The 41,306-nt window shown below is 52.3% G+C and carries 43 protein-coding genes; 30 read left to right on the forward strand and 13 right to left on the reverse strand.

Features of this window, described 5'->3' with window-relative positions; all coding sequences use genetic code 11:
• Positions 1–37: 37 nt before the first annotated feature.
• A complete protein-coding gene (locus AAF564_07300) occupies positions 38–2,302 on the reverse strand; it encodes a S9 family peptidase (protein MEM8485339.1) in 2,265 nt (754 codons plus the stop codon).
• A gap of 122 nt (positions 2,303–2,424) precedes the next feature.
• On the opposite strand from AAF564_07300, the gene AAF564_07305 reads away from it, so the two are divergent.
• Complete coding sequence (locus AAF564_07305) at positions 2,425–3,615, forward strand: alpha/beta hydrolase-fold protein (protein ID MEM8485340.1); 1,191 nt, start codon at positions 2,425–2,427, stop codon at positions 3,613–3,615.
• Positions 3,616–3,680: 65 nt separating this feature from the next.
• Here the strand turns inward: AAF564_07305 and AAF564_07310 are convergent, their stop codons facing one another.
• The 3 genes from AAF564_07310 to typA are packed head-to-tail and all read right to left on the reverse strand — an operon-like array spanning position 3,681 to position 6,674.
• Positions 3,681–4,409, reverse strand: a complete 729-nt coding sequence (locus AAF564_07310) for a class I SAM-dependent methyltransferase (GenBank protein MEM8485341.1) — start codon at positions 4,407–4,409, stop codon at positions 3,681–3,683.
• The gene (locus tag AAF564_07315) at positions 4,393–4,839 is read right to left on the reverse strand and encodes a DUF6010 family protein (GenBank protein MEM8485342.1); all 447 of its coding nucleotides are present in this window, start codon (positions 4,837–4,839) and stop codon (positions 4,393–4,395) included. Before AAF564_07315 ends, AAF564_07310 begins: the two co-directional genes overlap by 17 nt.
• 17 nt (positions 4,840–4,856) lie before the next feature.
• Entirely contained in the window at positions 4,857–6,674 is a 1,818-nt protein-coding gene (gene typA / locus AAF564_07320; protein MEM8485343.1) for a translational GTPase TypA, read from the reverse strand.
• Positions 6,675–6,966: 292 nt separating this feature from the next.
• On the opposite strand from typA, the gene AAF564_07325 reads away from it, so the two are divergent.
• Complete coding sequence (locus AAF564_07325) at positions 6,967–7,971, forward strand: NADP-dependent oxidoreductase (protein MEM8485344.1); 1,005 nt, start codon at positions 6,967–6,969, stop codon at positions 7,969–7,971.
• Between the two features lie 80 nt (positions 7,972–8,051).
• Positions 8,052–8,342, forward strand: a complete 291-nt coding sequence (locus tag AAF564_07330; GenBank protein MEM8485345.1) for a 4a-hydroxytetrahydrobiopterin dehydratase — start codon at positions 8,052–8,054, stop codon at positions 8,340–8,342.
• 202 nt (positions 8,343–8,544) lie between these two features.
• On the opposite strand, the gene ruvA is transcribed toward AAF564_07330, so the two are convergent.
• Both ruvA and AAF564_07340 read right to left on the reverse strand, forming a co-directional pair.
• A complete protein-coding gene (gene ruvA / locus AAF564_07335; protein MEM8485346.1) occupies positions 8,545–9,147 on the reverse strand; it encodes a Holliday junction branch migration protein RuvA in 603 nt (200 codons plus the stop codon).
• Positions 9,148–9,170: 23 nt separating this feature from the next.
• Positions 9,171–10,865 (reverse strand): NAD+ synthase, encoded by a 1,695-nt coding sequence (locus AAF564_07340; protein ID MEM8485347.1) that lies wholly within the window; start codon positions 10,863–10,865, stop codon positions 9,171–9,173.
• A 109-nt stretch (positions 10,866–10,974) separates the two neighbouring features.
• Here AAF564_07340 and AAF564_07345 point away from each other — a divergent pair, with 109 nt between their 5' ends.
• The 10 genes from AAF564_07345 (at position 10,975) to AAF564_07390 (ending at position 21,911) form a co-directional block, all read left to right on the forward strand.
• The gene (locus AAF564_07345; protein ID MEM8485348.1) at positions 10,975–11,490 is read left to right on the forward strand and encodes a DinB family protein; all 516 of its coding nucleotides are present in this window, start codon (positions 10,975–10,977) and stop codon (positions 11,488–11,490) included.
• A 264-nt stretch (positions 11,491–11,754) separates the two neighbouring features.
• Positions 11,755–12,189, forward strand: a complete 435-nt coding sequence (locus AAF564_07350) for a DUF3465 domain-containing protein (protein MEM8485349.1) — start codon at positions 11,755–11,757, stop codon at positions 12,187–12,189.
• 47 nt (positions 12,190–12,236) lie between these two features.
• Positions 12,237–12,824, forward strand: coding sequence for a GNAT family N-acetyltransferase (locus tag AAF564_07355; GenBank protein MEM8485350.1), 588 nt, complete (start codon positions 12,237–12,239; stop codon positions 12,822–12,824).
• Between the two features lie 96 nt (positions 12,825–12,920).
• A complete protein-coding gene (locus tag AAF564_07360; protein MEM8485351.1) occupies positions 12,921–13,256 on the forward strand; it encodes a hypothetical protein in 336 nt (111 codons plus the stop codon).
• Positions 13,257–13,275: 19 nt separating this feature from the next.
• Entirely contained in the window at positions 13,276–14,805 is a 1,530-nt protein-coding gene (locus AAF564_07365; protein ID MEM8485352.1) for a hypothetical protein, read from the forward strand.
• 80 nt (positions 14,806–14,885) lie between these two features.
• Complete coding sequence (locus tag AAF564_07370) at positions 14,886–15,677, forward strand: transglutaminase-like domain-containing protein (protein MEM8485353.1); 792 nt, start codon at positions 14,886–14,888, stop codon at positions 15,675–15,677.
• 27 nt (positions 15,678–15,704) lie between these two features.
• Entirely contained in the window at positions 15,705–18,221 is a 2,517-nt protein-coding gene (locus tag AAF564_07375) for a tetratricopeptide repeat protein (GenBank protein MEM8485354.1), read from the forward strand.
• A gap of 142 nt (positions 18,222–18,363) precedes the next feature.
• On the forward strand, positions 18,364–18,870 hold the full coding sequence (locus AAF564_07380) for a VOC family protein (protein MEM8485355.1): 507 nt from the start codon (positions 18,364–18,366) through the stop codon (positions 18,868–18,870).
• Between the two features lie 150 nt (positions 18,871–19,020).
• Positions 19,021–19,791, forward strand: coding sequence for a DUF305 domain-containing protein (locus AAF564_07385; GenBank protein MEM8485356.1), 771 nt, complete (start codon positions 19,021–19,023; stop codon positions 19,789–19,791).
• Positions 19,792–19,844: 53 nt separating this feature from the next.
• Positions 19,845–21,911: a hypothetical protein gene (locus AAF564_07390; GenBank protein ID MEM8485357.1), complete on the forward strand. Its 2,067-nt coding sequence runs from the start codon at positions 19,845–19,847 to the stop codon at positions 21,909–21,911.
• Positions 21,912–22,073: 162 nt separating this feature from the next.
• On the opposite strand, the gene AAF564_07395 is transcribed toward AAF564_07390, so the two are convergent.
• The gene (locus AAF564_07395; protein MEM8485358.1) at positions 22,074–22,559 is read right to left on the reverse strand and encodes a hypothetical protein; all 486 of its coding nucleotides are present in this window, start codon (positions 22,557–22,559) and stop codon (positions 22,074–22,076) included.
• A gap of 91 nt (positions 22,560–22,650) precedes the next feature.
• Between AAF564_07395 and AAF564_07400 the strand changes: the two genes are divergently transcribed.
• The 5 genes from AAF564_07400 (at position 22,651) to AAF564_07420 (ending at position 27,404) form a co-directional block, all read left to right on the forward strand.
• Positions 22,651–23,214, forward strand: coding sequence for a hypothetical protein (locus tag AAF564_07400; GenBank protein ID MEM8485359.1), 564 nt, complete (start codon positions 22,651–22,653; stop codon positions 23,212–23,214).
• A 152-nt stretch (positions 23,215–23,366) separates the two neighbouring features.
• Positions 23,367–23,879, forward strand: coding sequence for a GNAT family N-acetyltransferase (locus tag AAF564_07405; protein MEM8485360.1), 513 nt, complete (start codon positions 23,367–23,369; stop codon positions 23,877–23,879).
• Positions 23,880–24,019: 140 nt separating this feature from the next.
• Entirely contained in the window at positions 24,020–25,324 is a 1,305-nt protein-coding gene (locus tag AAF564_07410) for a serine hydrolase domain-containing protein (GenBank protein ID MEM8485361.1), read from the forward strand.
• Positions 25,325–25,463: 139 nt separating this feature from the next.
• A complete protein-coding gene (locus AAF564_07415) occupies positions 25,464–26,396 on the forward strand; it encodes a sugar ABC transporter substrate-binding protein (GenBank protein ID MEM8485362.1) in 933 nt (310 codons plus the stop codon).
• Positions 26,397–26,402: 6 nt separating this feature from the next.
• A complete protein-coding gene (locus AAF564_07420; GenBank protein ID MEM8485363.1) occupies positions 26,403–27,404 on the forward strand; it encodes an ABC transporter permease in 1,002 nt (333 codons plus the stop codon).
• Between the two features lie 30 nt (positions 27,405–27,434).
• Here the strand turns inward: AAF564_07420 and AAF564_07425 are convergent, their stop codons facing one another.
• Positions 27,435–28,730, reverse strand: coding sequence for an amidohydrolase family protein (locus AAF564_07425; protein ID MEM8485364.1), 1,296 nt, complete (start codon positions 28,728–28,730; stop codon positions 27,435–27,437).
• Positions 28,731–28,980: 250 nt separating this feature from the next.
• On the opposite strand from AAF564_07425, the gene AAF564_07430 reads away from it, so the two are divergent.
• The 9 genes from AAF564_07430 to AAF564_07470 all read left to right on the forward strand — a co-directional run bounded on the left by AAF564_07430 (position 28,981) and on the right by AAF564_07470 (position 35,840).
• Positions 28,981–29,982 carry a hypothetical protein gene (locus AAF564_07430; protein MEM8485365.1) on the forward strand — a complete coding sequence of 334 codons (1,002 nt, stop codon included), beginning with the start codon at positions 28,981–28,983 and terminating at the stop codon, positions 29,980–29,982.
• A 48-nt stretch (positions 29,983–30,030) separates the two neighbouring features.
• The gene (locus AAF564_07435) at positions 30,031–30,789 is read left to right on the forward strand and encodes an alpha/beta family hydrolase (protein ID MEM8485366.1); all 759 of its coding nucleotides are present in this window, start codon (positions 30,031–30,033) and stop codon (positions 30,787–30,789) included.
• Between the two features lie 41 nt (positions 30,790–30,830).
• Positions 30,831–31,268, forward strand: a complete 438-nt coding sequence (locus tag AAF564_07440) for an NUDIX domain-containing protein (GenBank protein MEM8485367.1) — start codon at positions 30,831–30,833, stop codon at positions 31,266–31,268.
• A 3-nt stretch (positions 31,269–31,271) separates the two neighbouring features.
• Positions 31,272–32,252 carry an FAD-dependent oxidoreductase gene (locus AAF564_07445; GenBank protein ID MEM8485368.1) on the forward strand — a complete coding sequence of 327 codons (981 nt, stop codon included), beginning with the start codon at positions 31,272–31,274 and terminating at the stop codon, positions 32,250–32,252.
• A gap of 109 nt (positions 32,253–32,361) precedes the next feature.
• Positions 32,362–32,592, forward strand: coding sequence for an RNA-binding S4 domain-containing protein (locus AAF564_07450; GenBank protein MEM8485369.1), 231 nt, complete (start codon positions 32,362–32,364; stop codon positions 32,590–32,592).
• Positions 32,589–33,143, forward strand: a complete 555-nt coding sequence (locus AAF564_07455) for a DUF1415 domain-containing protein (GenBank protein ID MEM8485370.1) — start codon at positions 32,589–32,591, stop codon at positions 33,141–33,143. Before AAF564_07450 ends, AAF564_07455 begins: the two co-directional genes overlap by 4 nt.
• Before the next feature lie 2 nt (positions 33,144–33,145).
• A complete protein-coding gene (locus AAF564_07460; protein MEM8485371.1) occupies positions 33,146–33,523 on the forward strand; it encodes a DUF1801 domain-containing protein in 378 nt (125 codons plus the stop codon).
• A 31-nt stretch (positions 33,524–33,554) separates the two neighbouring features.
• Positions 33,555–34,316, forward strand: coding sequence for an SDR family oxidoreductase (locus AAF564_07465; GenBank protein ID MEM8485372.1), 762 nt, complete (start codon positions 33,555–33,557; stop codon positions 34,314–34,316).
• Positions 34,317–34,664: 348 nt separating this feature from the next.
• Positions 34,665–35,840 (forward strand): alpha/beta hydrolase, encoded by a 1,176-nt coding sequence (locus AAF564_07470; protein ID MEM8485373.1) that lies wholly within the window; start codon positions 34,665–34,667, stop codon positions 35,838–35,840.
• On the opposite strand, the gene AAF564_07475 is transcribed toward AAF564_07470, so the two are convergent.
• Positions 35,803–36,387 (reverse strand): DUF4202 domain-containing protein, encoded by a 585-nt coding sequence (locus AAF564_07475; protein ID MEM8485374.1) that lies wholly within the window; start codon positions 36,385–36,387, stop codon positions 35,803–35,805. The two genes, AAF564_07470 and AAF564_07475, sit on opposite strands and share 38 nt — an antisense overlap.
• Before the next feature lie 96 nt (positions 36,388–36,483).
• On the opposite strand from AAF564_07475, the gene purU reads away from it, so the two are divergent.
• Positions 36,484–37,335, forward strand: a complete 852-nt coding sequence (gene purU / locus AAF564_07480) for a formyltetrahydrofolate deformylase (protein MEM8485375.1) — start codon at positions 36,484–36,486, stop codon at positions 37,333–37,335.
• Positions 37,336–37,495: 160 nt separating this feature from the next.
• Here purU and AAF564_07485 read toward each other — a convergent pair whose 3' ends face one another.
• Complete coding sequence (locus tag AAF564_07485; protein ID MEM8485376.1) at positions 37,496–38,530, reverse strand: hypothetical protein; 1,035 nt, start codon at positions 38,528–38,530, stop codon at positions 37,496–37,498.
• A 206-nt stretch (positions 38,531–38,736) separates the two neighbouring features.
• Between AAF564_07485 and AAF564_07490 the strand changes: the two genes are divergently transcribed.
• Positions 38,737–39,195, forward strand: a complete 459-nt coding sequence (locus AAF564_07490) for a hypothetical protein (protein MEM8485377.1) — start codon at positions 38,737–38,739, stop codon at positions 39,193–39,195.
• Here AAF564_07490 and AAF564_07495 read toward each other — a convergent pair.
• Positions 39,192–39,638: a class I SAM-dependent methyltransferase gene (locus AAF564_07495; GenBank protein MEM8485378.1), complete on the reverse strand. Its 447-nt coding sequence runs from the start codon at positions 39,636–39,638 to the stop codon at positions 39,192–39,194. The two genes, AAF564_07490 and AAF564_07495, sit on opposite strands and share 4 nt — an antisense overlap.
• 24 nt (positions 39,639–39,662) lie before the next feature.
• Between AAF564_07495 and AAF564_07500 the strand changes: the two genes are divergently transcribed.
• Positions 39,663–40,040, forward strand: a complete 378-nt coding sequence (locus AAF564_07500; GenBank protein MEM8485379.1) for a cytidine deaminase — start codon at positions 39,663–39,665, stop codon at positions 40,038–40,040.
• On the opposite strand, the gene AAF564_07505 is transcribed toward AAF564_07500, so the two are convergent.
• Positions 40,037–40,474, reverse strand: coding sequence for a hypothetical protein (locus AAF564_07505; GenBank protein MEM8485380.1), 438 nt, complete (start codon positions 40,472–40,474; stop codon positions 40,037–40,039). The genes AAF564_07500 and AAF564_07505 overlap by 4 nt on opposite strands.
• Positions 40,475–40,509: 35 nt before the next feature.
• Positions 40,510–40,941 carry a GTP pyrophosphokinase gene (locus AAF564_07510; protein MEM8485381.1) on the reverse strand — a complete coding sequence of 144 codons (432 nt, stop codon included), beginning with the start codon at positions 40,939–40,941 and terminating at the stop codon, positions 40,510–40,512.
• Between the last annotated feature and the right edge of the window lie 365 nt (positions 40,942–41,306).

Genomic DNA, 41,306 nt, shown 5'->3' on the forward strand with positions numbered 1-41,306 from the left:
CGGGAGGTAAAGATTTGCTCATGATTCAGGCATGCTTTTACAGATTACGCTGAAGGAACTTGAGTATCGTTGTATAGAGATGCTGGCGGGTCCCCTGGCCTTCCCATATCCCATGGGATCGGTTGGGATAAGACATGAGCTCAAACTGCTTCTGGTGTTCAATCAATTTATTAATCAACGCCTCAGCCCCCTGGTAATGCACGTTGTCATCCCCGGTGCCATGGATAAGCAACAGGTTGCCTTCCAGGTTTTGCGCAAAGGAGATGGGCGAGCCCCTGCGGTATCCCTCAGGATTTTCAGCCGGCAACCCCATGTAGCGCTCCTGGTAAATCGAATTGTAGTAGCGCTGATCGGGCACCGGCGCAACAGACACACCGGTACGATACAACGCCGGATAGCGGAACAGCGCATTCAGGGTCATCGAACCGCCCCCACTCCAGCCCCACATGCCAATACGATCCGCATCCACATAAGGCCACGTCATGATTTCGCGCGCAGCGGCCGCCTGGTCCGCGGATGCCAGTTCGCCAATGGACCCATACACACTTTTGCGCCAGTCTCGCCCACGCAGCGCCGGCGTGCCCCGGTTATCGATGCTGATAACGATATAGCCTTTCTGGTTTAGCATCAGGTGCCAGAGGTAGGTGCCGCCGCCCCAGCGATCAAGCACGGTTTGATTCCAGGGCTCACCGTATGTGTAAAAGAGCACCGGATATTTATTTGCAGGATCAAAGTCGGGTGGACGCATTTCATATCCGTCCAGCAGGACGCCAGCTCCAATATCTACTTTGAAAAAGCGGGTGTTGCCGGCCTCGAGCATATTGAGCCTGACCCGCAAGGGCTGGTTTTCAACGTGGGTTTCCTGAACGGTATGCGCAGGCAATGCAACGATGTCAATGGTGCTCGGGACACCAAAGGCCGAGTAGTTGTGCAACGCAAAACCGCCGTTGTCAGACAGGGTGTAGGTGTGAAAGCCGGGCTGATCTGCCGGCGTAATGCGTTCCAGGGTCCCCTCGCCATCCAGCCGGGTGCGGTACAAATAGTTCTGGGTGGGATTTTCCGGCGAAGCTTCAAAGTACAGCCAGCCGCCGGCTTCATCAACGCCATTGACTCCTTTGATATCGTACGCACCGCGGGTTACCAATTTTGCAGTGCCATCTGTACTGGAGATACGGAATACATGCCGCCATCCATCGCGCTCGCTGATCCACAGAAATTCTTCACCGCCATTGAGCCAGCGCTGACCAGGATCCCGCACATCAATCCAGGCCTCGTCTTCATCTACAAAAACGGTACGCATGGTCCCGGTATCGATGTCCCCCATGATTACTTCAAGCCGGTTTTGCTGCCGGTTCAAATGCTGCATCATGATTTCCTGCCCGTCGGGTGCCCATTCCATGCGGGCGATATAGTGGTTTCGTAAGTCGTCCGACGGTTCATACCAGGTAAAATTCATTGTCTCGAGGTCTACCACACCTACCCGACAAGAAGAGTTTGTTTCGCCGGCTTTGGGGTATTGCACCGGAATGGTATATGAATACAGCGAATCGGTATTGTTGATCATCAGAAAATCACGGACACCTAACGCATCGAGTTGCCAGAAGGCAATGTGGGTACCATCCGGACTCCAGCGAAAGCCATCTCTCAGAAAAAACTCCTCCTCATATGCCCAGTCGAACGTGCCATTGATCAACGTATCTGATCCGTTGGCTGTGATTTGCTTTATGCGACCACTGGACAATTCCTCTACATAGATGTTATGGCCTGAAACGTAGGCCACATGTCCACCATCAGGAGAGAACTTGGCAAACATCAGGCTGGAAGCCGGCAAAGAAACACCGAGTTGTCGGAGCACATCATTTTCCAGATCCAACACCCAATAATCACCACGCGTATTGGCACGCCAAACCCTTTTTGAATTGGTATAGATGAGAATCTGTTGCCTGTCAGACGACCAGGTATACCCGTGGACAGACAAAGCAGCTTCCTGTCCTTCGGGGATAAGTTGCGCGGCACTAACAAGCACCGTTTGCTCCCCAAGCGTAAGGTTGTGCAACACAATGTCATCGCCGCTTGCGTCAGAAACAGACGGCTCCAACGTTGTGTACCCGTTGCCGTCTTTGTGCCATTTAATCTGCCGGGCCGACTCACCAAAGAACTCATTGCTCGCCGTAATGCGTGCCACGGTAAGCTGAGAAAGGTCTTCCACCTCCTGGCCCTGCACTGGCAGAAGGATCGAAAAGAAAGACAGGGTACCAACGAGCAACAATGCGCCGGCCAAACGGGTCTTGTATAAGTACATGGCTATTTTTATTCGTAGAACAACATATATTTCGAATGTTCGAATATAGACATCGAACCATTGAGTTTGCATTCGGCCGTACAGTTCTTCTTTTCCAGCCCCTTCATCTTCCCAACAACACGATGACGAACCGCCTCTTGAGCTTCATTTTGTGCCTGCTCTTTCTCAGCACAGGACCTGCTGCAGCCCAACAAATGGACGCCCAAACAACACCAGCCATCACGCTTGGTATCCAGACCAGTGTTTATTCGAACATGCTTGGCGAAGAGCGGCCTATCCTTATTTATACGCCTGAAGGGTATGCGCACGGCACTGGCAAATATCCGGTCATTTACTTACTGGACGGAGACAGCCACCTGCTCCACACCGCCGGCACAACCCAGTTTCTTTCCCGAAATGGAAAAATGCCAGAAGTCATCATCGTAGGTATTCCCAACACAGAGCGTACGCGTGATCTCAAGCCGGCATTATCCACGCCAAATGACCGCTTCCCGACAGCTGGTGGCGCGGATACGTTCCTCTCCTTTATCGAAGAAGAGCTGGTGCCTTTTGTAGAGTCGAACTACCGCACCGCCGACTACCGCATTCTGATTGGACACTCATTCGGCGGTTTGTTCTCGGTAAATGCACTCCTGCAAAAACCGGATCTGTTCAACGCGCATATTTCGATTAGCCCAAGCCTGTGGTGGGACAACAAAGGGCTGCTTCCCAAAGCGGAGGCCTTCTTCGAAAAGAATCGGGGGCTCCGGAGGTTTTACTACATGACGATGGGAAATGAAGGCGGTGGGATGCTGGCCGGCGCATGGGGCTTTGCCGGCATCATGGAAGAGAAAGGCGGCCCATTTTTCAAGTGGCATTTTGAGTTAATGGAAAACGAAACGCACGGTTCGGTCCCACACCGCAGCACATACGACGGATTGGAAATGTTGTACGATGGGTGGGCGATTTCAAATTTCCGGGAAGCTGTCGCCGAAAAAGGACTTGCAGCCGTGGAAGATCACGCAAAGTCATTGTCTACCCGCTACGGATACGAAGTTGAAGTCCCTGAATCGGTGGTTAATATTGTGGGATATGAACTACTGGCACAGAACCAGATAGAAGATGCGATCAAAGTGTTTGAGCGCAACATCAAAAACTTCCCAACCTCACCCAATGTGTACGACAGCGCCGGCGACGGCTACAAAGCAAATGGTGCCATGAAGCAGGCTGCTGAGAGTTATGCAAAAGCCTGCAGCCTCGGTACCGAGACCGACCATCCGAACAAAGGGGTCTATTGCGCAAATGCTGAAGCGCTTAAAGGAGAATTGGAATAAGGGTCTATTAATCCCTCGCTTTATCTTTGCACAAACCCATCGGATTTAGGCGTCCGGTGGGTTTTTTATTTCTTGCGCCGGCCTATAAAGAATTCATGGCCAGGGCCAAGCTCGCTGTGCACAAAGGGATGGGCAGAGGCCTCAAAGCCGGCGCTCGTGATCAAATCCAACCAAACCTGGCGCGGAAAAACGCCGAGCGTGTGCCGGTCATGTACGACGCTGACCGAGTGATCTGCATCCCGCAAGGTATAGGTATAATCGACGACGTACGTATCATCATCGGGATCCGGGTCCCATTGCCACTCCATGTACCGCATACTGCGCGCCGGCCCGTCGTGTCCACCGCAATCAGTTTCCGGCTTGAACAACTCTTTTGTCTGATCAGGTACAAAGAGGGCTACGCCGCCTGGTTTACAATGTGCAAAGGCTGTTGTTATGGCCTGCTTCAAATCCACACGCGACGTCATGTACTCGATGGCATCATGGATAAACACGGCGTCAAACTGCCGGCCGAGGCGCGCCGTACGCATGTCGCCTTGTACGTGCACACATCCCGGATTCAAAGCCTTGCTGACAGCCAGCATATCCGTCGACGCATCCACAAGGGTAAGATCGAAATGCGCCTTCATGTGTGATGCGTTGTTGCCACCGCCACTGCCCAATTCGAGCAGGGTTACCAGGGTCTTTTCGGCGATGGCTTGAAGTGTACTGGTGAAAATTGCTGCTTCTTCCTCATATTCCGCGGGATCGGAAAGCAGGGGCCACCAGTGGGCCAGTTCATGATACAGTTTCATGGGGTACCCGGATGGGTTCGGGTTTCGACTTGGACAGGTAGATCAGGATGTAGCCGGCCATTAAGACATCGAATCCGATACAGGCCACAGCATACCATGCGGGCGCGATGTGCGCGCCCGGGCCGAGCAAGTGGAGCGAAACATCCCAGGCGACGTGCAAGAGCCATCCGATGGCAAGCCACCAAAAATGAAACCGGTACGCAAAGATCACAAACAGCGTATAAAACACCACCCCTGCAGCTTCAATGCCTACCCAGTACACATCTCCCAAAACAAGCCCAAAACCGATATAGATGACTGCTGCAACGATTAGCCCGGAAGCCAATACCAATCGCTCCTTAAGATCTCCCTGGGCGCGGGCGTATAAAAGAAAAATCCCGCCAGCAACAACACCTAAAAGCAGAAAAATTACTAGATGAAGCTGGGACATATAAATACAGGGTCAGGTTACTGGCTCATGGCCATAATGCGCTTTTTGCGCATGTGCGGGTCGAGGTCGCGTTTGCGGAGCCTGAACTGGTTGGGCGTTACCTCAATAAGCTCATCTTCCCGAATAAATTCAATGGCTTCTTCCAACGACATTTTGCGGGGTGTCAGCAACTTCTCAAATGAATCCGCTGAGGCAGCACGCATGTTTGTCAGTTTTTTCTCCTTGGTGATGTTCACGTCCAGGTCTTTATCGCGGCTATTCTCGCCGATGATCATGCCGTTGTATACATCTTCGGTAGGAGAGACAAACAGTTGACCACGTTCCTGCAGGTTGAGTACGGCGTAGCCTGTAACTTTGCCGGCGCGGTCAGCAATCAAGGCTCCCGAGGTTCGGTGTGTAATAGTGCCGCTCCAGGGTTTGTATTTGTCGAACAAATGCGTCAACAAACCGGTCCCTTTGGTATCGGTCAGAAACTCAGTGCGGTACCCGATGAGTCCGCGGCTAGGGATTTCAAACTCAAGGCGAACGCGGCCGGAGCCATTGTTGACCATTTTAGTCATCACGCCTTTACGCACGCCAAGCTTCTGCACAACCGTACCCATAAACTCTTCAGGTACGTCTACGAGTGCAATCTCGAAAGGCTCACATTTTTTGCCATCAACTTGCTGGGTAATAACCTGCGGCATACCCACAGAAAACTCAAAACCTTCGCGGCGCATTTGCTCGATGAGGATCGCCATTTGAAGCTCCCCACGGCCGTATACCAGGAATGAGTCGGGCGTATCGGTGGTTTCGATACGCATCGCAAGGTTGGTTTCGCCTTCCTTGGTCAGGCGATCGCGCAGGTTACGCGAGGTTACATACTGTCCTTCACGGCCACTAAACGGTGAATCGTTGATCCGAAACTCCATCGACATCGTGGGCTCGTCTACGTGCAGCGGTGGCAGAGGTACAGGATTCTCAGCATCAGCAATGCTTTCGCCAAGGCCAATGCCTGCAACGCCAGCAATTGCGATAACAGATCCAGGCCCTGCTTCGTTGACTTCAACCCTGCTCAACCCTTCATATACAAACAACGATGCAACCTGTGCTTTGGTCTGCGAGTCATCGCGGTGGCAAAGCATCACATGCTGGCGATTTTTGACTACCCCCTGCATCACGCGACCTACAGCAAGTGGCCCCAGGTAGTTGTCGGGCTGCACGTTGGTTACGAGCACCTGCAAATCTCCCGCGGCATCTCCCTCAGGAGCCGGTACGTTTTCGATAATGGTCTGGAAGAGTGGACGCAAATCCGTCAGTTCATCTTCCATGTCGGTTTTGCACTGCCCGTCTTTGGCGACCGCATACAATACCGGGAATTCAATTTGGTCTTCAGAAGCATCGAGGTCGATAAAGAGGTCGTATACCTCATTGAGTACTTCTTCGGGGCGCGCATCCTGGCGATCAATTTTGTTGATAACCACAATGGCCGGCAAATTGAGGGCGAGGGCTTTTTGCAGTACAAAACGCGTTTGCGGAAGTGGACCTTCAGCAGCATCTACAAGCAGCATGACGCCGTCAACCATGCGAAGTGTCCGTTCAACCTCACCACCAAAGTCGGCATGCCCCGGTGTATCGATAATATTAATCTTGGTCTCTTCGTAGGCCACCGCGGTATTTTTGGCCATAATCGTGATGCCCTTTTCCCGCTCGAGATCCATGGAGTCCATGACCCGCTCCTGGATGTCCTGATGGGCACCGAACGTGCCGCTTTGCCAAAGCATGGCATCAACCAGCGTGGTTTTGCCGTGATCTACGTGGGCAACAATTGCGATATTACGAAGCTGGGTAGCCATTACTTATGAACCAGGTGTATCGCCGGCATTGCGCCGGCATCTATGAAAACGGTATATACAAAAAGGCGGCCGGTACAGCAGTCGCCCCTTCTTAACCAAAAATGAGAGATAGTTGTCGGCTTGCGGTATCAAAAAGCAAGCAATGCCTCTTTCGCATGGCTCGACGCTTTGTTCCTGCTGACATCAGGCTTGGTCGTTGTTTCACTTTTGACCTCCATTTTACCCTGATTAACGTGTCGTGAAGCCAGCTTTTTTCCTATTTTCCTAGCGCACAACCAACATACAGCCCAATATGAACAAGCAATGGCTCCTGGCCAGCCGCCCCGTAGGCAACCCGCAACCCGCAAATTTTGAATGGCAAGAACGCGCTATTCCCGACCTTCAGGAAGAGGAGGTATGCGTACGCGTACTCCAGCTCTCGCTCGATCCTGCAAGCCGAGGGTGGATGATGGATATAAAGTCATACCTCCCGCCGGTAGCGCTTGGCGCCGTGATGCGCGGCATTGGGATTGGCGTGGTTGAAACATCCCGTAGCGCATCCCTCCCCGTAGGTACCCTTGTTCAGGGCATGCTTGGCTGGCAGACGCATTGCGTGACGCCGGCCAGCAGGATGACACCCCTGCCCGAAATCCCGGGTATCCCACTGGACGCCTACCTTGGCGTGCTCAGCCATATTGGGCTGACCGCGTACTTTGGATTGCTGGATATCACGGACCCCAAACCAGGAGAAACCCTGGTTGTCTCTGCTGCTGCCGGTGCAGTGGGTTCGCTGGTCGGACAAATAGGCAAAATCAAAGGGTGTCGCGTTGTTGGAATTGCCGGCACCGATGAAAAGTGTGACTGGATCACGAACACATTAGGATTTGACGATGCCATCAATTACAAAACGACGCAGGTGCCGGCCGGCCTGAAAAAGGCCTGTCCGGATGGCATTGATATTTATTTCGAAAACGTGGGGGGCCCGATCCTGGATGCGGTGCTCGCGCAAATGAACTTGCACGGACGAATTTCTGTTTGTGGCATGATCTCGCAATATAACGCGACGGAGCCCGTGCCCGGCCCCTACAACTTCATCTCGGTTATCGCCAAGCGACTCCGCATACAGGGCTTTATTGTACTGGACTATATGGATCGGAGCGAAGAGTGCATGATGCAGATGGCCCAATGGATCGGCGCCGGCAAACTGAAATACCGTGTAGATATTGTAGATGGCCTCAATGCAGCACCTGATGCGTTAAACAAGTTGTTTAATGGTTCAAATCAGGGGAAACTAATTGTTAAGGTTTCTGAAAGGTAAATGGTTTAGAAATGGCTTAATATGTGCAGACCACGTATTAAATCCTTGCTTAACGCCACTCTACCCAAATCCCTTTTGCAATGTTGACAAAGTTATCGGAAGAAGAAATCAGTGAACACCTGGGCACCCTCGACCAGTGGTCTCTTGTAAATGGCAAGTTATGCCGCGCGTACCAGTTCAATGATTTCATCGAGGCATTTGGCTTTATGACCCGGGCTGCTATTGTTGCAGAGTCCATGAACCACCATCCTGAATGGTTCAACGTCTATAATAAAGTCAATGTGGAACTCACCACACATGACATCGACGGCATCAGCAACTACGACTTCCAACTGGCCGCCCGCATGGAGCAGTTGGCTACAGGTTCTTGAGGAATGTTGCGTGCTGCGAATTAAGGGTTAGAAGCATGATCCATGTTTTTTCGTGTTTTCGTGCTTCTGTTTTGCATTACCACGGCACAGGTAACAATGCTTTTGTATGCGTCTTTTGCAAAAAAAGAATATCAATCGGCACTCGAAAATCGGCATTAAACGCAACCTTTAATTCGCATTGTTCGATATTCAACAGCCGCGCCTAGCTTTCCCTTAGGGCAAGGCGAATAAGGTCTTCTGCTGACTGAATTCCCGGGTTAGCGCGCAGGACTTTGCGCAGGTTGCGTTCTGCTGCTGCGCGGCTCAAACCGAGGGCTTCAAGTGCAGCAAGGGCGTCGGCACGTGCGGTATTTTTAGAATCACCGCCACCGCTTGTCATACTACCACCGCCAAGACCATCTACCTTGATGAGCTTATCTTTTAGCTCAACCACCATCCGTTCTGCGACCTTTTTACCAACGCCTGGAATTTTGGTCAGAAAAGCCGTATCACCCTCTACAATTTTATCGCGCAGCTCTCCGGGGCGCATGGCGGAAAGTGCAGCCAACGCGAGCTTGGGACCGATACCGGATACCCCCAGCATAATTTCAAAAATGGTACGTTCGGACCGCGAAGCAAATCCAAAAAGCAACAGGGCATCTTCGCGTACATGTTGGTAGGTAAATACTTTGGCTACTTCACCGACAGCAGGTAATTTTTCATACGTAGACGTTGGGATGAGTACATGGTAGCCAACCCCCTGCACGTCGATCACTGTATCCGTAGGACGCTTCTCAGCCAGTTTACCGGAAAGGTATGCAATCATTGTATTCTTCTTTTTCCTGTGCCTTAACTGCGTGCCGTCTCTGTGGCAACCGCATTAGGCCGGTTCCATCGCATAACAATCGGAAGCCGGCGCCCAACCCCAAATGCTTTCTTCGAAACGCGAAGTCCCGGAGGCGCTTGCCGGCGCTTGTATTCGTTGCGATCGACCTTTTTGAGCAAATCATGCACAAAGTCGGTTTCCCATCCCGTTGCTTCTACAATTTGGTCCAGGTCCATTTGCTCTTCAATATACAAACGCAGGACTTCATCCAGCACCGGGTACGGCGGCAGAGAATCTTCGTCTTTCTGATCTGGTCGGAGTTCAGCTGAAGGAGGCTTGGTAATGGTATTTCGGGGAATCATCTCGCGCCCGGCAGCCTCATTGATGTACTCCGCGAGCGCAAAAACCTGCATTTTGAACACATCTGCAAGCACAGCAAGGCCCCCGTTCATGTCGCCATACAATGTAGCGTAGCCAACAGACATTTCACTCTTGTTGCCTGTTGTGAGCAACAGATGGTTAAACTTGTTTGAAAGCGCCATCAGGGTCACCCCCCGTGTGCGGGCCTGGATATTTTCTTCAGCAACACCTGGTTTGGTATCAGCAAATACCCCGGTTAACATTTCATCGAAGGCAGCAACCGCCGGCACGATGGCAATGTTATGGAAGGCAATCTCGTACGCCTCGGCAAGTGCCACAGAGTCATCAACCGAACCGGAAGAGGAGTACCTGGATGGCATGGTCACCCCCACAACACGGTCCGCACCGAGGGCATTTACAGCCAGGGCACAGGTCACGGCAGAGTCAATTCCGCCAGACAACCCGATGAGTGCTTTCGAAAAGGCGCCGGTTTTCTCAAAGTAATCGCGAATGCCCATAACGAGGGCATCATGGAGTTGGGCGATATCAGGAGATGCAGTGTTTGTGTCGGAAGATTCCGGCGCGTGCGCAGCTTCCATATCCCAAACGAGTAAAGCTTCTTCAAAAGAAGGTGCATTTAAAAGCAGATTGCCGGCGGCATCGTGTACGCGGCTGTCACCATCAAAGACAATTTCAGTGTTGGCCCCGACCTGATTCACATAAACAAAGGGCAGGCTATGCTCCAGGCAATTTTCTGCGATAAGGCGGTTACGCACAGCGTGTTTTCCAGTATAAAACGGAGAAGCACTGATGTTGATAAACAGGTCAGCTCCTTGCGCTGCAAGTGCGTCAATCGGGTTTTCATCATATAAATGATAAGGGACCTGCTCCTCGTTATTCCACATGTCTTCGCAAACATGGATGCCAAACTTGTAACCCCGCCACGAAAAAGGCGCGCACGTATCAGCCGGCTCAAAGTACCGGTTTTCATCGAACACGTCATAGGTTGGCAGGAGTTGCTTTTTAACGACAGCGAGTTGCTTGCCACCCTCATAAAACAGGGCCGCGTTAAAAAGACGTTTTCCCATACTGGCTTCATTGCGAACAGGTGCACCGATTAGTACGCCGAGTTCTGCGGGCACAGCACCGGCGATGTCATCGAGGGTTTGTTCAACAGCATCCAGAAAAAGCCGGCTCTCAAGCAGGTCTTGTGGCGGGTATCCGGTCACCGCCAACTCGGGAAATATCACCAGGGCTGCACCCTGGCCGTGCGCCCGGTGTGCAAAGTCGATAATTTTCTGGCGATTCCCTGCTAGATCGCCTACAATAGGGTTGATCTGGGCTAAAGCTATTTTCATGTGACACAGCAAGTATATTTATCGGGAATCGAATGCCATCCAGCAATGAATCGTTCCTGAATTTCGCTGTTGCTTGCCTGCGCACAAAACAAGCCGCCATTTTCTATCCATGAGCAAAGCAAGGTATCTCAAACGTCTCGCGACAATCGAACAGCAAAAAACAGCACTGTTGCATCGTGTCGAAAAGCTTTCTGGCGATACCCTGAATGTCCGTCCCACACCTGATACATGGTCTATTCTGGAAATTATAGAACACATGATCCTGGCTGAGCATCATGTATTTCGGGGACTCCCTGCCCTAGAGGCCATCACGCATCACAAACGAACACCGGTTAATTACGTGGTTTACCTGATGGTCCTGGGCATCCTGCGTTTTCATATTCCAGTAGCTGTACCAGCAAAAGACATGCGGCCATCCGGGGCTCTCACACTCACTACGCTGCGGGAAAGGTGGGACCAAAATCACCAATGGCTGCGGGCCTACCTGAACAGCCAGTCCATTCAAGGACTGCGCCGTGCCGTGTTTACGCACCCGGCATCCGGGCCAATGTCCACGCGGCAAATGTTTGCCATGATGGAAGCACACATGGATCGGCATGTAGATCAGATTAACAAACGACTTTAGGGTGTGTCGACAATTTGCAGGTAGAAGAGCGGTCATTTTGTTCATATCATGGCGCTTTTTGTGTTTAATGCAGCCATCTGATGCAAAAAGGAACGCAGATATGGGCCCAAAGGGCACATTATGCATTTTACAAGCTGATGGTCCACATACCCTAACAAAACGAATACGGTCTATAGGCGTTTGAACAATCGCCGGCTAACTAAAATGAACCGGGCCGGCCTATACCACAGGTAAAACACGTAGTAGCATCCCGGGTACCCTGACGTGAAAAAACTGTTTTTGATTGTCGTATTGATCCTCGCTGCATACGTGTATGCGCAGCAGGAAAACGCTGGCTCGTCCTCTTCAACAGAAGACGTGGTTGCTGATGCACAACAAATTAAAGCCGCGTTTGATCGCCAGCAAAGCGATGTGCAGGTAGCCGGCACCGGACAGGTTTCCCGCTTGTTATCAGATGACAATGAAGGCAGCCGGCACCAGCGGTTTATTGTCATGCTACCAACCGGACAAACAGTACTCATTGCGCACAACATCGACCTTGCACCAAGGATTGATGCACTGCGGCAAGGCGACCAGGTCAGTTTTTATGGTGAGTACGAATGGAATCCCCAAGGCGGTGTGGTACATTGGACCCATCATGATCCCGCTGGCCGGCATCCGGGAGGATGGGTTGAGCATCAGGGCCAGCGTTATGAATGACAAGCCGCATGAATAGTCCACAACACAAATCGATCACGTGCGCCAGCATGCAGCCAATATCTTGCACGCTACCTGATGGCCTGGAGGTTACCATTCGCAGCGTAACCCCGGATGACCGTGAGCATTTCCCAGCCGGCATGCGGGCCCTCTCTGCGCGATCACGGTACCACCGATTCAACACGTACCGCAACAACCTCACAGAAGCACAAATCAGATACCTTACCGAAATCGACCAGGTTAATCATGTTGCCCTGTGCGTTTCATGTACAACAGACGCTGAAGAAATAGGCATTGGCGTTGGCCGCTTCGTACGACAGCCGGCAAACAAACAACAGGCCGAACTTGCGCTTACCGTAATCGATGCCTACCAAAAACAGGGCGTAGGCACACTGCTCATGGCCGCCCTTTGCAGACTGGCCTCAGCGCAAAACATCTCAACCTTCACTTTGCGCATTCATGCCAACAGGTTTGCGCTCATCAAGCGACTGGCGGCCCTGGATGCGCGCGTAGTTGCACATCAACAAGGTGTACTCGAAATGGAACTTCCTGTTGTAAAACAGGATATCCTTCAACTATACACGAGTCCCCAAGCCCATCAAGTCTACCAGCAAGTCTATCAGGCATTCTCTGTCTGAATCATCAGGAAGATGAGCCGGCGCGTACGTGAGACGCAACGCGTGCCACGAATACATTTATACCTCTTCTCCTGAAGATCATCTCAGTCCGTATTCATGAAACACAAGAAGCCGGAAAGCGACTGGAAGTTAAAGTTGCGATACGGCAAACTGCGAACACCTTATAAACATTTTACCATTCTTGCAGAAGGCAGAATGGCGCAGGCCGACAATGCCTTTGCATGTCCTGTAGGCCCCGCATGGATGACAATGAAATCCTGGGCTACCAATGTTGATGAGGGCGGAAACATGATTCAGGCGATGGGTAAAGAACTGGGCTTTGAAATCACAGGCAAAATTGAAATATACCAGACCGAGCCCAATCAACCACCACGCGACAAACCCTATGGGTATGATATCGCCTTCAATCCTTTTGACGACGCCGTGGCGTAACCAACCCGCAGGATCCCCCATGCCTTCCTTTTCTATGCATTTTAGAATACTTACCCTGCTCCTCCTGCTATGCTGCCAGCCTATGCTGTCGCAGCCCCTATACGGCCAGGAAAGTATACAAGTGCCACTTAGTGAGCGTCTAGGGGACACCATCGAGACAGAAGAGAAAAACTACTTTGGGCTGTTTCCCCTCTATCCCAATTTCCAGTCAGCACGCCTTTATCAGGTTAACGAAACCCTGTACCGGCTCCGATTACAGCTGCTTGATGGTGACCAGATTTCAGAAGCAGTTATTGAATTGGACAATAACCGTCTGGCCGCAATTCAGCACTATATCGATAACTTTGAAACGTTATTCGACAATGAACAGAGCGTTGCGTGGGGATATGTTATCAAGGTTGCCAATCCGGTATGGCACATCAACAGGAAATCACCAAGCGTGGAAGCAACCCTTGTAGACAAGTCGCGCCGGCGCGGACAGTTGCTCTACGTAAATGAAGATGTACTCGTATTGAGCAAGCAACGTGCGTTGAACAGCTGGCCCGATGCGGATGACGTAGTGGTTTTACCACGTTCAAGCCTCTTTCGCGTGCAGATTGAAGTGCCCCGCAAGATTGGGGCGCTACGCACATACGGCGCAGTCCTCTACAACGATTCTACAGCCTTTGCCCGGCACATTGCAGCATCATTTAAAGATGTCGCAGCACTACCGGCGTTTATGGCCCCAGAACTTGAGTCGCGTATTCAGGAAACCCTCGCAGCACAGCCCAATACACGGGCATTAGGGCCAGGCAATGCCAAAAAAATAAAACGTACCTGGCGACATTGGGACCTCGCAATGACAAGCCGGCTGCGTGGCCTGAATGTCCAATCAGCTATGAAACTCTTTTTTGATGGTCAAGACAGCGGACGTCGCGATTTATACTTTGCGTCACCATCAATTCAACTGGATTATTACCAAAGCCTCACCCTCCGCACCGATCTGATTGGCCGGCTGCAATACCGTCCACGATACGCGCTTCAGGACACCCGACAACTCGATGGCCTGGTTGGGCTTTTGGTAGCGGTTGATGCGCCTGAAAAATCGTTCTTTCAGCTTTCGGGGGTTTCATTTGATTTACTCTGGAGCTACAACTTCATGTCTCCTGCCAGCCGGCTGCAGTCGCTACAAAACCCAAAATTTCTCGACCGTACCGAAATGCGCATTGAAGCAGGGCCAACCTTCTCCTATCTCCACTTTGACACCCGTGCAACACAGACAGATTTGCCCCGTTTTTACACCGATTTTGCTCCACAAAACCAAACCATCTACGCCTCTACATTTGAAGTTGGTGGATATTTTGGTGCAAAAATGACGCATGCCATCAACCGCTGGCTCGCCGTAGGGCTGAACCTTAGCGTTGTAGCATTCCCATCCCTTGAAATTGACTATAGCGACAGCCGCAACCCATTACAGGACAACCGTACTTTTGAATTCCAGCCGCTCGTTGCCAAATCCGATTTCTTTTACGACGCCTCACTCGCGCTTCGATTCCGTATCTATCTGTAAGGCGCTTTGGCCAAACTGGGTGCCGGCGCCACATGCGGTGTAATGAGTGTATACAGCTTTCAACGTATACCTCATCATCAATGCAAAAAACCAGCATCTTCTTTTTGCTGCTTACAGGTTTCATGAGTTCCTCAGGTACCCTACTGACGAGCAATGCCCAGGATGGACAACAGGCTTACCTCGAGGCTACCTCTTATATCAATAAAGATCACCCAGCAATAATCGCGGCTACCCAAGAGGTAATATCCACGGCCCAAACCCAGCGGCAAAAAGCAGTTCAAATACATGATTTTGTACGTGATCACATCGCGTTTGGCTGGCATGGTAAATTTTACAAGCAAAAAGCCTCCGAGGTATTGCGCGCCGGCGTCGGATACTGCAACACCAAAAGTACTTTATTTATCGCCATGCTACGTGCTGCAGGCATTCCTGCACGGCAACACTTTGTAAATATCAACGCCCGCATAATCAGCGACTTCATCTCTCCAGGCACCCCTTATGTGGATCATTCTTACACAGAAGTTTTCCTGGACAACAAGTGGATAGCTGTCGACAGTTATATCATCGATCGTTCCTTGTTTGAGGTTGCCAAAGCTAAACTAGACGCTGAAAGTAAATTGCTGGGCTACGGCATCCACCGCAACGGCTCCTCAATATGGGATGGAAAAACGGATGCTTTTTCCCAGTTTCTGGACGATGGCAGCATTCCAAACTTGACAACAACGGACTATGGCGTCTATTCTGACGTCAATGGTTTTTATGCCGGTGGCAAGCGCGCAAATAATTTGAATGTCATCACAGGCTTGTTTGTCCGGCTCGCTGTTGGTCCCGCCAACAAAAAAATAGCAGCGCTGCGTAGCACGGCACCCTAAACAAGTTGCCCTTAACACATCAAACCCATGTCGGACCATCTGATCAAGCACGCCCGACAGGGCCTCGTCATTTTTTGCGGCGCCGGGGTATCGATGGTCCCGCCAACCTGCCTGCCTTCATGGTGGCATATGAACGAAGAAGTAATCCGGGCGCTGTGTTCGCAAGTGGCGATATACTGTGGAGAAGACAAAACAACGGCATGGGCTGACGCAATTAACGCCCGACGCAACAGCCGGCGCTTCCCGCCCGAGTTTCAGGCAGAGCTCATCACCAAACATTTTGGCGACAGGTATTTCGAGGTGCTTTCGTGCCTGGATGGCAACACCCCCAACGCAGTACATCTTGCCATTGCCGAGTTAGCCAAAGCCGGCCACGTAAGCGCAGTCATTACAACCAATTTTGACCAGGTACTGGAAGCTGCTTTTTCTCAGGTTGATGCTCCGGTAGATGTGCATTTTAGTAAGCAACATTTTGAAGCACTTGCCACTTCGCTCGACAGCGCGTTTGAGCAGCCGGCGTGTCAATTGCTGAAGCTGCACGGCTCGGTTGCAGACCACCATACCCTGGTGGATACCCTCGCGCAACGTATGCGCGGGCTCCCACTCTCCGTCATCACCTGTATTGATCACCTGCTCTCGCGTTACCACTGGCTTTTTATGGGTTTTTCCGGTGGTGACCTGGAGGGTAACCCGGACTACCTGCGACTGCGGCCGATGACAGAACAGGCGGCTGGTTTTACCTGGCTTGTAAGAGATGCGTCAACTACTGAGCCTATCGAAGCGGTCGCAGCGCTACGCGACCTTTATGGCGCTAAAGCTTCCACGCCACGTGGAGAATTGCCGGCGTGGTTTTTCGATCAATTTGATGCGTTACTGCCAACAGGTTTGCAACCCGCCACACCTGATCCCGACGACGTCGCAGCACGCAAACGCGTCGCAGCTGAAGCAGTTGTGCAACATACCCACACCTGGGCTACAGAAAGAGGCCCGGTGCGCGCCGCATTGGTCATTGCAGATATTCTGTCATTTGCTGTCGGAATGCCTGATGAGGCCCGTCGTTTACTCGAGCAGGTGCTAAGCGAGGTAACACCAGCGGAGCGAGCATTTGTGGTTGTCAGCAACAGCCTCGCCAATTTGCTCATTAATCAAGGGGGACTGGATCAAGCAACCGTACTGCTGCAAAATGCCATTGCCCAACTCACACCAACCCAACAGGCAGATCAAGCTGATCTAAAGAGTACGCTTGGGTTGGTTATGCAAACCCGCGGCAATTACCAAGAGGCCCTGGACCTGTTTGAGCAAACGTATCAATTTGCACTTGAGCAAGCTGATGATCGCCGGCAAGGCATTGCGTTGCACAACAAAGCCATGGCACTTACCGCAATGGGTAACCTGGATGCTGCCAGGACGTGTTATGAAACTGAGCTGTCGCTTGTCCGCACACAAGGAGACGCAGTCGCGCAGGCACAGGTACTGAATAACCTCGGCGAATTGCTACAGCAGCAAAACCTGTTTGGGGAAGCGACACGACATTTGCGAGATGCCATCAAACTACGCGAACGCCTCGGCAATGACCGGGGTGTGGCTCACTGCCTGGGTAATCTGGCGGTCGTGCAATATCGCCAGGGAAATGCAGCAGAAGCAAACCAATCGCACATCCATATCCTGTCTATTTTCAGGAAACTTGGTGACCGGCCAAATGAAATCCTCACCCTGAACAACCTCGCCGACTTTGCGCGACAGGCAGAAGACCTCGATGGAGCGGTGGCATACGCCGAGCAAGGCCTGCAACTGGCTGCTACATACAAGCTCGACGCGGAATATCTGCAATGCCAGTGGAAGCTGGCAGACATTTTTGATGCAGCCGGCCGCATTGAGGAAGCAAAACAACGCTACCTGGAAATACAGGCGGCTTACAAAGCTGCTGAATTAAAAAACAAGGAAGCAGAAGTAAGCAACGCGCTCGGTGTTATGCTGTGGCGGCACAACCAGTTGGACGAAGCTGCTACGCAATTTGAACAGGCCATTCTGCTGTACGAGGCGCTGTCACAACCTGTTAGTCGCGCGGCAGCCCTCGGCAATCTTGCGCTGGTACACCGGCAACGCGGCGACCTGCAACAAGCCTTTACCCTGTTACAGGAAAAACTTGATGTAGCAACGGCCCACAATGCGCCGGCTGAAGCAGCAAATGCGCTGTACAACATGGGGTCAATGTTACACGAACAGGGGCAACTGGAGGATGCATTAAATGCCTTCAACCATGCACAAACGATTCTCGTGAACCTGGGCTTCAATCCACAGGCCGTAGATATCTTATCCGTCATGGGGCAAATTTGCGGACTAGACGGGAAGATCAGTCAGAGTTTGCACTGGTTCGACCAGGCCATCCCGCTCGTGCAAGGAGTGCAACTACAGACACAGGTAACCCAGCGCATGGCATCTGTGCTTGAACTGCTCCTAAAAAGTGGGCATCAGGATCTCGCGAAGGAATACATCTCCAGGATGCAGCAACTGGGCGCGGAAATTAGTATTGATGGCTTGTAGGCCGTGGCTACTTCCAGGCAGGTACTGGGCGCAGCTCAAATGTAAAATACGACGAACCGCACAGTTAGCGGTTGTTCATCATCCATAAGGTGCCTACCTTTTCAATACCCGCCAGATGATTGCTTTACCACCTGACACCCCAATGCAGACTCGACCCATCGCATCCCTGTTTCTTACCACTTTTTTTACGCTTGTTCTTTCAGGATGCACCCCGGAAGCATCATCTTCATCAACGCAGGAAGCCACACCAACAGCGCGAGTTGCTGTTGATGCCGGCGTTATTGTAGCCGACATCAATGCATCCCTGATTTTTTACCGGGACTTGCTGGGCCTCCCAGTTGTGGCGGATATAACTACATCCCTCATCGGCAAAGGCCGCATGGTTCAATTAAAACACGGGGCCTCGCTCATCAAGCTGGTACAGATGGAAGCCATGCCGGAAGCTACAACAGCTACAGGCATTACTACGACGGTTGGCTATCGGTATATCACGCTAATGGTTGAAGACATGGCAACTATCGTAGCAAAAACAGAGGCTGCAGGTACGCCGGTTTTCTTACCCCTGACCACCCTGGGCAATGGCGCGCAAATTTATATGGTGGAAGATCCGGAAGGTAACATTGTTGAATTTGTTGAGGAACCGGTGTAACCCCCACATTTATCTGCGTGTAAACATTACAAACTAAAGGAAATTTCCGGCGTAACAGCCGGCAAGGGTCAAAAATGACCACACCACCCGAACTTTCTGCAACAATGCGTATCTTTTTTAGATAAACGCTTTAACGCTTGATATAAACGTATGCGTCTAAAACTCCAGACTTCCACTGTTTTGCTCGCCCTGCTCGTTTTTACGGGCTGCAGCAACACCAAGAACCTGACTACAGAAACTGCTGCTGTTGGAGCAGCGCCGGCAACTGAAACAACAGCCCAACCTACAGCTGAAACGGCTGAAAAAGAGTCCATCTTCTGGGCCCGTCAGGAGAGCGCCCGCACCCGTTTTGTACAGGCTGATGTTGACTTCATGACCGGTATGATCGGCCACCACGCCCAGGCGTTGATTATGTCTGATCTCGCACCAAAAAATGGTGCCAGTGCTGAAATCCAGACCCTCGCGGCGCGTATTATAAATGCGCAGAAAGACGAAATTGCGCTCATGCAAACCTGGCTTCGGGACCGCGACCAGCCCGTACCCGAAGTGCATATCGACGGACTCAATCTTATGCTACATGGCATGGACAGTGACGGAGGACATGGGGGCCACGGCGGACACGGAGGAATGCACGACCATTCTGAAATGCCTGGCATGCTTTCTCCGGCACAGCTCGAAGAGTTGGCTGCAGCCAAAGGCACTGATTTTGACAAATTGTTTCTCAAGTACATGATCCAGCATCATGCAGGTGCCATTACCATGGTAGACGTGCTGTTTGCAACCGACGGCGCAGGCAATGACGAAGCCTCGTTCAAGCTCGCGGCTGATATCAATGTTGACCAAACCACGGAAATTGCGCGTATGCAGCTCATGCTCGATACACTGAATGCCATGGATACTGCCATGGAAGCAGACCAATAGTTAAAAAATATCCACCTACTATTTCGACTTTTTATCCCAACTAAAAGATAACTATGAAAGGCAATGCCAAACCGCAACGCTCGATGGCCAGCCACTTGTGGCCAGCCCTGCTTATAGCAGGTCTGTTTACCATCGCAGCATGCGCCCCTAAACCCATCGCAACCTCTTCCGAAGGCGAAGCGATGGCTGACGCAAAAATGGAAGAGTCCATGGACGCTATGAAAGCTGCCAAGGACAAAATGATGATGTCTAGAGAAGCGCCAAGCCCGGACCCACGCGTTGGACTCAGCGCCGGCCTCTTTGACGCTGGAGAAGCCGTATGGAATCTTGATCTGGTTTCTACAACCCCGCCGCCAGAGAACTTTGTTGGTGTAACCAACTCTGACCTCGCGTTCCTCGAAAATTATGTTATTCAGGGGAACTACAACGGCATCCAGATCTGGGACATCACAGATCCTAAAGCGCCAAGCCTGACAACAGAGTATGTTTGTCCAGCATCCCAGAGCGATGTATCGGTATATGAAAATCTGTTGTTTGTCTCTGGTGAAGGACTCGGTGGCCGGCTCGACTGTGGTACCCAGGGTGTTGAAGAAGCCATCAGCGGCGACCGCCTCCGTGGTATTCGCGTGTTCGACATTAGCGACATTTACAATCCTGAGTATATCACCAACGTTCAGACCTGCCGCGGCTCACACACGCACTCGCTGCTGAAAGACCCTGATGACGACGATAATGTCTACGTCTACGTTTCTGGTTCAGCACCTGTACGCCCGAATGAAGAATTGTCTGGTTGCTCTTCGGCTATGCCATCTGAAGACCCGAACTCTGCACTCTTCCGCATCGAAGTCATCAAAGTACCACTTGCCAACCCGGAGCAAGCTGCTATCGTGAGCTCTCCGCGTATTTTCAACGACCTCGTTGCCCCACCCGAGCACGGTCTCGCACCAGACGATATTGCAGCACTCGAAGCAGCACGCGCACGTGGTGCATTCATCATTGAATTTGGCGGTCAGGAACAGGTATTACCCGATCGTTTTGCATCCATGATGCTCAACGAGTACGTAACTTCGCAGGGCAAAGAAGGCCCGGCTAACGCAGCGGATAGCGCCGCATTTCGCGAAGCGCTGCCTGCAATTATTGCACAGCGATTTGGTATCAGCAATGATGAAGAGTCTGATGGTCCACGCCCTGGTCCAACCCAGTGCCATGACATCACGCTCTACCCTGCCATTGGCCTCGCTGGTGGTGCCTGTGAAGGATATGGTCTGCTCCTCGATATCTCTGACCCGGCCAATCCGGTTCGCATGGATGCTGTAGCTGACTCCAACTTCGCCTACTGGCACTCTGCTACCTTCAGCAACGACGGCAGCAAAATCCTGTTCACCGACGAATGGGGCGGTGGCGGCGGCCCGAAATGCCGCGCCAATGACCCGATGGAATGGGGTGCCAACGCACTGTTTACGCTCGAAAATGGTAAAATGGTATTCCAGAGCTACTTCAAATTGCCGGCTCCTCAGACTCCGCAGGAAAACTGTGTTGCCCACAACGGCTCACTCATTCCAGTTCCAGGACGCGACCTCTTTGTACAGTCGTGGTACCAGGGTGGCATTTCTATTATGGATTGGACCGACGTGAAAAACCCGATTGAAATTGCCTACCACGACCGCGGCCCGGTTGACCCCGACCGCATGGTTATGGGCGGCAGCTGGTCTGTGTACTGGTACAACGGCCTGATCGTTAACTCGGAAATTGCCCGTGGCCTCGACATTTTTGAGCTACTACCAAGTGGTCATATTTCTGAAAACGAAATTGCTGCAGCCAAATCGGTCACGCACAACTTCATGAATGCACAGGGACAGCCTATTTTTGAATGGCCAGCCACCTTTGCATTGGCCGGCGCTTATGTCGACCAGTTGGAGCGCTCTGATGGCCTCGCCATGGCTCGGGTCGCTGCGGTTCGCCAGGCGCTCTCAGCAGCTGAAGCCCTCTCTGGCAGCGCACGCAGTGCTGCGCTAAACAGACTCGCTTCTGAAGTTGACGGCAATGCTAGCGGTTCTTCTGACGCAGGCAAAGTAGAAATGCTTGCCGGCGCAATCCGCGCGCTTGCAGCCGCTGGCTGATCAAATAGATCTTCGTAAAAGTTAAAAGGCTCCTGTCTGCAAGATGCAGACAGGAGCCTTTTGCGTTTAGTATCGATTGCCGAGTGATGCTAATTAAGGGCTGAAAACATGATCTATGTGTTTTCGTATTTCCGTGCCTCTGTTTTGCACTATTCCGGCATACTACTCAGTCAGCGCGTCCCAGTCGGCTTCTGTTGCCGTTGACAACTGGGACTCCATCACCATCAGCCACACATCCTTTTTGACCAGTAGCGCCTCAAAGTTAATGTATTGCGCATTTTCAGCTTCGCCTTCCCTAGCTGACGCATACCTGAAAATCCCACGCGAGAAAGCGGTATCTTCGCCGACATACTCCGTTGCAAATCTGAACACAACAGAGGCAGTCATTTTGCCGGCTTTGGTATCATCAAACCCGGGCTTCCAGTTTGTGAGTGCCGTTGCAATGGGTACGCTGGATTGCGAGAAATCAGAGACCAGCACAGCGTCTTCATGGTAGAGGGCAGCATAGCCCTCAAAGTCACCTTCATTGACAGTACGCGATACCTCTGCCCAATAGGCATCAAGATCTTGAGCGCCGGCTGCGCCAACAGTGCACAACAGCAGCAAAGAAAAAAGAGCCGCTTTACATCGGGCTTGTAAAAAAGTCATGGGATGATACAATCTGGTTGAACTTCCGGCTTATTAAGATAGGAAAACCATCGCCCCCGTACCGAACATCTTTAACCACTGCCGTAAGCTCATGATCAGGCCTGTCTTTTTTCTCGCCACACTCCTCTTGTTTTTCATTCCTCATACCGGGTACACACAAGACGTGGTGATTAACGGCGTCACGCTCACTGACGCACAAGAACAAGCGCTCGAGAATCTATACAACGTCAAGCCATTGCCGGGTGAATACTGGTACGACACCAACAGCGGGCTATACGGTGTGATGGGACATCAAGCCTATGGGTTCATGTTTCCCGGTCACGATTTTGGGAAGCTGAGTCAGTATGCCTCACAAGGCAACACCCGCGTATTTGTCAACGGCCGCGAACTGCCGCAGCTGGAGTGGGTCATATGGAGTTACATGCTTGGCTATCCCATCCAGGTGGGCAACTACTGGCTGGATGACAAAGGCAACGCCGGCTATGTGGGCAACCCGCAGCCCGTACTCAACCTGTACCTGATTGCACAAAAAAACACCTACGGCGATAGCGGCGACAACTTCTGGTCCTCCCGTTTCAGCGCCGGAAACCACGATGGCAACGGACGCGGATATGTGAGCGTGCCCGGGTATGGGCCGGTGGGGTATGGGTTTTAGGGAATGTCGATTTTCGAGTGCCGAATGTCGAGTGGATGAGGAATGGCGTCATTCTTCAAATGTGTCATCCTGAGCCTTGCGAAGGATCTCTGCTAGATTGGCTCCGGTTTCAAAAGCAGAACACCGGATGCATTGACTTCAGTTCTTTGTTCATGAATACATACGACTATACACAAATTGAATTTCGGCGACTGCTTGAGGTGGAGCCGCGGGCAATTATCGACTTGATGAACGATCCGGATGTGAGACGCCACCTGCCCCTTGCACAGGGCCACTTTGGTCAAGAGGATTACAAGCGCTTTATTGCCGGCAAAGAGAAAATCTGGACCACCCATGGCTACGGCCCGTGGGCTTTTATGCTTGGGGATGAATTTGTGGGCTGGGGTGGTTTGCAGCCTGAAGACGGCGATGTAGATGTTGGCCTGATTCTTCGGAGGAAGCACTGGGGCGCCGGCCGGCTGCTCTATACACGAATTGTCGATCAAGCCTTCAACAACCTGGGTGTTGATTCCGTGATTGCCTTGTTGCCGCCCAGTAGAACCCGCGTAGCCGGCCTGCAGCGGCTTGGCTTCCAACGTGACAGCGAGTTTGTGATTGGCGACGCGCTGTTTCACCGCTACCGGCTAACACGCAAAGCCTATCTGCACACTACAAAGCGTAAGTAATCCTCCTGTACACCAGATCCGGGCGAAGATTTGCCACAAGGCGAATATTCACGGCAATAAACTATACAACTGTGCATTAAAGCCGGCAAACAGCTAGCTTAGGGACAACCACTGTTTCCCTGACCAGCTTGTTTTGCTTTATGTCCTTCGTCAGATACACCCTCGTTTTTCTGCTTTGCTTTGTTGCCGGCACCGCTGCGGCGCAAACCCACTCCCTCCAAAAATCTCCTGCGCTCAGCGAAGCTGCACCCAAAGCAGCCGGCATGTCGGCAGACCGACTGGCACATATTGACGCCATGGCAAAAGAGGCTGTCGATGCAGGCCATCTGCCGGGCGTAGTAGCCCTTGTAGCGCGGCACGGCAAAATTGTATTCTGGAAAGCGTATGGCAAAGCCGACAACGCAAGCAATCGGATGATGAAGCGTGATGATATTTTTCGCATTGCCTCGCAGACCAAAGCCATCACCTCAACCGCTGTTTTGATGTTGTGGGAAGAAGGACATTTTCAACTCGATGATCCGATCTCGAAATACATCCCCGAATTCAAGAACCCGCAGGTGCTATCGCGCTATCGGTACAGTGACACCACCTATACCACCGTGGATGCCGACAAAGAAATTACCATCCGCCACCTGCTCACCCACACCTCGGGGATTGGGTACGGCGTGATTGATGGGGACGAGCGGATGAAAATGATTTACAACAAAGCCGGCATCACCGACCTCTTTACTACAGAGTCCATTACCATCGAGGAAAGCGTCAAGAAGCTCGCAAAGCTGCCACTGCACCACAATCCAGGTGAGAAGTTCACCTACAGTGAAGGCCTAGATGTGCTCGGATATTTTATCGAAGTGATTTCTGGCCAACCGTTTGATGACTTTCTAAGAACACGCATCTTCGATCCGCTCGGCATGGATGACACCTGGTTCTATCTACCAGACAACAAAGCCGACCGGCTCGTATCCGTACAGCGTAAAGATAAAGACGGCGGCTGGGAGCAATATCCCATCACGTTTTACGACACCAACTACCCCATCACCGGCGCCCGCACCTTTTTCTCCGGTGGCGCGGGCCTGTCCAGTACCGCTAAAGACTACGCAACCTTTTTGCAGATGTACCTCAACGGTGGCGAACTCAATGGCACCCGTATCCTGAGTCGGAAGACCATTGAGTCAGCAATGAAAAACCAGGTGGGTGCGCTCAATGGGGAAAACGCTACAAGCGGAATCGGCCTGGCCTTTGGCGTAGTGAACGACAAAGGCGTCGCCCGCGGTGGTATTGGTAGCGCCGGCACGTTCGAGTGGGGCGGGTACTTCAACACGCAATACTTCGCGGACCCGGATGAACAGTTAATCGGCGTAATCCTGAAACAGACCCAGGGACCTGTGATGGATAACACCGGGTGGAAATTTCGATTATTTACCGGGCAGGCGATTGATGACTAAGAATCAGCTATCTGCTCCTCCCACGTCACCATGAGCCCCGCGAAGAGTCTGGACAAGCAGACCGGTTGCATCACCTCAAGGGCAATCAATACTCAGCCCCTGACCCCAACGTCATCTAATGATCAGCTACGTTGCTAATATGAAGTCACTATCTACCTATGCTTTATTGGCCACCCTGCTCCTAATTGCAGGCTGCCAGTCAGATGCAACAATATCCGACAAACCCCGCGTTGCGCTCATCATGAAGTCGCTGGCGAACGAATTCTTTGTGACGATGGCAGACGGTGCAAAGGCGCACCAGGTGGAGCATGCTGAGACGTATGACCTGGTTGTAAACGGCATCAAAAACGAAAGCGATCTCAGCCAACAGGTGGCGCTAGTCGAGCAGATGATTGCTACCGGTGTGGATGCTATCGTCATCGCGCCGGCTGACTCGCGGGCACTCGTGCCTGTGGCAAAGCGCGCGCAGCAAGCAGGGATTGTTGTGGTTAATATCGACAATAAATTTGATGCAGCGGTGCTTCAGGAAGCAGGTGTAACCATTCCGTTTGTAGGCCCTGACAACCGCGCTGGCGCACGCAGCGTAGGTGAAGCCCTTGCTAACGAACTCGAGGTGGGGGACGAGGTGGCAATCATTGGCGGGATCCCTACGGCCTTCAACGCGCAGCAGCGACAGCAAGGCTTTGAAGATGCTATGGCGGCTGCCGGCATCAACATCGTCAGCATTCAAAGCGGCGGCTGGGAGCAGGCGCAGGCCAATACGGTTGCCGCGGCATTGATCAACGAACACCCCAACCTGAAAGCCCTGCTTTGCAGCAACGACAACATGGCGCTGGGTGCAGCTTCTGCGCTGCGCCAGGCCGGCAAAGAAGATGTGCTCGTCGTAGGTTTTGATAACATTGCAGCCATCCAGGCCATGATCGAAAACGGCCGCGTACTCGCCACAGCAGATCAGCATGGCGACCTGCTTGCCGTATATGGTATCGAGGCGGCCTTGCAGATTCTGTCGGGTACCGTTTCGCCCGAAGATCGGCAAACACCTGTTGATCTTATCACCAGAAACACCCCATAGTCGAAGGTGGCAAACAAACCGCACTGGATTCGTTCGGCCACAGAATACGCCGGCCTGTTGGTAGTACTGGCAGGACTCATCGGCCTATTTGGCCTGCTGAGCGATCACTTTCTCTCCGCTATCACTTTCCGCACCCTTGCCAACCAAATCCCGCCACTGGTTGTTGTAGCGATTGGGATGACGTTTGTGCTTTCCATTGCCGGCATCGATTTGTCGGTGGGCTCGGTGCTGGCGTTAAGCAGTGCGGTGCTGGGTGTTTTACTCGTGCAGGCTGGCTGGCCGCTATGGCTCTGTATTTTCGCATGTATGGGCACCGGGCTACTCTGTGGTTTACTCAACGGATTTGTGTCTGAACACTGGCGCATTCCGTCATTCATCGTAACCCTCGGCATGCTCGAGATTGCGCGGGGTGGGGCCTACCTCACCACGGCATCACAGACCCAGTATGTCGGCGCTGCGATAGCCGGCATCGGCACACCTGGATTCCTTGGCCTCTCCCCGACTTTTTACATCGCGGTACTCCTTGTCATCATCGGGCAAGTGGTATTGAAACGCACTGTCTTTGGCCGCTACATGGTGGCTACGGGTTTAAATCCAGAGGCTGCCCGGTTGTCTGGGATCAACCTGAGCCAGGTACGCGTGGCTGTTTTTGCGATAGCCGGCTTGCTGTGCGGCATCGGCGGGGTTTTCCAGACGGCCTACCTGGAATCGGTTGATCCCAACGCCGGCATCGGGATGGAGCTTGCAGCCATCGCTGCGGTTGTGATAGGCGGCACCAGCCTCATGGGTGGACATGCTTCTGTAGTCAACAGCTTTATCGGCGTGCTGATCATTGCGGTGCTGCAAACCGGACTCGCCCAAATTGGCGCTGACGAGCCCACCAAGCGCATGGTCACGGGCGGCGTAATTGTGCTTGCAGTAATCGCCGACGCCTACCGCCAGCGCATGGCCGGCCAGCGGTTCAGCCTATGGAAACTGTTTCAGCGGCCTGACGCCAGCAAAGCTTAAACAAGTCAGTGCGACACACCTTTCTCTTCCTTACTTCGCATCAATCACAGTTGGGACTTGCCATACAAACTGTCCATCGTGCTTATAAACTTGTCCGCGTTTCATCACGAACGACACCGATCGCAAAGCATTGGGATCTTCGAGTGGATTTCCTGACATGGCAATAATATCGGCGTGTTTGCCGACGGCAAGCGTACCTTTGTCAGCTTCCCACCCCATAAGGGTTGCGCCATTGATCGTCATGATGCGCAGAAGGTCTGCGTTTGAGACGCCGGCATCCTGGAAGCTCTCGATAAACTTGATGGTCCGGGAGCCGCGTGTATAACCTTCGATATAGTCCGTTACATCAGCGCCAAAGGCAATAGACACGCCGGCGTTGTAGGCGCGACGAAGCCGATCAATGCGTTTATTGTATTCCTCTGCTGCGCGCGCATCGTCATACCCCGTGAAATAGCCGGAATAGTCAGAAGGAAAATCGGTACCCACGAGGAAAATGTCTTTTTCGCGCATCATTTCGAGGTCTCCTGCATCCAGTTCCCAGCCATGCTCCAGCGAGTTGACGCCGGCGGCGATCGCATTTTTAGCCCCCTGATTGGTAGCAACGTGTGCTGCAATTTTGACGCCCGCGCGGGTCACTTCATCGACCGCAAACTTGATATCCTCTACCGAATAGATGTAGGCGAAATCATCCACCACAATTTTGATCAGATCTGTGCCATAATGCAGGTTTTGCCGGATGGCTTTGCGCATTTCTTCGTTTGAGTCAGCAACCAGGTACTCCGGCTCAACCAGCTCAGGCAAATTTGACGGCAACTGAAACTGCCCGCCAAACGGAGAAATAATTCGCCCCACCGTCTGCATGTCTGGTCCGGGAATCCAACCCTCCCGAATAGACTGCTTCAGCGCAAGGTCACCGTAGTTGCCGCTGTTGCCCAAATCACGAATGGAGGTAAAACCGTGTTCAAGCAAAGATCTCGCGTTGGTTACGCCCTGGATAGCGCGGTACGCCGTGGATTCGATTACATTGGTAAAGAAAAACCGGCCAAAGTCGCGGCCTGGCTGCGTGGAAAGGGCGAGGTGGGTGTGCGACTCTACCATGCCAGGCATTATCACGGCATCTGACAAATCGATTACCTCCGCATCGCGTGGAATGTCCACGTCTGCACCCACCGCGACAATCCGCTCCCCTTCAATATGGATCACCTGATCGGAAAGCAATGTGCCAGACTCAATGTCTACCACGCCGCCGGCGCGAATATAGGTTGATTGCGCCTGCACCAGATTTGTAGAAAACGCGAGTAGAAAAAGGAGGTAAATAATGCGCATGGGAAACACTGAGTGGGAAGCCGTTTATGGTTTAGAATGCCTCAATAAACAGCTTTTAGGGCAATTTCTCCATTATCAAACATGTTGCGTTTTGCGCAAGGCGCGTGCTTTCCGTAATTTTTTGGTAGACGCCGGCTTACATCCGGTCCTATTTTGACAGCAATTTGTAAAAATCATAATGTATATAACCACTCGATGTAAACCATTTTCCAGCCTCATCATCCCTGTACTTCTTCTGTGTGGCCTTTTCATGACGGCATGTGACGGACAGGAAGACGAACCCACAGAATCGGTACCCAAGGTACGTGCATGGCAAATGGTGGCGTCAACTAATACCCCACAAGAGCGTCACGAGCACGCGTATGTTGAAGTCGATGACGCCTTTTATCTTGTTGGCGGACGGGGACAGCGCCCGGTGCAAAAATATGATCCGAATACCCAAACCTGGGAGAACCTGAGCGCACCACCCTTTCAAATGCACCATTTCCAGGCTGTGGGATACGATGGCAAAATTTATGTCATGGGCGCCTTTACAGATGGTTACCCGGATGAAAACCCCATCCCCAACATCTATATTTTCGACCCGGTAGCTGATACCTGGACCGCCGGCCCTGAAATACCGGCTGATCGCCGACGGGGTGCTGCCGGTGCCGTGGTGCATAACGATGAATTCTACATTGTCGCCGGCATCCAGAACGGCCACACCGACGGCCACGTTACCTGGCTCGACAAATACAACCCGGCTACCGATACATGGACCCAACTGGCTGATGCGCCACGGGCACGCGACCACTTCCAGGCCGTTGTGCTCGACGGCAAGCTGTACGCAACTGCCGGCCGGCGCAGCTCGTTTGCAACCAACGAAGTATTTCAACTAACCGAAGCTGCTGTGGATGTATACGATATCGCAAGTGATACCTGGACAACCCTGCCGGCAGTTGCCAACATCCCAACCGAGCGCGCCGGCACTGCTGCCGTTGCCCTTGATGGCAAAGTGGTAGTTCTCGGCGGCGAAAGTGGCAGACAGATTCCGGGCATGGAGCAAAGTCCACCACCAGCACATACAGAAGTTGAGGCTTACAACCCGGCTACCGGTAGCTGGGAAACGCTGCCGCCCATGCTTGAGGGCCGGCATGGTACACAGGCCATTGTGTATGATGATGCCGTTTACATTGCAGCCGGCTCCAGAACGCTCGGTGGTAATGAGATAAATTCACACGAAGTCTTTGCAGCCACGGCTGATAACGAGTAATCAGATGTGCGAGCAGCCGTATCTTTGAGTAACCTAAATGTAGATGATATGGCTGTGAAATCAAGAAAATCTAACAAGGTCTTGTTAGGCATCCGTTTGTTGATGCCCATCTTCGCCGTGTCTTTCCTCGTCTGGCAGATTACTTCCATGCAAGCCAGGAACGTGGATGATGCACTGCTGGAAAGCTCAGCGACTGTTACAACAACCCATATCGAAGAATACATCGAATTCAAACCGGCGACCGATACCCTCGGCGCCGGCTTGCTCTTTTATCCCGGTGCACTCGTTGATCCCGTGGCTTACGTCCCGATGGCCCGTGCTATTGCCGAGGCTGGCTTTGTGGTCCGTATCATCAAAGTCCCATACCGCATGGATCGGTTTCCCTGGCAACGGGAAGCCGTGAAGGAACGCACAGATGCTGCTGTTGCAGAACGCAATTGGGTGTTGGGTGGCCATTCACGAGGCGCCCGAATGGCGCTTGCCTACACTGTAGAAAACGAAGCAAAACTGTCTGGTTTGCTCCTGATTGGCTCTTCTCATCCACGGGAAGTCAGCCATGCAAACCTGGCGTTTCCTGTATTAAAGATATATGGTTCGCGAGATGGCTTGGCGAGTCCGGAAGAGGTTGAGCAATACAAACACAATTTGCCGGCGCATACCATCTGGCACCGCGTAGAAGGAGGCAACCACGCCCAATTTGCCTGGTATGGCAGCCAATTGGGAGATGACAGCGCAACCATTTCACGCGAAGCCCAACATCAGGCGACCGTAAATGTAATTGTCGAATTTCTAAACGCCATTCCGTAACCCACCAACGATAAACCCGCGCTTTTTCACGCTTTACATCGATGCTTAAAGTCCTCAAAGCCTGCCCTTGTATTGTTAGAAACAACCGTATTCTCGCGTTCAGGCATCCAACGGCTGGATTTCAGATACCAAAAGGAAGCGTGGAAGATTACGAGTCAATTGAGGAGGCAGTTCTCCGGGAATTGGCGGAGGAATCTGGTATAAGATCGGCCAGCATCGGGAGCAAGGTCGGTGAGCTTGATTGGCTGATTGAAGCCGGCACCACCAGCTTTGTGCAGGCTGAACACCAGGAGTGGCACATCTACCTGGTACACGCCGACCAACCCCTGCCCGAAGCCTGGACCCACAGCGCCATTGGCAGCGAAGCAGAACAAGGCCTTGACTTCGACTTTTTCTGGCAGCCGTTCAATCCGATACCCGAGCAGTTTGACCCGGTGTACCGTGAAGTGATCAGGATGGTTGAATCACACGTCAGCTAGCCCATGTCTGGCGCAGCAAAAATTGCAGTTGTTGGCCAGGGTATTATTGGTCTGAGTACTGCATCCAGGCTCATGGCAGATGGGCATGCGGTAGATATTTTCAGCAAAGACCCGTTTGAAGCCACAACGTCTATGGCGGCCGGCGCGTACTGGTGGCCCCACAAAGCATACCCACAGGAACGCGTCTCGGCATGGGCGGCATCTACCTATCGCCGGCTGGTAAAAGAAAGTACAAACCCCGCTTCTGGGGTGTTCATGGCGCCACATTTCCGGTTTTGCCTGGATCCCGATGATGGGGCCTATGCCCGCTACTTGCTAGATGACTGGGAGGCCATCGATGGTGCTGCGTACGGCCGGCCTTGCCCCGAAGCCTACAAAATGATGGTGCCCGTTATCGATGTACCCATCTATATGCCCCGGCTGCGCAACCAACTGATACAGGCCGGCGCAAAGTTGATTCAGGAAGAAATAGACCACCCGGACAGCCTCTTTCCTGCCTATGATTTGGTGGTCAACTGCACGGGTGTCTGGGCCTCAACCTTTGTAGATGATCCAACGGTCTACCCGATCAGAGGGCAGGCAGTCAGGCTCTCGCTCCCGCATAACCTGCAAGCCTCCACCCGCATTTTTCAGCACGACGACCAGTTCACGCTCATTTTACCGCGCACCTCAGATGTGATCCTCGGTGGCACAGCACAGGAAGGCAGCTGGGAGACCAGCCCCAGCGAACAAGACACCCAGACTATAGTTAATCGGTGCCGCGGCATCGTTCCGGAAATTGCGGACAGCGCCATACTGGGCACAACTGTTGGACTGCGCCCGGGCAGGAAAACCGTCCGACTAGAACGGACAAAGACAGCTGCCGGTAACCCGATCATCCACAACTACGGCCACGGTGGTGGCGGATTTACCATAGCCTGGGGTTGTGCAGAAGAGGTAGCCTTATTAATCCGGGCACAGGATTCAGCACAGACAGGCAAATAATCTGATCATTGAAAAAAGGTATATTGGCGCAGCATCTCGATTCGGTGCATAAGCATCTGCGTCTGCCTCAACAGTGAGACGCTAATATTCAATCATTCAGCAACACTACATGCGAGACGTATTCATCCATACACAGCCCATCCAACTCTATAAACTTTTAAAACTGGAAAGCCTGGTATCGAGCGGTGGGGAGGCAAAGATGGTTATTTCAGAGGGACTTGTCGAAGTCAATGGAGAAATAGAAACCCGGAAAAGAAAGCAGATTGTTGCCGGCGACGTGATTGTCTTTGGGGAAGAATCGATCAAAGTAAACCTTGATCAGCCCGACAACCAATCGTGAACACCGAGCACATTGAGCACGCCACCCGGCAATGGGTAAACAAAGTTGTCATCGACTTGAACCTCTGCCCATTTGCGCAAAAAGCGATGGCAGCAAAGCAGGTGCGCTTCTTTGTTACGGCAGCGCGCACGGAGGAGGCATTGCTGGAAGTACTCCAGCATGAATTGGCACTGTTGCAGCAAAATCCGGCCATCGAAACCAGTTTGCTCATTCACCCCGAAGCCCTGCGCAACTTCTCTGATTACAACCAGTTTCTGGATTATGCCGACGCGCTGCTCGTTGCAATGGACCTGGAAGGCATTTTTCAGATTGCAAGCTTCCACCCCGACTACCAGTTCAGCGACACACAACTGGAGGACGTTGAGAATTTCACCAACCGCTCGCCCTACCCGATGCTGCATGTACTGCGCGAGCAAAGCGTAGAAGCTGCTGTATGCAAACATCCGGCGCCTGAACAGATACCCGCGCAAAACATCAAACGTTTACGGCAACTTGGCAGCGCCCACATGCTGGCGCTTTTCGACAATTGCCGGAATTCCAAGATACCATAGCTATGCAATACGACGTAGATTCTCCCGCAGCCTATATGGATGCCCTCGCAGATGACTGGCGCCGGGTGAAGGTACAAATCCTGCGAGGCATCATTGAAAAAACTGCTCCCGGCCTGGAAGCCTGTATCAGTTACAAAATGCTTGGATTCAAAGATGACCAGGGCGTGATCTTTCATCTGAATGCGCAAAAAAACCACGTGAGTTTGTATGTAGGTGACGCTGCAAAAATAGACCCGAGTGGCGAGTTGTTGGCCGGCCTCAACCTGGGCAAAGGCTGTATCCGCTTCACAAAAACCAAAGCGATCCCTGAAGATCGTATGACACAGTTCATCGCCAAAGCAGTCGACATGTGGCAGGCTGGCGAAGATATCGGGTGTTAACGCGACACCCATTCACTCAATATTACTCAACATGACCTACACCAAGTACGCAGACCTGAACGATGCCGTAGTACTGATCACCGGTGGCGCCTCAGGTATCGGAAGAGATATCGCAGACGCCTTTGCAGCGCAATCCGCCCGGATTGGTATTCTGGATATCGACGAAGTAAACGGACAGGTTACCGAAGCAGCGTTAACAGCAGCCGGCTGCACGGCAAAGTTTGTTGCCTGCGACCTGCGCAACATCAGCGCGCTGGAAGCAGCAGTCGCAACGCTTGAGCAGGACCTCGGCGCCGCAACAGTATTGGTTAATAACGCAGCCCGTGATGACCGGCATGGATGGGAAGACGTCACAGAAGCCTATTACGATGAGCGCATAGCAACCAACCTCCGGCATATGTTTTTTGCTACGAAAGCTGTAGCACCGGGCATGATTGCAGCCGGCGGCGGCTCCATCATCAACATGGGATCCAACTCCTGGTGGGAAGCGGCCGGTGGCTTCCCGGTTTACACAACCGCAAAAGCCGCAATACACGGTATGACCCGGTCCTTTGCACGTGACCTTGGCAAACATCACATCCGCGTGAATACGGTTGTACCGGGTTGGATTATGACGGACCGGCAAAAAGAGCGCTGGGTTACCCCGGAGTCCCTTGCCCGACACCTTGAGCGGCAATGCCTGCCCACTCCTATCGACCCGCATTATGTGGCGAGGATGGTGCTTTTCCTGGCATCAGGTGACGCAGCCATGTGTACAGCTCAAAACTACATGGTCGACGCCGGCTCGATTTGAGTGCCGAATTAAGGATTTAAATGGTAGTCGCGAGAGCCCTCATGCCCAGCTTGACCAACGTCACGACCTCGACGGTCATACCCCAGCTTGTCCACCGTCACTCCCAGACCGTCATACCCAGCTTGACGGGACGAAGAGTCATGACGGTTGTGGTAAACGAATGAATGCGTACAGGCAACCCGGCAAGACAAAGCAGCAACACCATTTCAGGGCAAATCTGCTGCGCATAGAAACCAACACACCCATTCCCCTTACAACAAACAACGTCCTGTATCAGAACTGACGCAATGATCAAAGGCAGCCCGCTTTGCGTGCGCGACTGGTCGTCTTTGTTGTGTTCTCAAGCTCATGCATCTGGCCCGTCCCTCAATAGCCCTGTCTTGTAGTCTGTTGGCGCTCTTTTTCACGATGTGGATTCTCGTGCCGGCGCCATTGACCGTCATTTGGCTAGTCTCCGTTATTTCCAGCGAGTGGAGCCTCTTTTTTGGCTTACTTGCACTCATAGGTATTGTGCTTGGCTGGCTTGCAAACCGTAAACAACGGTCGCGGGCAGGCACCTTTGCAGCTGCCTGCGGGATGCTCGCCATGGTGTTCATGAGCTACCCCCTGGTCACCAGCCTCTCGGTAGCAGACAACAACGATGTTTCGCTGTCCCTAAAACGCTATGTTCTGGGCAGTGCGTACGAAAAAGCTGCAATCCAATCATATAGTTATACAGCAACCGCCACTGATACCTTCTTCCTCGACGCCTATCAGCCCAATGACGTGTCATCACATGTGCCCAAACCTGCGATTGTCGTGATCCACGGCGGTGGATGGAGCAGTGGAACGCGAAGTGATTTCCCACGCTGGAATCACTGGCTTGTCGAATCAGGCTATGTTGTGTTTGACATCGACTATCAGCTTGCTCCGCAACCCAATTGGCAGGCTGCTACTGCTAACGTACAAGACGCAGTTAAGTGGATCAAGGCGCATGCCGACAGCTTCAACGTTAACCCCAACAGCATTGCGCTCATGGGCCGCTCTGCCGGCGCACACCTCGCGTTGCTTGCCGGGTACACAGCTCGGCCAGAGGCACCTTACGACGCCCGTGTAGCCGCTATCGTCGGCTTCTATGGGCCAACAGATCTACGGTGGGGTTATGAGAATCCGGCTAACAGGCGCGTTATCGATGGTAAAGCCACCCTGCGAAGTTTTACCGGGGGGACACCCAACTACATTCCCGAGATTTACCAGCAGGCTTCACCTATACACCAGATCCGATCTGATGCACCGGCAACGTTTCTGGTACACGGCCGGCAGGATCAGTTGGTGCGCAGCCAGCACACGGCTAAACTCTACCGGAGGCTGCAATTAAGAAGCAGGGAGCCGGCTACCCACCAGGCCCTTTTCCTTCCTTATGCACAGCACGGGTTTGATTACAACTTTAACGGTTGGGGCTCACAGATCACACAGGCTTTGCTTACAACCCATCTCCAGCAGGCGCTCACGCCGCGTGTATCGCGCGCAGCACCAGCGCCCTGACCGGTGTAGGGAGCGGCAAGGCCAACGCTGCTTCGTGGCCTACAACAGACATTTTTTTCCAGGTCTTTTGTAAAATGCGAATTACCTTTTCTTCATCGTGTTTGCCGGCAAAGTCTGTAGCATAATGTTCAAGAAAAACGAGACACACAACGTCTTCCAGTGCCTGTACATCCGGTTCACTTTTCAATCCCCGCTTCTTCAGTAATCCCTGTACAGCGTCAATGGTCGCCGCGTCGTAGCCTACGCGTTCAAGCACTTGTGTTGCAGTTTGCGCGTGAAAACGTTTGAGTGCATTGCGCCATTTTTTATATCCCATACTCCCTGCTGCATAATCTGCCCGCGGGATTTTCCATCGTTGAATGTGCTGGCACCGCGCTGCAAGCTTAAGCGATACTGAAGCATCCGGTTGAAAGGCATCAAGACGTGCACTCATCCGCCTGGCATACACCAATTCTTTAGGATGTTGGGAGCCGGCTATGATTACCTGGTTGGGATCTTCAGCATTCAGGGCGTCAAACTGCGCAATCGCTTCCGCAAATTTACTCATCAGCGTATTTTTCCATGAAGGGGACAGAAAGATAACTATTTTGGCAACGCACTGCGTAGATGTATACCAGCAAGATTTGCTAAAGCATAAAAATTTATGGCTGCCCGAGAATTGATTTTAACTGCACACTGTGCAGACCGCGTTGGCCTTGTTGCATTCATGAGCAACTGGGTTTTTGAAAAAGGGGGCAACGTGCTGCACCTCGACCAGCATGTTGATGATGTTAGCCAGCGGTTTTTCATCCGCATCCACTGGCACATGGGCGAAGTAGATGCATTGCTTCCGCTGCAGTTCGAACAGGAGGTTGCAAAAGAACTGGATCTCGACTACCGCCTCTCTTTTACCGATACAACACCCCGGATGGCCCTCTTTGTCACCCGACTCGGGCATTGCCTGTGGGACCTGCTTTCGCGCTACGAATCAGGCGAACTAAAAGTGGATATTCCGCTCATCATCAGCAACCACGAGAAATTCCGTGGCCTTGCTGAACGGTTTGACATTCCTTACCACGTTTTCGAAATCACCAAAGAAAACAAAGCTGAGCAAGAAGCCAAAGAGTTGCAGGTACTGGCAGATCAAAAGGTGGATTTTATTGTACTGGCGCGCTACATGCAGGTCCTTTCAGATAACTTTGTGGACCAGTACCCCAATCGCATCATTAACATTCATCACTCTTTCCTACCAGCCTTTGCCGGCGCCAAACCCTACCACCGCGCTTACGACCGGGGCGTAAAACTGATCGGCGCCACCGCCCACTACGTGACTGCAGAACTGGACGAAGGACCCATTATCGAGCAGGATACCCTGCGCGTAAGCCACCGCGACAGCATCAAAGACCTGGTACGCACCGGGCGTGACCTGGAAAAAGTTGTGCTATCCCGCGCGGTACGGTTACACGTCAACAAACAGGTTGTCGTCTATGGCCGGCGCACGATGGTGTTTGATTGACGAGTTTGGCACACTGTCATCCTCAGCTTGACTGGGGATCCACAGGTATGGCAATCGCTATTAGATGCACACTGTAGACTTGTGCCATCCCGGTGGATGCCCAATCAAGTTGGGCAGGACGTGTGAGATGTAAATTCGACGCACGGAAAACCCACATCAATTACGCCCCAGCCCCGCGCAGCCTTTTCACACCCTTGTTGATCCAGATACCCAAATAGATAAACAGGGCAAGGATGAATACGAGGCCGTACTCAATCACCGGGATTCGGATGATCTCGTTTGCATCAATCGGCCGATCAGCATAGGAGAAAACCACGCCGGCGACAAACAAGGCAATGATGGACCAGCGCACTTTGGGGGACAGCCCCAATCCATACATCTGCGTCACCACGATCAGCGCTGCAAATCCCCAGAAAAACATCAGCCAGAACGGCTTGTCAAACCCACCGCGTACCTGCTGCTCGTAAGCGACGAGGGACCCATGAATTAACACGGCAGCTTCCTGCACAAACATCCAGTATTTGTTGACGTGCGCCCGCGTGAAAAACAGGCTGCTCTGCACCAGTAGCAGAAAAGTATAAAGAAATCCCACGAGGTGGCCAAAGGTGGCTTCCATGGGGTGATACCAAAACGTGTAGATAACTGCCCAGGAGAAAATGTACCCGTGATAATGCCGAATAATGGCGCCCGGGCGATTGAGGAATTTGATTTTCTTCCCAAAGAACAACCCCCGGCGCTGGTTCTCCATCAGCAGAATGAGCACAAGCATGAGGATGACAGCGCCCTGCGAGGTAGCCGTTCCGAGATCTTGCCCGAGGCCATCATACCACACCCACGTTTGCCCCAGGTGCAGGACACAGAAGAACGCGGTTGCACCAAGCGCCAGCACGTTGAACCCGTGTAATTTTTTGGTGTAGCCGGGTTTACTTTTTTGTGCATGGTAAATCAATGCCCAGATGGTTACCTGATGTAGCAGATAGCCGCCCCATCCGCTGGCGCGGCTCCAGAAATCCGGGTCGGGGAGTTTCCAGTAGTACCATTGTACGCCTTGATCAGGCAGGAAATCGATTTGGGGCATCCAGGGCCGAACCAACCAGATGAGCAACGTAAAGGCAAAGCTAAACCCGACACCCCACCACATGGCGCGGTTGCTGTCGATTGTGGAAGCTTCATTCCAACGCTGCGTTGCCGGCATGTGTGTACTTGGGGCGGTTAGTCAGGGTATGAGGTCATTAAGATAGGTAATCACATTTTGCTTTGCGTCCCGCTCTTCGCATCACGCACAGGTGTTTGCGAAGAAGCCAAGAATCAGGACACAGGAGCGTTTATCAGCTAAACCATCCCCAATTCCGTGCGATATAACCGGTAGATCACGAGGGATAAAATCATACGGAGATGCAGATGACCAATGCCATCGACACCTTTGATGCATCAATCGCTGCGTTTATGCGCCGGCATGGGATCCGCGCGCTGCGCATATCGCTCGGCATCATTTTTATCTGGTTTGGCATCCTTAAACCCTTTGGTATTTCCGCTGCCGCCCCACTCGTTGAATCTACCGTAAGTTGGATGCCGTTGCTCTCGCCGGCGGATTGGGTTAAGGTGATCGGATGGTGGGAAGTAGCCATCGGCGTGGCCTTTCTCTTCAAGCAAACCACCCGCATCGCAATTGGACTGATGGCCATGCAAATGGCCGGCACCTTCATGCCGCTGGTATTGCTGCCCGAAGTAACCTTCCAACCTGGCCGTATTCCCTATGGGCCAACGATGGAAGGACAGTACATCATCAAGAACCTGCTCATTATTTCAGCAGCACTGGTAATAGGAGGAACGGTACGCGGCAGCAAGAATAGCGATTAATCGCGCGGCTTGGTGCCGGCAAGCAATGCCAGTTCGCGCCATTTCCAGAAGCAGTCCACATCTTCAAACCCGATGTTACGTAGCCAGCCCAATTGGTCGTGGACGCTTGCGCAAATATTTGACGGATCGCCCTGATCTGCGGTTGTACCGAGCGCTATGTAAAAGTCCTCGTGCAGCTTCTGCGTTGGCGAGGCAACGTGTTCGAGGTTGCAAAACATGCCGCCAGGTTCGAGCCTGTCGTAAATTTCCCGATAGAGCGTCGCTTTCCGTTCATCCGACACGTGATGAATGGCAAAGCTTGATACAATGGCACTACAAGGCGGGCCCGCCGGCAACAGCTCCAGGACAACCTGCTCGCCTTCATGGCGATGTGGGATACCATCTGCATTTTGCAGATACGCATTGGCGTGTGCGGCTGTCAGGTACTCATTAGCTGCAGACATCTATAACCTCTGATACGGATTTATATGGATCTTCTGATTTCAAAAGCGAGCAAACTCGTCGGTGAATTTCAGCTCTACAATGAATGGACCATGGCCGCTGCGGTTGGGTGTGCCCTGGAAACGGCTGGTGGCAACATCTACACTGGCATAAACATCGACCTCATGTGCGGGGTGGGATTTTGCGCAGAGCACGCTGCAGTAGCTGAAATGCTCAAACATCGAGAAACACACATCAGCAAAATTGTAGCAGTAACCAGTGAGGGGGTAGTCCCGCCGTGTGGCCGCTGCCGGGAAATGCTGCTTCAGGTTAACCGTAAAAACGTGGCAACGGAGGTGGCTGTAGAAAAAGACACCATCGTTCGCCTCTCCGACATCATGCCCTATCACTGGCTTAACACCTAACCGCGCACTTTTTCCGTTTGGGCACGGTAGTTCAAGTAAAATGCCAGGACATGCAGCAAGCAACCCAGCGCAATGGCATAAACACCGGGCCCGCTAAAAGGACGCTGTAATTCATCAAGCCAGGGTTCATTAAAAAAACCAAGCATGAACAGGATGGGTGCCAAAGCTACGAGGGTAGAACCCACCCGTTGCAGTGCACGCAAACTTTTCTTTGGATAAATCCAGTAGTGCACACCGAGCGCAATGTTGACCAGCGCTGACAACAAAATATAAATGTGGGCTGACCTGAAGAGAAGTTTCTGCGACTCCTCCATGCCATCCAGTCCATTGTATGCAAAATGCATATAGGCACCCGTGGCAACAAACACCATTGCCATCACAATACCGAGAATTCGATGCAAATTACCAACATCGACTGCGTCTTTATCTACCATAATTTGATACCTGCAAGCAATCTTGTCTTGCGAAGCTACAAACCTGCAGCCTGTCTCAGCTTACGCCACGTCTGGTGGTACTTCTCCAGGCGGTCACGATCTCTTGGCTGAAATCGATCCAGGCGTCGAACATCCATGTTGTGTTCGAGGTCTGCCAGCTTCACGCGAAGTGCAATGGGGTGGGCTTGCACGCGATCTATGTACGCTTTGTATGTTTCATCGGAACGGCGGGTCATGGCATCTACACCGGCAATTACGGCCGGCGCAAATCCTGCTATTGCCAGGTCGTCCAGCGTAAACGCGGAGTCTTCAACCACATCATGCAACACAGCAACCATCTGGCATTCAATCTCCTCAAATTGCTGCATGAGCCACAGGGGGTGCAAGATGTAGGGCTGTCCAGATTTATCCGTCTGACCTACATGCGCCTGCGCCGCAATTTCTATCGCTTTTTCCAGGGTTGCCATATTTGCTTCAGCAATCCATGTCGCATATTCCTTTCCAAGAGTATACGAAAGGGCGTGGTAGCATTTGGTTACATGAGGCTTAACAAGGAGGATCTTCTGGAAATCTTCAGAATTTTGGCGTTTCTTCCTGTAAAACCTTCGCAAAGAGCGTCGCTGATGTAGACACACGGCAGGTGCGTTGGCATAAATACTCGAAAATGGCACCATAACCTGTGCGCTGCAGCTCCCTTTTAAAATGAGAAATATTGTGTATGTTTAGCAGTAGCTAAAACAATAGAACTCCGATTTACCATGACTAAGTATGCTTTGCTGACCGTGCTACTCTTGACCCTTTGTGCATGTGCAAGTGATTCTACCCCACCAGA

The sequence above is a fragment of the Bacteroidota bacterium genome, assembly GCA_039111535.1.
Lineage (GTDB): Bacteria > Bacteroidota > Rhodothermia > Rhodothermales > JAHQVL01 > JBCCIM01.

What these genes read in the sequence shown, in the direction of transcription:
- AAF564_07300 (MEM8485339.1), bottom strand. Translation starts at nt 2,302, where the DNA reads ATGTACTTATACAAGACCCGTTTGGCCGGCGCATTGTTGCTCGTTGGT.
- AAF564_07305 (MEM8485340.1), top strand. Translation starts at nt 2,425, where the DNA reads ATGACGAACCGCCTCTTGAGCTTCATTTTGTGCCTGCTCTTTCTCAGC.
- AAF564_07310 (MEM8485341.1), bottom strand. Translation starts at nt 4,409, where the DNA reads ATGAAACTGTATCATGAACTGGCCCACTGGTGGCCCCTGCTTTCCGAT.
- AAF564_07315 (MEM8485342.1), bottom strand. Translation starts at nt 4,839, where the DNA reads ATGTCCCAGCTTCATCTAGTAATTTTTCTGCTTTTAGGTGTTGTTGCT.
- typA (MEM8485343.1), bottom strand. Translation starts at nt 6,674, where the DNA reads ATGGCTACCCAGCTTCGTAATATCGCAATTGTTGCCCACGTAGATCAC.
- AAF564_07325 (MEM8485344.1), top strand. Translation starts at nt 6,967, where the DNA reads ATGAACAAGCAATGGCTCCTGGCCAGCCGCCCCGTAGGCAACCCGCAA.
- AAF564_07330 (MEM8485345.1), top strand. Translation starts at nt 8,052, where the DNA reads ATGTTGACAAAGTTATCGGAAGAAGAAATCAGTGAACACCTGGGCACC.
- ruvA (MEM8485346.1), bottom strand. Translation starts at nt 9,147, where the DNA reads ATGATTGCATACCTTTCCGGTAAACTGGCTGAGAAGCGTCCTACGGAT.
- AAF564_07340 (MEM8485347.1), bottom strand. Translation starts at nt 10,865, where the DNA reads ATGAAAATAGCTTTAGCCCAGATCAACCCTATTGTAGGCGATCTAGCA.
- AAF564_07345 (MEM8485348.1), top strand. Translation starts at nt 10,975, where the DNA reads ATGAGCAAAGCAAGGTATCTCAAACGTCTCGCGACAATCGAACAGCAA.
- AAF564_07355 (MEM8485350.1), top strand. Translation starts at nt 12,237, where the DNA reads ATGCAGCCAATATCTTGCACGCTACCTGATGGCCTGGAGGTTACCATT.
- AAF564_07360 (MEM8485351.1), top strand. Translation starts at nt 12,921, where the DNA reads ATGAAACACAAGAAGCCGGAAAGCGACTGGAAGTTAAAGTTGCGATAC.
- AAF564_07365 (MEM8485352.1), top strand. Translation starts at nt 13,276, where the DNA reads ATGCCTTCCTTTTCTATGCATTTTAGAATACTTACCCTGCTCCTCCTG.
- AAF564_07370 (MEM8485353.1), top strand. Translation starts at nt 14,886, where the DNA reads ATGCAAAAAACCAGCATCTTCTTTTTGCTGCTTACAGGTTTCATGAGT.
- AAF564_07375 (MEM8485354.1), top strand. Translation starts at nt 15,705, where the DNA reads ATGTCGGACCATCTGATCAAGCACGCCCGACAGGGCCTCGTCATTTTT.
- AAF564_07380 (MEM8485355.1), top strand. Translation starts at nt 18,364, where the DNA reads ATGCAGACTCGACCCATCGCATCCCTGTTTCTTACCACTTTTTTTACG.
- AAF564_07385 (MEM8485356.1), top strand. Translation starts at nt 19,021, where the DNA reads ATGCGTCTAAAACTCCAGACTTCCACTGTTTTGCTCGCCCTGCTCGTT.
- AAF564_07390 (MEM8485357.1), top strand. Translation starts at nt 19,845, where the DNA reads ATGAAAGGCAATGCCAAACCGCAACGCTCGATGGCCAGCCACTTGTGG.
- AAF564_07395 (MEM8485358.1), bottom strand. Translation starts at nt 22,559, where the DNA reads ATGACTTTTTTACAAGCCCGATGTAAAGCGGCTCTTTTTTCTTTGCTG.
- AAF564_07400 (MEM8485359.1), top strand. Translation starts at nt 22,651, where the DNA reads ATGATCAGGCCTGTCTTTTTTCTCGCCACACTCCTCTTGTTTTTCATT.
- AAF564_07405 (MEM8485360.1), top strand. Translation starts at nt 23,367, where the DNA reads ATGAATACATACGACTATACACAAATTGAATTTCGGCGACTGCTTGAG.
- AAF564_07410 (MEM8485361.1), top strand. Translation starts at nt 24,020, where the DNA reads ATGTCCTTCGTCAGATACACCCTCGTTTTTCTGCTTTGCTTTGTTGCC.
- AAF564_07415 (MEM8485362.1), top strand. Translation starts at nt 25,464, where the DNA reads ATGAAGTCACTATCTACCTATGCTTTATTGGCCACCCTGCTCCTAATT.
- AAF564_07425 (MEM8485364.1), bottom strand. Translation starts at nt 28,730, where the DNA reads ATGCGCATTATTTACCTCCTTTTTCTACTCGCGTTTTCTACAAATCTG.
- AAF564_07430 (MEM8485365.1), top strand. Translation starts at nt 28,981, where the DNA reads ATGACGGCATGTGACGGACAGGAAGACGAACCCACAGAATCGGTACCC.
- AAF564_07435 (MEM8485366.1), top strand. Translation starts at nt 30,031, where the DNA reads ATGGCTGTGAAATCAAGAAAATCTAACAAGGTCTTGTTAGGCATCCGT.
- AAF564_07440 (MEM8485367.1), top strand. Translation starts at nt 30,831, where the DNA reads ATGCTTAAAGTCCTCAAAGCCTGCCCTTGTATTGTTAGAAACAACCGT.
- AAF564_07445 (MEM8485368.1), top strand. Translation starts at nt 31,272, where the DNA reads ATGTCTGGCGCAGCAAAAATTGCAGTTGTTGGCCAGGGTATTATTGGT.
- AAF564_07450 (MEM8485369.1), top strand. Translation starts at nt 32,362, where the DNA reads ATGCGAGACGTATTCATCCATACACAGCCCATCCAACTCTATAAACTT.
- AAF564_07460 (MEM8485371.1), top strand. Translation starts at nt 33,146, where the DNA reads ATGCAATACGACGTAGATTCTCCCGCAGCCTATATGGATGCCCTCGCA.
- AAF564_07465 (MEM8485372.1), top strand. Translation starts at nt 33,555, where the DNA reads ATGACCTACACCAAGTACGCAGACCTGAACGATGCCGTAGTACTGATC.
- AAF564_07470 (MEM8485373.1), top strand. Translation starts at nt 34,665, where the DNA reads ATGCATCTGGCCCGTCCCTCAATAGCCCTGTCTTGTAGTCTGTTGGCG.
- AAF564_07475 (MEM8485374.1), bottom strand. Translation starts at nt 36,387, where the DNA reads ATGAGTAAATTTGCGGAAGCGATTGCGCAGTTTGACGCCCTGAATGCT.
- purU (MEM8485375.1), top strand. Translation starts at nt 36,484, where the DNA reads ATGGCTGCCCGAGAATTGATTTTAACTGCACACTGTGCAGACCGCGTT.
- AAF564_07485 (MEM8485376.1), bottom strand. Translation starts at nt 38,530, where the DNA reads ATGCCGGCAACGCAGCGTTGGAATGAAGCTTCCACAATCGACAGCAAC.
- AAF564_07490 (MEM8485377.1), top strand. Translation starts at nt 38,737, where the DNA reads ATGACCAATGCCATCGACACCTTTGATGCATCAATCGCTGCGTTTATG.
- AAF564_07495 (MEM8485378.1), bottom strand. Translation starts at nt 39,638, where the DNA reads ATGTCTGCAGCTAATGAGTACCTGACAGCCGCACACGCCAATGCGTAT.
- AAF564_07500 (MEM8485379.1), top strand. Translation starts at nt 39,663, where the DNA reads ATGGATCTTCTGATTTCAAAAGCGAGCAAACTCGTCGGTGAATTTCAG.
- AAF564_07505 (MEM8485380.1), bottom strand. Translation starts at nt 40,474, where the DNA reads ATGGTAGATAAAGACGCAGTCGATGTTGGTAATTTGCATCGAATTCTC.
- AAF564_07510 (MEM8485381.1), bottom strand. Translation starts at nt 40,941, where the DNA reads ATGGCAACCCTGGAAAAAGCGATAGAAATTGCGGCGCAGGCGCATGTA.